Below are 54,171 nucleotides of genomic sequence, written 5' to 3' on the forward strand. Positions count from 1 at the left end.
GGCGACTTCGCCCTGAACCGGCCGTGGCCGCTCCTCAACATCACGCTGGACGAGATCAACCGGCTGCTGTCCCACCCGGACGAAGGGATGCGCAAGGCGACCGCCTACCTCATCGCCGACATCCAGAAGACCGGCCGCAAGGTTGGCATCGGCATCCGGCTCGCCGTGCAGTCCCTGCACCTGAAGGACCTCGGTGACGACGACGCGATCCGCCAGCAGGGCAAGGTCGGTGCGCTGTTCCTCATGCGCACCACCTCCTCCTCCACCAAGGAGATGGGTCTGGACGGCATCGCCCCGGCCGGTTTCCAGATGGAGAACATCCCTGCCCGGATCTACGAGAACGGGCAGATCGAGGCGCTGTTCTCCGGCAAGGACGACGAGGACGGCGAGTCCACCGCGGGCATGGCGTACATGTTCCTCGACGGCCGGGCGAAGTTCATGCGCACGTTCTTCGCGGAGAAGAAGGACGGGGTCTACCCCGACCTGATCGCCCTGTACGGCGAGGACCCGCCCACCGGGCTGACCGAGGGTGAGGCCAAGGCCGCGCAGGCCGGTGCCGCGATCTACGGCGTGCGGCACACCAACCCCTACGCCGACTGCGACACCCTCGCCCAGGCGTTCTCCGACGCCCCCGGCAGCAAGCCGACGGCCGGCACCCCGGCCCCGGAAACCGACGGCGACAGCGGCGAGGCACCCGCGTTCGAGGCGCCGTTCGGTATCCCGTTCGGCGACGGCGGCCCCGACCTCGGGGAGGAGCCCGGCCTCCAGGACCAGATCCTCGAACTGCTCGCCGACGGGCCCAAGAGCCTCAAGCAGCTGCGCGAGGCCCTGCCCGGCTTCCAGCCCTCCAGCGTCAGCAACGCCTGCACACAGCTCAAGGCGAAGGGCCTGGCCACGTCACTCAAGCGCGGCCACTGGCAACTCACCGACAGCTGACCCGCACCGCCCACCCGCCCACCACTCACACCGAAGGAACCGATACCCATGGTCCTGTCGATCTCCATGGTCCTGCTGCTCGGCATCGCCGCCTTCTTCCTCTGGAAGACCGGCTACCAGCGGATCGTCCCCGGCATCGTCGTCTGCCTGTTCGGCTTCTTCCTCGCCAGCACCGGCATCGCCCCCACGATCCACACCGCCGTCACCTCCGTCGCCGGATGGATCAGCTCCCTGCACTAACCCGCCCCAGCCCCTGCGCCCTCCCAGCCACCACGGCGGGAGGGCGCCCCGCGTCTGCCCTGAAACGGAGATCACCGTGGACTTCGACCGCATCACCCGCCCGCTGACCGACGACGAAGCCGCCGCCGAAGCCAAACGGATCATCGAAGAGAACTTCCGCCCCGAGCAGCCCGTACGGCACATCCCGACGTCGTTCCGCGACCACACCCCGCTGCCCGCATACGGCGACACCCCGCCCGTGCCGCAGCCGGACCGCCGGTTCGTGCCCGCCTGGGCGGCCGGGATCACCGTCGCGAGCATCGGCGTCGGCGCCGGCATCACCGGCATCGGCTGCGGCGCCTGGCTGGTCCTGAACGGCCTGGCCTCCGTCACGCTCTACGGCGTGCTGATGGCGACCCTGCCGTTCGCAGGCGTCGCCATGGTCGCCACCGCGATCGGCGGCGTGATCAGCAAGGTCCGCACCGCCGTCACCACGAACGTGTACGAGGGCCCCATCGTGCAGAACACGCAGATCAACAACACCAGCAATCAGCGCGGGATGTTCTCCCGCACCCGCAACGACGTCCGCTGAACTCCGGGCGCCCTGCCTCGTATCCGACACCCTGCCCGCAGGCCGGGGCTTCGGGTGCGGGACAGGCCGACCGGCCCCGCGGTCACTCGTAGTCGATCCAGATCCGGCCCTGGTCATCGACCTCGGCACCCCGGATCTGACCGTCGACGATCGCGCCGTTGACGACCACCTCGACGTCGTAGTCCACGTCGATCCACAGCACACCGTCGTCGTCCGTGAACGCGGGCCAGATCGTCCCGTCCGTGTCCACGACCTCTTCGAAGACGACTTCTTCCGGCTCATCGCGGGTGAACCACCCCATCGCAGCCGCCTCCCCACTCTCCAGGCTCCGTCGCTCACAGCTTGGCCCACTCGCACGCTCCGTGAACCCCGCATCGACAACAAGGAGTTGCCCCGTGCAGTCCCACGACAACACCCCCGTCAGCCGCCAGGAGCTCACCTACCTCCCCGTGCCGTTCCCGAAGACCCCGCCCAAGCCGGCGCGGCTCGCCTGGCTGCGCACCTGGTGGAAGGAAGCATGGGAGGAGGACGGCATCCTGCACGAGATGTGGGAGGACGTCCTCAGCGCCCCCCACGAAGGCGTTCGGCACATGGCCCCCTGGCTCCGCGCCGTCCTGATGGTGGCCGCAGGCTCCTTCGTCGTGCTGATGGCCAAGGCCGCCGGCGAAGTCGTCCTCCAGGCGCTCCACCAAATCCTCACCGCCGTGCCCAAGGTGCAGGTCGGTGTCGACACCTCCCACAGCGTGTTCGCCGTCGTCGACCAGCCGGTGCGCACGTACATTGCGCAGCACGCCGCCGGCCTGCCCGTCGCAGCCTCCACCGTCTACACGCTGTGGCTGCTCACCGGCATCGTCGCCCTGGTCCTCGGCTACCTCTCCAAGAACAACGGAGTGCGCGCGACATGGGCGGCACACGGCGCGGCCACCGCCTGGATGGTCTGGACGGCCACCCCGGACACCAGCCGCCCCGTCGCGGCCGCCCTCACCGTTCTCGCCTGGACGTTCCTGTCCGCGTTCGCGCTGCGCGGCCTGACCCTGCGCCGCCGCGTCGTCGCCGGCCGCCCGGCCAAGGTCACCGTCAAGCCCGAGATCCACGTCCCGGTGCAGCCTCCGGCCGCGCCCGCCGACCAGCACAACGGCTGCCCCTTCCGGGACTGACCTTCGGTCGCTCCGCCTGGTCCTCGCCCACCCGTTCACGGTGGGCGAGGACCGGACAGGCCGACCGACCCCCAGCACCACCTGCGTCGCCGACGGCGTTCGGCGGCGGGACGCACTGCTTCTTGCCCACCGACGCCTGGAGGTTCCGGTCGTGCTCATCCCCAGACCACGCCGCCGGATCGGCCGGCCCCGCCCCTTTCGCCCCGGCTCCCGCTACCCGCAGCAGCCCCGCCAGCTACCCGGTGCCTGGAGACCGTGATGGACCGCCCGGACGAAGACGACGTCGACCTGGTCGACGTAGACCTCTACGACGACGGCAGTTTCCCGGAGTTCGGCAACAACCAGGCCCCCGGCGCCGTGGCCGTGCGCGCCGCGGCACGCGGCAAGGGGCCCGTCCCGAAGGAAGGGCTCGCCACCCGCCGCCAGTTACGGGCGCTGGGCTTGAGCCCCGGCGGCCACGATCCCGTCGCCCGGCTCATCTGCCGGGGCGGGAACCGATGGGCGTGGCTGTACCGCGTTGACCTGGCGGTCCCCAAGCGGATACCCACACTCGCCCAGGAGATGGCCCTGGACCGGGCGATGGCGGCGAGGCAAACGTGCCCGGAGTGCCGGAGGCGGTACTACGCGTGCCTCCCGCTGCGCACCCAAGGCCGATGCGACGCCTGCGAAAAGGGCTTCGAGCCCAGCACCGACACCGTCATGATCCCGGCCCCGGACACGCACCGGCTCGCCGCCTGACCCGGCAGCGCATACAGCTCCGCCCCGGCGATGCAGGCCGGGGCGGGACCGCCGGGCGGCCCGCGCATCGGCAAAAGGGCCGGCCGCCTAACTCCCTCACCCCCCTTTTTCGAGATCAGGAGAGACACCATCATGCAGCGTCCCGCGACCTTCGCCGCCCTGCTCGGACTGACCCGAGCCGCCAGCGCGATCGGCGATTACCGGGTTAACGCGGCGAAGGCCGTGTCCACCATGCCGAGTGTCTCGGTCCCCCGGCTCGGGGCCGGTTTCGGCGATCTCCGCTCGTTGGGCGCCGGTGTCGCGCTCGCCGGGAGCCGTCACTTCGCGTCGCGGTTCCCTCTTGCGGGTGATCGGCGATGACGGCTGACGCATACCTGGTGATCCGCTGCGACGCGGACAAGCCCTCCGAGACCGACGGCCGCTGCGGGTCCGGAGCCAGTTGGCCCGTGCGAGTCGAAAACCACACCGAACTGCGTCGCCTATCCGTGACAAGCGTGGGTGGCACCGTCCCCGCCCCGGCCGCGACATCTGCCCCGACTGCTGGAAGGAAGGCCGCCGATGACCTCCATCGATCAGATCGCCACGTTGGCGACGTTCGGCTCGGTGTGGGCCGTGCTCTCTGTCGGACACAACCTCGCGGACCATGTGATCGGGCAGACCGACCGCCAGGCCGGGAACAAGGCGGCGCCGTCGGCGGCGGAGGTCGCCGACGGCGTGAGCCCGAGGCGGGGTTGGGGTGCCTGCCTGGCCCATGTCGCCCAGTACCACGTCGTCATGGCGGTCATCCTGGGCCTGGTCTGGGTTGTTCTCCCGCTCCAGCTGTCCTGGGCCGGACTGGTCGCGGGGCTGGCTGTGTCGGCTGTGACCCATGCCTTTTTTGATCGCCGGTGGCCGGTCCGCTGGCTCCTGGAGCACATCGGCTCCAAGGGGTTCGCCGAGCTGAAGGCGGCCGGGATGAACGGCATGTATCTCACTGATCAGGCGCTTCATCAGACTGCGCTGCTGGTCTCCGCTCTGCTGATCGCGCTTGTGTGACATCAGCGGCGGGGCAGGGGGACGACGCTTTGGGCTGTCCTGTCTCTGCGATGTGTAGGCAGTCCCGCTCTTCTGTGGGCGAGTGGGGCACCGTCCCGGTCACCTGTAGGCAAGTGCTGAGGTTGACCTTCACCTTGGGGGAGGCCACAGCATCGGTTGAGCCGGGCGACGCGCCCGGCATGAGGAGGAACGAGCATGGGGTTGCTGACCATCGGGGCGTTCGCGAAGGCGTCCCGGCTGTCGCAGAAGGCACTGCGCCTTTACGACGAACTTGGCCTCCTGGCCCCCGCTCGCGTCGACCCGGTGACCGGCTACCGCCTCTACGCGCCAGAACAACTGGAACAGGCTCGGCTGGTTGCCTGGCTTCGGCGCCTGGGGATGCCTCTGATCCGCATCCAGCACGTCTGCAAGCTGGATGCGGCGTCGGCAGCCCAGGAGATCCGCGCGTTCTGGGTCCAGGTCGAAACGGACACCGCCGCACGGCGGGACCTGGCCACCTTCCTCATCGACCACCTGTCCTGGAAGGACCCTGCCATGTCCCCGACCGCCAAGCCCCTGGGAATCCGTTACGCCGCTCTGTCCGATACCGGTCTCGTCCGTGAGAGCAACCAGGACACGGCATACGCCGGGTCCCGCCTGTTCGCCGTCGCCGACGGTTTCGGAGATCAGGGAGCCCCCGCGAGCGCGGCCGCCGTCGACGCGCTCAAGCACCTTGAAACCGAGGGCATCCCGGCGGGCAATCTCCTCAACGTCCTGGAAGACGCGATCGAACAAGCCAAACAGGCTGTGCATGGCATCGCCGCGACCAGCTCTTCTCCCGAAGAAGCCGGAACCACACTCACCGCGATGCTCTGGACCGGATCTCAACTCGCCCTCGTCCACGTCGGCGACTCCCGCATTTACCTCCTGCGCGACGGAGAGCTGTTCCAGATCACCCACGACCACACCATGGTGCAGTCGATGGTCGACGAAGGACGCCTCAGTCCGGAAGAAGCCGCCTCCCACCCCCAGCGGTCCCTGCTGATACGCGCATTGGGCCAAGGAGCCGACGCCACGCACGACATGCGTCTCCACGACGCTCAGCAGGGAGATCGCTACCTGCTCTGCTCCGACGGTCTGTCCACCGTCGTGTCAACCGAAGAGGTCCGCCGGGTGCTCTCCGAGATCAGTGATCCCGAACCGGCCGTCCGCGAACTCATCACCCTCGCCAACGGCTCCGGCGGCCCGGACAACGTCAGCTGCGTGGTCGCCGACGTCATGGAGCTCCAGCAGTAGGAGCGAGTGGCATGCACTTCGAGTTGCATCAGATCCGCTCTCGGGAACTTATCCGTGAAGCTGACGAATACCAGCTCGCCCGACAAGCCAGGAGAGCCGGGTCGGCTCCCAGGGCCATGCCGGTCAGCTCACCGCGACCGACGCCAAGGAACCTGCTGGCTTGGCTCCGCGGCTGAACACCACAATGTCTACGGTTGAGCGGGACACAGAACGCCAACACGTCCCACTCAATCGTAGGCATCGCAAGTCAGGGCCTTCCCCTGCCCACAGATAGCTGGGACAGGACACCGGCGTCGTCCCCCTGCTCGTTGTCGCGAGCGGGGCCGTCGTGCGTACGGGCGAACGTACTCAGCTCGCGGCGGAGACGCTCCAGCTCGTCGTCCTGCGCGGCGAGGGCCGACAGCAGTCGGCGGTGCTGCTCCTTGATGAGAGTCAACTCGGTGTTGGTACGGGGGAGTTTGCTGGTGAGCCGCTGATTCAGGTCCCGCAGTCGGCTGATGCGGGCCTCGCGGAGGTCGGGCTGGTGCCCGGCGGCCCAGGCCGCGGCCCGTCGCTTCTCGAACTCGTCCTTGAGGTGGTCCCAAGTCCGGTAGAGCGCCGCGCGGGAGATCCCGGCCTCGCGGGCGAGCGTCTTGACGTCGCAGGCCCCGCCCTCGGGGATCTGCCCGGCCAGCAGGCGGTCGATGGCGGCGCGGATGCGCCGTTCGGCCTGGTCACGCTGGGTCTGGCTGAGTGCCATGTCATCCGGCCTTTCCAGCTGCCTTGTCGATCTCTTCGAGGACGCGCATCGAGCGTTCGTGCTCGGCCTGCAGGCGCTTCTTCTCCCCGGCCGGGACGCGGGGACTGGCCAGCAGGACGGCGCCGTTGTCGGCCGCGGCCTGCCAGACGGGCCGGTGGACGAGGTGGTGGGTGTCGCAGAGCCCGCTCAGCGGGCCTGCCGCCCCTTTCGCTCCGGCGAGCTTGAGACACAGCGCCTTCGCCGGGTCCTCGAACCAGCAGTAGTTCGCCGCGGACAGGTGCAGCACTGACGCCCTCTGCCACCACCCGGTGACCGGCCAGCGCCGTACACGCATCGAACGCGTCCGCGCAGCGGTCGGCATCGCCTCGCTGTCCCTCCAGCAGATCGAGGACGACCTCCGCGCCGACGACGTCGACCAAGCCGGGCTCGCCGCGATTCTGCGCGAGCTCATCGAGGACACCGACCCGCCCGGCGGCTTCATCCCGGCCGTGGCGCAGCTGGTCACCGCCGCCGCGCGCCGTGCCGAGCAGATCGAGCCCGACCGCGACGGTGACGCGTCCTGTCCGCTGCACGAGGCCGCCGTCCTGATCACCGACGACGCCGGCCAGCGCCTCGTCTGGGCTGCCCGCGCCCTTCACCCGCAAGGAGCCAGCTGAGATGGCGAGCGCGAAGGCGACGAACCCGCCCCGGGGGCAGTGCAGGCAGTGCTGGTTCCACGCGTACGCCAGCCGTGAGGCTCACGCCGGGCTCGGACCGCGCGAGGACTGCCCGCAGTGCGTGGACCACATGAAGAACGGCCACCCCGCTCACCTGATCGTCCGCTGACGGCGCTGCGCGAACCCGCCGCCCTGCTCACCCATCACGCCGGGCAGTGCCTCATCCGGGCTGCCCGGCACCCCTCACTCCCAAGGAGAGAATCCGCATGACCGAGCTGATCTACCCGCAGATGCCCGAGCACAGCCTGGTGGTCCTCATCGGCCCATCCGGCGCCGGGAAGTCCACGATCGCGCGCACCTGGCCCGCCTCGCAGGTCCTGTCCCTGGACGCGCTGCGCGAGACGGTCAGCGACGACGCGGGCGACCAGACGGCGACCGGTGACGCAGTCGCCGCCCTGCACCTGCTCCTGGAGGCGAGGATGCGCCGCCGACTGGTCACAGTCGTCGACGCCACCAACGTCACCAGGGCCGCCAGGGAACCGCTGGTCGCCGCCGCCAAGCGGCACGACATGCTGCCGATCGCGGTCATGGTCGCCACCCCCGGCAGCGTCTGCATCGAGCGGCAGGGCCCGCGGCCGGCCAACCGCACGGTGCCCGAGGCCACCGTCATCAAACAGCGCAAGGACATGGTCGACTCGCACCGACGCCTCAAGGCGGAGGGCTTCGCCGAGATCGTCTTCTCCGACAGCCTCTACCGGCTGCTGCCGTTCCTGGAGCGCCTGAGCCACGCCCGGCAGGCCGACCTCGGGCTGGACGGCGGCGACGGTCTCGGTGACCTGAACCTCGTCTCCCGGGTGTTCGGCGAGGAGATCCTCCCGCTGTGGCAGTGGAAGCCCGGCTCGACCGTCGCCGGCGGCGACCGCGTCGCGGAGATCCGCCTCGGTCAGCAGTACCTCACCCTCGCCCTGCGCACCGACGTGGACGGCGAGGGCGACGTCGGGTTCGACGTGCTGGTGCCGTGCCCGCACGACGACGAATGCACCGGCTACGCCTGGGCGCCGGCCTACAGCGTCACCTACCTCTTCCGCGCACTGAACGGCGACCTAGACGACCACGAGGACATCTTCTGCACCATCCACGGCGGCTTCGATGACGTCGACCGGGAGGCCGGCGACCACGACCAGGCCGATGACCCCGAGGGCCGCGCCGACCTCGAGGCCCAGGCCAAGGAAGCGGTCTGCGCATGAAGACCCCGCACCGCCGCGTGCTCATCAGCATGGGCGCCGCCGTGGCAGCCGCCGCTGCGGGCACCCTCGTCGGCGGGATCGCGACCGCCGCCGGCGTCATGGCATCCCTGCCCTTTGCCGGGGCCCCGGCCTGGGGCGTCTGGGCCATGGTCGGCGGCACCGTCGCCATCGTCCTCGCAGTCGGCTTCGACCGGCTCACCACGCTTCTGCTCCACCACGTCAGGGCCAACCGGCACCGGGCTCCGGCGAAGGCCCGACCGTATGAGCGGCCCTGACACCCCGCATCCGCACCCGCTCACCCCGGCCGACCTGCCGGACACAGACGACTGGTGGCACGGCGGCCCTGACTGCCCCCTCCCGGCCCAGGGCGGGGCAGCCGGCCTCGCCGCCCACCGCCGCACCGTCCACACCCGCTCCGGCGATCCGCGCACCCCCCTCACCATCCAGCTCGACGACTGACAAGGAGGCCCGCCCATGGCCACCCAGACCGACACCAGCACCCTCGACACCTTCGCCGCGCTCCGCGACACCTTCGCCACCGACCTCGCCGCCCTCATCGGGGACCAGTCGCAGCGCGGTGCCACCCCGACCGGCTTCATCGACCTGGTCGAAGAGGTCCGCGACGTCCTCGGCACGTCCAGCCTCGGCAGCTGGCAGGAAGCGAGCGAGGAGCTGGACTCCGCCGTCAGCTACCTCACCGACGCGCTGACCAGCCCCGAGGGCGACCAGCGCTCGCTCCTGGCGTGGGCGCGCACCCAACTGCGCGACGCCATCGCCACGGCCGACTGAACCGCGAGTTGAGCGCACTCTTTGCCGCCCCGGCCCCGCACCTCGAGGCCGGGGCGGTCGCAGTGTCCCCTCAACCTCGGACAGCCAGGAAGGAGATGGACGTCATGCACCTGCGGACCTACGAGGTCGACGTCCCCATACACGACACCAACCACCCCGACCGGCGCGGCCTGCACGTCTTCACCGGCGAGGCCGACTCCCCGACCGCGGCCCTGCGCCGCGCCCACGAGGTGTACGACGCCGCGCTCGCCGCCCACCAGGCCGGACTCGAAATTCCCGGCAAGCAGCCCGACAGCTGGGGAGCGCGCGGACTGCGACCCGGCTGGGAGCCGGAGTGGACGGCCGCCAAGGCCGGCCTCTGGCACAACCCCGTCAGCTGGACCAGCAGCCGCGGCGACTTTCCGCTGTAGCTCCGCCCCGGGACAGGCGCCACGGCGGACAACCAGCCGCCTGTCCCGGGCCCACCCAACCCGTACGAGACGAGAGGGCGACCTTCAGTATGGACTCCGTCCTGCGCGTTCAGGGCCGGATCGGCCCGCGCACACTCCTTCTGACCACCGCCGCCGTGCCGTTGACCGGCTGGACCGTGCACGCCATCACCCTGCACAGGCGGCTCGCCGCGAGCCGGAAGGACCCGCTGACCGGGCTCCTGCGCCGCGACGCCTACACCGCCCGGGCCCGGCGGATCCTGGCCCGCCACGGCGACGACGCGGCCGTGGTCATGGTCGACGCCGACCATTTCAAGCGGATCAACGACACGATGGGCCACGCGGCCGGCGACGCCGTCCTCGCGGCCTTCGGTACCCGCCTCACCGCCTGGGCGGCCCCGCGCGCAGCTGTCGGCAGGCTCGGCGGCGATGAGTTCTCCGTCGTCCTTCAGCTACCCGCCGACCGCCGCGAGCAGCGCCTCGCCCAGCTGGTCCGGATGCTGCACACCCCGGTCGTCCTCGACGACGGCCAGGCGGTGGATGTCGCCGCCTCGGTCGGCGCCGCGACCCCGGACGTGACCGGCAGCCGAGACCTGTCCGTGCTGCAGCGGGCCGCCGACGCCGCCCTGTACGACGGCAAGCACACCGGCCGTGCGCGCCTCGCCACAGCGGAGCACGGAACGGTCCCGTCCATCAACGGGCGCCGGGCCGGCCGCCCGGGCACCAGCGTGTGGGGGCGAGCAGCATGATCATCGCTCTGCCCGAGGGCGACTGGATCCGCGGCATCAGCATCAAACAGCCGTACGCGGCCTGCATCCTCGCCGGCGCCAAGACAGTGGAGAACCGGCCCACACGGTGGCGGACCGGATGGGTGCTGCTGCACACCAGCAAGACCGTCGACCAGCCCGCCCTGCGCCTCCCGCTGATCGCCCGCACGATCCGCGGCCGTGAGCTGATCACGGGCGCCGTGGTCGGCATCGCCCGGATCACCGACTGCCACCAGGACCCCGAAGGACAGCCGCTGTGCTCGCAGTGGGCTCATCCGGGCGTCTGGCACCTGGTGCTCGTTGATGTCCAGGAGCTGCCCCTGCCCGTCCCCGCGCGCGGACAGGTCGTGCCCTGGAAGCCGTCGCAGGACCTGTTGGACCTCGTGTTCCAGCAGTTGCCCGACTTCCGGCCGTGACCCGCCCGCGAGGCAAGAAGCCGCTGTTCGAGCCGGGACTGATCCCGGCTCCCGGCGCCCTCCTCGAATGGCGCGACAGCCAGCACTTCGACCGCTGGCAGGACCGCCCCTGCGTGCTGTGCGACAAGCCCACGCCGATGCGCTCCCACTACGGGGAGCCAGTCCACAACGCGTGCGCTGAGAACTGGATCGCCGCACATCCGGTTGAGGCCCGCCTCGGCCGGGTCGCCTCCGACCTCCAGTCCAAACGCCGGCGCGACGACGACCACGCCTGACCCTCCCGACGGAGGCTCCCTTGAGCAGCACCCAACGCGACGTCGACCACGCCCTCGCCTACCCCGAGCCGCCGGCCTCCCCGCTCTGGCACCGCCACGGCGCCAAGACCCGGCCGCTCACCGCAGCCCAGCAGCGGCGCAATCGCGAGCTGCTGGACATCGCCCAGCGCAAACCCCGCACCAGGGCCGCGTAGGAGGGCCGGTCATGTTCACCGACATGAAAGAGGCCCTCGCAGCCGAGGACATCGAACTCACCCCGCTCGGCAGCGACCAGCACAGCGCCGCCTTCCCTGATGGTCGCCCACCACGCCCGCGACAAGGACGACCTCACCGACCTGCTGGGCGCGCTCGGTCTGCCCTGCAGCGAGGACGACCTCGTGACCCTGCTCCCGCACCTCACCACCCCGACTACTCCCCGACCGGAGAGACGATGCCTGCCAAAGCCGTCGACGCCTTCACCGCCACCGCCGTCTCGATGCTGAACAACGGCGACAGCCCCGAGCACGTCCGCGACACCCTCGGCCTGTCGGAGGACGAACTCGCCGACGCCCTCCAGCACGCCGAAATCGCCGAAGCCGTCCAGCATGCCGGGCTGCCCGCCCCCGACGCGGGCACGGAGGACAGCACCGGCAACCCGGAGACGGCCGGCGCAGCGCCCGACAGCACGATGGACGCCGACGGAATCGAGGTCCTGCTCGCGTGGGCGGAGAGCCACCTTGCTGCCAGCATCCGCAACCGGGCCGCCCGCGTCCGCAGTGATCTCACCGAGCTGACCGAGCGCCACGCCACCGACGCAGCCCAGCGGGAGGCAGAGGAGCGCGTCGCGAAGGCCAAGGCCGATCCCGAGGCCGCGCAGGCGCAGCTGCGTGCGGTGAAGGCTGGCGGCCACGCCGCCGCGGCGGTACAGGACGCCACGCCCCTGGCGCCCGCACCGGCCCCGGCGGCTCCCACCGGCAAGCGCAGCAAGGACGAGCTGGCCGCGATCCGCACGGGCGCGCGCCAACGGCCACCAGGTCGCCGACCGAGGCAACCCGGCCAAGGCCGTCATGGACGCCTATGACGCCGCCCACCGCACCACCAACCTGGCGCAGGCGAGCTGATGGACGCCATCCCGCTCACGCTGGACGGCTACCTGGCCGCCGACCCCGAACCCGGCGACCGTGACGGCACCGCCTCCTGGCGGCTGACATGCTCCACCGGCACCGACCACCTGGTGGAAGAAGCGGTCATCCCCTGCACCACCATGGAGCAGGAGATCGCGCACGCCATGCTCACCGAGCGACAGCCCGGCGACCTGCTGCGCGTCATCGGCCACCTCACCCTCCCCGACACCGCCGACGGCGTCATCCGGCTGCACGCCGATACCCTCGAAGTGCTCTGGGAAGCGCCGCTGCTGGACGCGGACGGGGAAGACGCAGCCACCGCGACCGCGACGGACGCAGACGCGGACCGCAACAGGGCGATCGCGGCCCTCGCCGAAGCCCTCACCGGTCTCGCCGGCGACTCCGGCCCGGACGCGACCATCCGCATCTACATCAGCCCGACCGGTGTTCTTGGCACGGGCCTGGAGCACTGCCCCAGCATCGAGATCACTCCGGCCCGCGCCCACCAGCTCGCCGACCAGGCCGACGGCATGGGCTGCTACCTGGACAGCGAACGCCCGGACATCGGCACCGTCCTGGACCCCCAGACGGTCGCCGACATCACCGAGCTATTCGAGGACATCGACCTGGTCAGCCTCACCGGGGCGGTCCTCAACGCCACACGGCCTGAGCACCGACCGCAGGTGACCCAGGCGATCGACGACATGTTCGGCGACCTCCCTGGGCCTGAGGACCCCGAGCTGTGAGCGCGACGACCACGACGCCCGACCGGCAGCGCACCGTCCTGGAGCGGTTCCCCGCCGGAGCTCCCCGCGGTTCGTGGCCGGCGGAAGAGTACGCCGCCGCCCGGCGCGATCAGGGCATCGACGCCCGCGTCGTGATGGACCTGGGAACGGACCAGTTCCTTGTGGTCGCCGACACCCCCTAGCCACCTCAACCCCGAGCGCCGTGCCTCGCCCCACCGGCGGGGCACGGCGCTCCCTGCGTCTCAACAGGAGAGTCTTGGCCAGCATCACCATTCACGTGGAACCCCGGCACGCCGACAACACCACCTGCGACCACAAGGCGAAGCCCTCAGGCAAGCCGCGCAACCCTGCTTCCGGCTGCACCGGCCGCACCGCGTAGACCGTCGTCTGCTCCGAGCACGAACAGTGGGATTGAGCACGTCAGAACGGCGCACTGGGTACGAAGAAGTCCCAGCCCTTGTCGAGGAGATCTCGAAGAAGCAGGGCGGCTTGCCGCAGCTCCTGTGATGCCCTTTCGTCTACGTAAAGGTCCCAGGAGCGTGGGTGTCGGATCTTTCCCGCCGCTTCATCGTGGAAAGGCCTGTCGACGGCGGTGAAGACTACGCCGATCCGCGACGTCTGCCGCAGCGCCCCGAAAGGCGCCTCGTGATACTCGTCCGAGCGCCCAGGACGCAGCCACGCAGTCGGGACGTGAACGAACAGCCATCCGACATGGCCTCGCGGCAGTTGCTTGGTCGCGCCCTTGACGGTGTTCCGGACCGTGGCCTCGGAGAAGGGTGTGTCGTCCTGCTTGTACTTCACCTCGACGGGGACGTCACCGATGTGCGCCAAGTTCAGGAAAACATCGAAGTCCTGTCCCTTCACTCCCGACGCAGTCACCCTAGTGACGCTACCGGGCATGCGCATGAGGGTCTGAACGACGTCTGCTTCGAAGATCGTCGACCCGGCGTCGTTGCTCTTCCGCGTAGGAGAGGAAGTCGTCGAACCAGGGTTCACATTGAAACTCGAACACCCTCCTGGCCAGCTCCTGACGCTGCCGGGCCTGCCACACCCAGGGACCCAACTCCTCCCGGTCATCCGCGAGGGGGAACTTCTCCTTCACCCAGGCGGCGCCGAAGAAGGAGTCGAGGAAGGCAGTCGCTGCGATCTCGGCCACGGCAGCCTCCAGGCGGTTGGCCGCAACCTCAGGATCTGCGTAGAGGGCTTGCAGGCCCCGATGAACCCGGTCGTTGTAGACCACCCAGCCACTTGCCTCGCTGGGGAAGCTATGCGCCCGGTTTTCCTCCATCCACGCCGCAAAGGTAGGTATTTCAATCACTCCCGGACTATAGGGGTGCTTGAGACACCAGCGCAGGGCTTTTCGCTCTACGAGCCGTGTTCTGCGTGCTCGTCAGCCCCTGGGGGCAGCTCGGCTGTGGGATAGCGCAGGTTCGGAATACTGCCTCTCCCCCGGTCGGCGACGTCGGCCAGCCCCACCACGTCAAGCAGCTCGCCGAGCTTGCGGCCACCGAGCACCGCCAGGAGCACTGTGCCGCCCTCGCCACCCGCTGACCCAGACCCGTTGCTCCCCCGCGACCGCGCCGCCGTTTTTCGGCACCAATCTCACGCGCGCGCTGCTGAGCCCGCCAGGACGACAAGCACCACTGATACCCGTCCAAGTCATACCAGGGCAATGCGGCTGAATATGTCGCCATACCGTGCCATCTGGGTGGGCATCTCTAAGGCCGACCACAGCTCGCGCAGAAGGAGAGCAACGTGCGAAGGACGAAGACAGGCCGTCTGGCCGTGGCCGGCGTACTGATCGCAGGGGGGATGGCTGCGGGAGCTGTCCCGGCCAGCGCGGCACCGCAGAGGCCGGCGCTCAAGAGTTGCCTGAGCGAGCCGTTGGCGTACACCAGCTATCCGGGTAGCGGCAGCTCCAACTCGTACTGGCCCGAGCGCGGCAACACGGCCGCCAAGTCATCTTGGGACATCTGCAAGGACATCAACGTCAAGACCACGGCGACGCGAGACATCAAGGTCTGCTTCCTGAAGACCGGCACGTGCAACGACTGGCACACCGCGAGGGTGGGAGTGTGGACGGTTGTCGCGTCGTCGGTGCTTCCGGGGACGTCCTTCTACCTTCAGTTCAAGGGGACGGCGGTGAGCCGGGGCGTCATGGCGTTCTGACGCCCAGCACGCACCGCAGGGACGGCCCAGCTCCTGCCAGGGCTGGGCCGTACCCGTGGAGAACCTGAGAACAGCGAAGGCCTGTACCCCTTGCGCGACGCGGGGTACAGGCCTTTTTGCGTTGAGGGATCAGACCCTTGCTTGCTCGTGCTGGCTCAGTTCAAGCAGCAGCGCTTGGAACTCCTCGGGGTGTTGCTCGCGGAGGAGTCTCATCCACACGCGTGCGCCCTGGACGAAGTGCTCCGGAGTCATCTTCATGTGAAGATGCTGGACGACGTAGGGGGCGTCGTCGTACGGCAGTCGCCTCGGCTGGCTCCCCTGACGCCCTCCCGAAGTTTCCCGGGTGTCAGTCGCTGCCGGATCGGCGCCCTTGCCGGCGGCGTTAACGCCGCCAACCCAGGAGCTTCCGCTCTCTTCACCCGCAGGGTCGTCTTCCGCCCTTGGGCTGGCTGCATCGGCGGTGGAAGGCAGGGGGCGGCCCTCTTCGGCTGGTTGTCCCTGCACAGGTACCTTGGCTGGTTTGTTGTCCGCGGACAACAAACCAGCGGACCGCTCTGACTCAGGTGAGGTCTCCTGACGGTTGTTGTCCGCGGACAACAAGCCTTCACGGGCGGCTGCCACCGCCTCCTTCTCCAGAGCCCTGGTCCGTGAAGCGGCCTCTTTCGTCTCCTGGAGGTAGTCCAACAGGGCGGCCGCATCGAGCCCCGGGTTGTCCTTCAAATGGCGGGCCAGAGCCCGGCCATCCCGTTCCGCCATCGTCCCAGCACTGAGCATTGTCTGGATTTCCGTCGGCAGGGTCAGCAGCACCAGCTGGTTGGTCACCCATGACCGGTCCTTACCCAGCTGCTCAGCCGCACGGGAGCGAGCGCCTCGTTCCGACTCCTCCGCGCAGACGCTCACCATCTGCTGAACACCGCGCGCCCGCTCAATGACGTCGAAGTCTTCCCGGCTGAGGTTCTCCTCCAGCAAGTGCTTTATGAACCGCTCACGGGAAGACGCCAGGTCATCCCGGATCACGAAGTCCAGCGCCTCGAGTCCTACGTGCACGCCGCTGCGGTAGCGCCGTTCACCGTTGACAAGGACGTGCACAGCGGAGCCGATGCGGTCTTCGTGGTCCGGCCACAGCGCCAGGTACGCGTTGCGAGTCACCGCGACGCAAGCGGCCAGCTGGGCCTGGCGCAGCTCTTCACCGAAGCGCGTCATGTCCTCGTCGGTACCGAAGTTCCGGCGCGGGTTGAGTGGCGTGGGGGCCACCTCATCAAGCCGCAGTCGTACCAGCTCGTAGGCGGGGATCTCACCTTCGGTGATCGCTTTGGCTTTGCCCCGGGCGCTGCGTTCTCGGCGCTGTCCGAACGATGAGCCGGTCCCGAGCTTCTCTGCGATGCTGCTCACGCGCTGATCCTCCGTGCCACGGTCCGCATGACCTCCGACTGCTCACCGTAGGGGGAGTGAACCAGCAAGGGCTGTTTCACGCGGACGGCCTCCCGTTGGTCCTTCAATTCCGGGACGACGGCGATGACGGGAGGGTCGCCGATCTTGTGCCATTCAGCGAGCGATGACGTGGCGACGTATCCCTTGCGTGCGTCGTAGAGGTTGACCACGAACCCGATCATGGCGATGTCGACGTCCAAGTCGACGGTGAGGTCCCGGATCTGGTCGTCGAGCATGTCGAATGCGTCTGCGGAGGAGTCCTCGGCCTGGACGACGACCACGATGCCCGATGTGTGGTCCTCTTCCCCTTCACGGGTGCGGCAGTAGTACAGCGCGGTGTCCATCGAGTAGCCGAGGCTGGGCGGGCAGTCGACGACGATGAAGTCGAACTCCTTCTCCAGCGGCTCAAGCGCCTTCTCGAGCGCGGTCTCCTTGACGCGGACGAAGCGGCTGGTCGCCAGTTTGGCATCCAGGAGAAAGGCGTCCTTGCAGGACGGCAGCAGCCAGAGGTGATCTTCGAAGTCGCCGCCCCTTATCGGGACCAGCAGGTCGCTCAGCTCGCCCTTCGCCTCACCCAACATGTGCTTGGCCAGGCTCGGGCTGTCGATGTCCAGCATCTTGTGGCCAAGCTGCACGGTGAGGTGACCCTGAGGGTCGAAGTCGATGAGCAGCGTGCGGTGCCCGGACTCAGCAAGGGCCTGAGCAGTTCCGGCCGCGACCGACGTCTTGCCCACGCCGCCCTTCTGGTTGCCGAAGATGAACCGGCGCGCTCCAGTGACCCGGGCCGGCTTCGGCCGGGGGGACGGGTTGCTGTCCAGCCAGAAGCGGATCGCCTGGGCGACGCCCTGGTTGTAGGAGATGCCTCGCTTCTTGGAGAGCTCCTTGAGCTGGCCGTAGAGCCCGGCAGGGAGATAGGTCGAGAACGAGGAACCGCCGCTGGTGTCGACCTCCGGACGCGGCTTCGCTTTGAGCCAGGCTTCCACGCCCTCCGTTACGGCGTCCTGGATGTCTCTGTCGAGCTCTGCTGCCCGAACCTTCAGCTCTTTACGGAGGCCGGCAGGCAGCTTCGCTACTACCTTTTCCCGATCACTCGGGTCGTATGGCGCGGTCATGGCGCTACCTTACTCGCCTCTGCTGACTGGAACCCTCACAAAACACCTGCCAGGCACACTTGTTGTCCGCGGACAACAAATCTCTCTCAGTCCAGATCGTCACGAGAGACGATGAAATGTCGTTGTCCCGTCTCACTCAATCGAGTCGCCTTCTCAACGAACTGAGTCGTCTGGGCTTCTGCCTCATTAGGTTCACCGGCTTGGTCGGCACGTCTAGCGTGCTCCCATGAACGATCACGCTGTTGCTCACGGGTTCACGTCGGTGGACACGCAGCCCCGGCCTGCTGAGTGGGTTCAGGTCCTGGACCGGCTGAGTGCGGAGCCGTTCTACGCCACTTACAAGCAACGGTTGCAAGAGTTCCTGCGTGCCGAGCGCGGCGAGCTGTTCCTTGAGGTCGGAGCGGGTACCGGGGACGCCGCCGTGGCCCTGCGCTCGCGCAGTGGAGCCGAGGTCGTCGCGGTCGACAGCTCCTTGACGATGATCATGCAGGCGAGGGACCGTGGACTGCCACGCGCCGCTGTCGCGGACGGGCACCGGCTGCCGTTTGTAGCGGGTCAGTTCGATGGCGCCTGGGCTGACCGGGTCCTGCAGCACGTCGTCGAACCGTCCCGGGTGCTGGACGAGTTACTGCGGGTGGTCCGCCCCGGCGGCCGGGTCGCCTTGGCAGACCCGGACTACGACACCCAGGTACTCGACATTGACGACCAGGAGCTCGCCCGCCGGGTGCTGCGCTTCAGGGCCGACGTGGGCCTGCGCAACGGCTCGCTGGCCCACCGGCACGCCGGACTGCTCGCGGCCCGCGGCATCCACGACATCTCGGTGGAAGCCCGGACTTTGGTTGTCCGCGACCCGTCGGCGGTCGACAACGTCATGGGCCTGCGGACTTGGGCGCACACAGCCGCAGCTCGGGGCTACCTCGGCCCCGTGGACGCGGACCGGTTCGTGGCCCAGTTCGACGATGCCGTGCGCGCAGGTCGCTTTACCTACGCCGTCACCTTCTTCCTGACTGCGGGCACGTTGCCCTCGTCAGACTGACAGTGAGCGGGCGAGGGCGGCATGCCGCGCATCAGGCCGCAGTGGTGCGGGGGCGTCCGCCCCGGCGGACACAAGTGACCTTGTCGCTGATCAGGCGGATCGGTGCGTCGGGCAGTTTTAACTAGACGCTAATAAACCTTTGCTGACGACCCGTCGGGCAGTACTGTCTACTCGGCTTTAATCGCGTCTAATGCAACGGGAGCCCGTGTGGAGATCGTCGTCAGCGTGAAGGATCCGACCCCCGAGTTCGAGAGCGCCCTACTCGCACTTCTTGATAAGCACCGTGCCTCCCTGCGCCACGACCCCGGCTGGAACACCGAGCGGGCCCGCCTCTTCTGCGAGGCACTCAAGCAGCCGCGCGCCCGACGCATCCTCCGTGAGGTCGTCGCTCGGGGCGGCGAGGTAGCAGCGGACGATCTGCGAGACCGGGAGGACTCCAGTCTTCGTGGGCACGCCGGCGCCTTCACTCGCGTCCTCAAGCGGGGTACCACAGAGGGCTGGTGGGACAGCGGCCTGAAGTCTCCGCTCATTGCGCTCGGTCCCGGCTCCGGGAAGGTGCAGGGATACCGCATCCGCAACGAGGAGACACTGGCCGCCTTCCGTGCCGTACTCGACCAATCCAACGGGGGGAGTGAGGATGTATGACCACCAAGACCGTGCCGCGCGGGAAGTGCCGTGTCTGCGGGCGTACCTACAGCTGAAGGCCAACGACACCATACGCGCCCATTGGGCCCGATCCGCCGACGGCAGCGCAGCACCCGGCCTGAAGGACTGCGCGGGCACCGGACAGCCGCCGCGGTGAAAGTCCGGCCAGCCAAAGTGCGCCCGCGTCGGCTGGCCCTGGCGGCCGCGATGACCAGGCACGGCCGGTGGGGCGGCGTCCTGTCCAGGCACGACTGCTGGCCCAATGGCCCGTTGGCGAGGACCAGCTGCTGTGACCGCGTTGCCGGGAGGGGGCACGCTGCGGCGGTGAGATGGTGTCCCCGCCAGCGAGAGCGGAGGAGGTACGTGCTGGCGCGGCCGGGCAGGTCGGGGACGAAGGCTTCCCGTACGAGGAGGAAAGCGTCGGCGCTGGGCGGGGGTGAGGCGTTCGAGGGTGGCGGTGAAGTGGGGGAGTGTCTCGGGTGGGAACGGTGTCCTATGGGTAGCACGACGAAGCCCCCGGTGGTTACCGGGGGCTGGGAGTTGGCCGAGTATGGGAGAGGGCTGTGCCGGTTGGGGCGGACCCCACGGCACCCCGAGCGCTGCTCAGCCGTGAGCCGGTCCGACAGCGTGATCTGCAAGACCAGTCGCCTTAGGTCGCTCGATCTCCTGCAGAACGTCCTGCTGCTCTGTCATCGGCGGCACTCCCGCTGAAGCGGGTACAGGCCCCGGCCGGCCACGCAATCCGCGGCGGCCGCCTTGGAGGCGCACAGCGGGCAGTGCGAGGCGTGGTCGAGGAGAACACGGTGCGCGCGGTCCGCTGTGCACGGCCGGCAGGCCCGGGGAAACCAGCGGCCCTCCTTGCTCTGGCGCTCGCCGAGGTCCACGGCGGTTTCGAGCGTGAGCCGCTCGGCGTCCCAGACGCATGTACGGCCGGCAGCCTGGTCCTCGGTGAGCGCGTCCAGTTCCGGAAGTTCCGGCGTAAGGGTCTCTAGAACCTCCGCCGCGATGTCCAGGGTTGCCGTATTCATGCTGCTCCTCGTCGCTGGAGTGCTTCGGCAAGTCGTATGGCCACGTTGGCGTGTACCCGGCGGAGGTCGACGAGGCTGAGTGCTGGCGACCCGGGATCGACGGCGAGTGACGGCAGGACGATCCCTGCCTGGTCGAGCGCGGTTCGCCGGGTATCCACGGCGGTAGACGGATCGATGGCGTGGTCAGGTGGTGAGGCCATGAACGGGACCCTACGAACGCGGTGTTGATGTGAGCCACGCGATGTTCTCGAATGTTCTCGCTATATGGCCGTATGTTCTCGGGTGGTCTCATGAGGCTGGCGGCACCCTGTAGTACCGGGGCACCCGCCGCGGTGAAGCTGGTGTGTCCCAACCAGCGACGGAGGCGGCATGGCCCGACGACTGCGGTTCACCGGCACGGACAGTAAGAACGGCGGATGCCCGGCACTTCACGAGGACGTCGACACGGGCGAGGTGGTCGTGCAAGGCCGTCCACTGACAGCCCTCACAGACCTCGCGCAACTCCAGCACTTCGGCCGCGAACGACGCGGCGGTGGTCGTGCCTCGGGAACTGCTGGTGAATCACGCACCGAAGGAGATGGATCGAATCTCGAAGATCATCAGCCTGGAGGAATTCAGCCAACTCTTCCACCACTTCGATCACTCCGCCTGGCACCTGGAGACGAGGCACGGCTACGCCTCGGACCGGCACGATCCGGCATACGCGGAGTTTCTCGCTACAGGTGAGGCCCCGATGGACCTCGACAGCGAGTGGTGCGCGAACATCCGAGCACAGACGGCAGCCGGCAAGTACGTCGGCCGAGTGCGGGTCGTCGACAGCCCGCCGACCGAAGGGCAGCTGTTCCTGCTCAGCTACGCCCGCTGCAATGCGGCGACGGGCGAAGACGCGCGCAACCTGTGGCGGGCCGACGCCGACCAGGCACACCTGCCCGCAGAAGACTTCTGGATCTTCGACAGTCGCCTCGTCGCTGTTCTACGGTTCAACGACGACGACGAGTTCAACGACGTCGAGGTCATCACCGAGCCCGCCGAGGTACTGCGCTACTGCCAGGTGCGGGACGCCGCGATGCGCGTCTCCATCCCGTACGACCAGTTCGCGGCGCAGCTCAGCGCGAAGGAGCACTGAGTAAGGAGCACTGAGTAGGGCCGGTGAGCACGGACTACCAGCAGGCCCGGGAGGCTCTTGGAGTGCGCCTCCGGGAACTCCGTCGTTCAGCTGCTGACGGTCGGCTCACCGGCACCCAACTCGCCGAGCGACTCGGCTGGCCTCACTCGAGGGTGTACAAGCTGGAGGGCGGTCGGCAGACCGCGACCAGCGAAGACCTACGCGCCTGGGCAGACGCTGTCGGGCACCCCGGCACCTTCGAGGAGCTTGACGCCCGCCTGAAGGGGTTCGAGTCTCACATCCGCTCGTGGCGCCGCCAGCTTGCCGCTGGTCACCGGCCCGTACAAGACAGCTGGAACGTCGAGGTATCCCGCGCCTGCGTCATCCGGGCCTGGGAAGAAGCGGTCGTCCCCGGGATGCTGCAGACCGCCGATTACGCGAGGGCGATCTTCCTCCGATACGCAGACCTCTACGGCACGACCCGCGATACCGACGAGGCTGTCCGGGCTCGCTTGTGCCGACAAGAGTGGCTGTACGAGGCGGGCCACCGGTTCCGCGCGCTGGTCTGGGAGGCGGCACTGCACGCCCTGGCGTGCTCGCCGTCCACGCTCGCGGCGCAGTTGGACAGGCTCATCGGCACGGTCGGCATGGATACCGTGGAACTCGGAGTCATCCCGCTGAGCGCCTCACTGAAGATCCCCACCGCGAACGCGTTCTGGGTCCTGGACGACCGGCTCGTCATCACCGAGGACTGGCATGCAGAGTTGTGGGTGGACGATGCAGACTCCATCGCCACCTACGTGCGGGCGTATACGGCGCGGAAGCGCAGAACGTCATCCACCGGGCCCGGCGGGCATTGAACACACGCTGACCGCACCGGAACGAAGCGGGTCCGTTCTCCCGGGAGAACGAGGCCACGGTCATGCGCGCCTAGAGCGGCGGCCCTTGGGGCAGGGCGCCTCTTTGCCGTCGGCGTCGTGGTGCACGGTCTTCGGCTCGTTGCCGGGACGGGCCGGAGTGATGAGGCGGTAGCCGCCGTAGCCGCAGGGCTCGATGGTGTTGTTGGAGTCGGCCACGAATCTCTTCTTCCCAGCAGCTCGTGGACGCGTCCCGGCTGCGCACGGCGCTGCGCACGTCGCCGACGCCGCCGGTCCGGAGCAACGGACCGCAGCCGTTTTGAGGCTGTTTACCCGCGGGTAACCTCATATCTTCCGCAAACCTCGGCTCATTGCGTTGCCTTGATCAGGGACGTTTGCCAGGGTTCCGGACACCCCCCACCTCCCCGTCGGCGATCCCCCTCTCTTCCCGGAGGGGCCAATCGGAGGTTCGATGATCACCCGCCGCACCCTGGTGGCCGCCGCGGCCGCTGCACTGCCTACTGTGCCGCTGCTGCTCCCCCATGCTGCCGCCGCATCCTCCGCGGCAGCGGAACCCGAGGCGTCGTCAGGGCTTTTGCCGCCCGCGAAGCAAGCCGTCGCCGTCGGCAGCGGGGGCGCCGTCGCCAGCGTCAATCCGTACGCCTCGCAGGCCGGTATCGACGTGCTGCGGCACGGCGGCAACGCGGTGGACGCGGCCATCGCCACGGCCGCCGCACTCGGTGTCGTCGAGCCGTACTCGTGCGGCATCGGAGGCGGCGGCTACTTCGTGTACTACAACGCCCGCACGAAGACGGTGCACACCATCGACGGCCGCGAGACGGGGCCGGCCCGGATGCGGTCCGACTCGTTCGTCGACCCGTTCACGGGCAAGGCGATCCCGTTCGACGAGGCCGTCAACTCCGGTCTGTCCGTCGGTGTTCCGGGCACTGCGGCGACTTGGCAGAAGGCTCTGGACGAGTGGGGCACCATTAACCTGGCCGAAGCCCTGCGCACGGCGATCCGCCTCGCGGACGACGGGTTCGTGGTCAATGACCAGTTCCGCGCCCAGACCTCGATGAACGAAGCACGATTCCGCTACTTCACCTCGACCACCGCACTCTTCCTCCCGGGTGGCGAGCTGCCCGTCGTCGGCTCCCGCTTCCGCAACCCCGACCTGGCCCGTAGCTACCGGGAACTGGCCCGTGAGGGTGTGGACGCCATGTACCACGGCGACCTTGGGCGTGACGTGGTGCGCACCGTCCAGCATCCGCCGGTGGCCGACGGCACCACAGCGACGGTACGCCCCGGGCTCATGGAGCTCTCGGATCTTGCGGCCTACCGGGTGATCCCGCGGGACCCGACGCACACCACCTATCACGGCCTGGACGTGTACTCCATGGCGCCGTCCTCGTCCGGCGGTACGACGGTCGGTGAGGCGCTGAACATCCTGGAGAACTTCCAGCTCTCACCCGCCGACCAGGTTCAGGCGCTGCACGACTACCTGGAGGCAAGCCGGATCGCGTTCGCGGACCGCAACCGCTGGGTGGGTGACCCGGCCTTCTCCGGCGTGCCGACCCAGGAACTGCTGGCCAAGGAGTTCGCCAAGGGCCGCTCCTGCCTGATCCGGCCCGACTCGTCGCTGACCAGCCCCCTCGCACCGGGTGACCCGTACAACCCCACCAGCTGCAGCTCTCAGGGCACGGGCAGCGTGGAACCGTATGAGGGACCGTCGACCACCCACCTGGTGGCCTCCGACCGCTGGGGCAACATCGTCTCCTACACCTTCACCATCGAGCAGACCGGCGGCTCGGCGATCACCGTGCCCGGCCGCGGGTTCCTGCTGAACAACGAGCTCACGGACTTCGACTTCACACCACTGCAGACGGGCGTGCCCGACCCGAACCTGCCGGGCCCGGGCAAGCGGCCGCGCAGCAGCATGTCGCCGACGATCGTGATCCGCGGCGGCAAGCCGCTGATCGCGATCGGCTCGCCCGGCGGCGCCACCATCATCACCACCGTGCTGCAAACCCTTCTCAACCGGCTCGACCTGGGGATGTCCCTGCCGGACGCGGTGGCGGCGCCCCGTATCTCCCAGCGCAACCGCACTACGACCGAGGCCGAACCGGCGTTTCTCAACTCGCCCCAGCGCAAAGCACTTGAAGCCCTCGGCGAGAGCTTTGTCCTGGCCCCGCAAGCCTTCACGCCATCGCCCGAAATCGGTGCGGTTGCGGCACTGGAGTTCGGCCCCAACGGCAAGGTGACCGCGGTGGCCGAGCCAAATCGCCGCGGCGGCGGCTCGGCGATGGTGGTCAACGAGACCCCCTGAAGCCACACCGGGACCCGTCACACCACCCCTTCCTCCCCCGGGTGACGGAGGTGGCGCGCCGGCCGACGGGCCGGCGCGCCCGCTGCCCAGGCAGGACCACCGCAGGCGGCGACTGCCAGAGCTGACCTCCTCACCGCCAGATGCATGCCGCGAAGATCAGCCCTACTGGGGATGCGTCAACCATGAGGGTCGAGACCTCGCAGACTATCCGGGCGCGCTCCCCCGGGCAGGGCCGCCGCGCCAGCCGTCGGTCAAGCGGAGGTACGAGAGATACGTTCAACAGCCGCAAGGATGTCCCGCCCGGGCCGCTTTTGTGCGGCCTGCTGCCCGGTCCTTGAGGCGGCGTCAACGACCAGACCGGTCTGGTCAGCGGGACCGCAGAGGCCGGTAGCCAGCCGGGGCGAGCTGGGCGAATTCGCTATCGACCTCGACGTTAATCGTGCCGAAGAATCTCACGGTCTCGCTGTGTGCAGGGGAGATGTGCGCAAGGAACTCGTCGTCCACCGCGCGGCCCTCGGCGCGCATCGCCGTGCCGGCCAGGCCGGCCGAAATCCCGTACGGTCATTTCCGGACTTGGCTGGGCGGCGTGGTACCAGGGGCCTTCGCCGGCCCCTGGACCCCGCTGCCCCTCTGCTTCCCGGCGCGGACCCGTTTCGTCGTGGCCTAGGCCGTGCGCGCCGGAAAGCAGAGGGTACGTGTGCCGGGCTAGGGCGGATCGCTTGCGCTCGCCTTGTCGAACCGGACGTCACCTCACTTCGGGTGGTACGGGGCATCCGTTGAGCACGGGACTCATTGCAGCCTTGGGTCCCGTTTCAGTCCCGCAGGGAAATGCCTGGTCAGAGGCTTGGTCCGCCCGGGAACGGGACTGACGGGACTGACGCTGCCAGTTATGCCGATCAGGCGCGCGCGTATGCGCGCGTACGTAGTTCTGTAGTACTACCTGTGCTGTGTGGCTCATATATAGAACCTTGAGTCCCGTCAGTCCCGTAGCCTGAGGATGGGGGCCTCTGACCAGCAATTTTGCGTGCGGGACTGAAACGGGACTGAAGCAATGCTCAGCCCCGGCCGCTTCTGGCGTCCCTGCCGGGTTCCGAGTCGGGCGGGGCTGACGGGACTGAATGTTCGACACGCTGGCTGCCGCGTGTGCTGCCACGACAGGGTGTGCGCTAGCCTCTGATCACAAGCGGAAACTTCAGTCCCGTCAGTCCCGTTGGTCCCGCCCCCTCAGGCGGGTCGCGGTACGACGGGCGCGGTGTCCGTGAGGTTGATGCCCCAGACGTAGAAGATCAGCTAGGACAAGGACTCTCTAGTGCCCGGCCAGGTTGCGGCAGGCTCGTCAACACCCCGAGGTGTCCGCTGCGATCGCGACATGCACGAGCGCCGCATCCGTGCCGGTCTCGCTGCTTCTACCGACCTTTTCCACCTGGGCCTTCACAAGGGACGCTCATGAGCAGTGCCGAGTCGGCACGCTTCGACCCCGCGGCCGCCACCGACCAGACCCTCCAGACGAGCCTCGATCTCGGTCTGCCCGGAGACCAGGCGATTCTCCCTGCACAGGCAGGAAGCGGGGGGACCCGACGAGTTGCTCCCACAGGACTGTTGCCGGACGAGCTGACCGACCGGGGCAACGCCAAGCTGTTCGCGCGCCTGTACAGCGACCGCTTTCGGCACGTGGAGGGCCTGGGCTGGTACTCGTGGGAGCAGTACCGATGGAAGCGCACTGGTGGTGAGAAGGGTGCCATGTGGGCGGCCGGGGACATGGCTGAGCAGATGCCGCGCACGGATCCGCGCGGGGTTTTCAGCGACCGTGAGGTGGCTACGCACCGGCGTCGCACACAGTCCACCTCAGGGGTGAAGGCGCTGCTGCAGCAAGCTCAGGCCGCGCCAGGACTCAGTCTCGACCCGGACTCTATGGACGGGGACATGTACGCCTTGTGTACCCCGGGCGGCGTCGTCGACCTGCGGACCGGTGAGCTGCGCAAGCCCGACCCCTTGTCGGATATGCACTCGCGCGCCACCACCGTGGGCCCGGAGAACATGCCCCTGCCGCGGTGGCGCAGCTTCCTCCGCGATACCTTCGGTGACGACGCCAAGGGTCGGGAGACGATCGCGTTCCTGCACCTGCTGCTGGGTTACTCCGTCACCGGTGACGTGGGCGCCCAAGTCCTGCCCTTCCTCTACGGGTCCGGGGCCAACGGCAAGTCCGTGCTGCTCGAGGTGATGATGCAGGTCCTCGGGGACTACGCCAACGCCGCCCCGCCCGGCTTCCTGATGGAGAAGGGGAAGTTCACCGAGCACAGCACCGAGCTGACCGAGCTGCACGGCCGGCGCATCGTGGTGTGCTCCGAACTCAAACCGAACGACAAGTTCAACGAGGCCCGCGTCAAACTGCTCACCGGCGGCGACACCATCACTGCCCGTCGCATGCGCCAGGACTTCTTCACCTTCCGGCCCACGCACAAGCTGTGGCTCCTGGGCAACCACCGGCCCGAAGTCGGCACCGGCGGCTACGCGTTCTGGCGCCGCATGAGGATCATCCCGTTTGAGCGAAAGGTCCCCGACGAACTCAAGATCGACAACCTTGCTCAGGAACTCGTCCGCGACGAAGGCCCCGGCATCCTGCACTGGCTCATCCAGGGCGCCCAGAAATACCTCACCACCAGAGACCCGCTCCACGGACCGGCCAGCGTGCGCCTGGCGACCGAGGCCTACGAGAAGACCGAGGACCACATCGGCCGGTTCATCGCCGAACGGTGCACCAAGGGGGAGGGCGGACAGCCCAATCCCGAGCTGCGAGTCGAGCAGAAGCTCCTCTACGAGACCTACGGCCGCTGGTGCTCGGACGAAGGGATCCGCCCGGCCACGAGCCGTGCCTTCGCTGGCCGCATCCGCCAGGAACTCGGCCTGGCGTCCCCAGCAGAGATGATCAAAAACAACGACCGCAAGCTCTACCCCGGCCTGGCCCTCCTCACCGACGCCGGGGCAGAGCCCGACGAATGATGCTCCGGGCAGAGTCCGACAACCGCTTGTGCAGGACTCTTGCGATAATTGCCAGAACCAGACAACCAGCGGTGAGTACGCCGCACGACCCGGCCCAAGGCCGGCCCACGGGACAGGAGGGTCCACGGCCATGAGCTCGATGCTGCAGGACAGCCAGCTCACCGACGAAGCCGAAGTGGTCTGGCTCGAGGACCCGGAAAACCTCGACTACGTCCGGCAGGCCCTCGACAAGGTGCCCACCCGCAAAGGCAAGCCACGCTACTCGCGCGACGGCCGCCTCATCGGCTACACCAACCTCCAGCCGGACGCCGCCAGTGACCCCGACTCCGGTCTCTTCGCCCGCCGCGCCTTCTTCCTCCTGCCCCACGACCGCGACAGGCAGCCTCACGGGCCCTACTCGGTAGGCGCCCCGGGCGAAGCCGTCGACCCCCGCACCATCTCGCCGGGCAAGGTCGGCGCCAAGACGCCACGCTCGCAGAGGACTGCAGAGATAGCACCAGCCGGAAGCCACGCGACGTCGGTATGACTGCGTGACACGGGACTGACGGGACCGAGCCATCAAGACGGCCGCGCGCCGCCCGAAGGAGCCTCCCGGCCCCGATGGAACCGCATGCTGATCTTTCAGTCCCGTCAGTCCCGCCACTGCTTGGATGACAGGCTGACCTGCCCACTTCCCATACGCCTGGCGCTACTCCCTCACACCCGCGGGGGCCTGGGCCGGGACCCACGGGACTGACGGGACTGAAACTTCCCCACACCTCAGCCATTCCGGCGGCACAGACGCGCACGCCGACTCGTACAACTGGCTGTGGCTCTGGACGAGGCCGCTGGGGGGCTGACTGCCGAAGGGCCCCGCTTGCCGACCTCGCTCGTGTCGAGGCCGGAATGGGGGGGCGTCTGCGCGTCAACACACGCCATCCGACCCGCGCGAAAGGGAGTTGAGCCAGTCACGTAAGGAACGTTCGGCGGCGGGCGCTGTCAGTGCTGGCGCGTAGGTTGTCCGGATGAGTTGGGACGTCTTCATCATGCGGTTTCCGCCTGAAGCCAGGGCGGTAGACGAGATCGCCGACGACTGGGAGCCGCCGAGTCTGGGCTCGGGTCGAGATGTTCGCGCTGTCCTTGCAGGGGCATTGCCGGGCCTCGAGTACTCGGAGAGCGGGTGGGGCGATTACGAGGGTCCGGGCTTCTCCATCAGCACCCCGGTCAACGAGGCTGACGACGCGCCGGTCGCCGGAGTCAGCCTCTTCATCCACGGCGACAGCGAAGCAGCGGCTCACGCTGCCCTCGCGGTCGCCGATGCGTTGAAAGCACGGGCCTTCGACACCGGGTCGGGAGACTTCCTCACCGCAGACTCCGCCCAGTCGGCGTTCGATGCCTGGTGTGCATACCGAGACCGCGTCCTGGACCAGCGCGGGACCTGAGTACCCGAAAACGGGGCCGCTGCTGACGAAGAAGGCCACCCTCGACCTGGTGGCCACCCACTGGGACGGTCTGCTGCGTCTTGCCGGGTCGCTGAAGTCCGGGCACGCCACCGCCTCTCTCATTGGCGGCAAGCTGTCCGCGTCCTCCCGCCAGAACGCGCTCGCCGCCGCGCTCAAGGAGTAGGCCCTGTTCTCGTATAGCTACGGCGGGGGGACAAGTAACTCAGCGTGACTGCAGTCGCCCCTGGCTGGCCAGGTCGGCGATCCGCGAAACGGACAGCTGGCTCGTCCCATGCAGCAGTGACCCGGCGCTCCGCTTCTCGTTCCTTCGATCATGAGGACTCTTGCCCGGATCGGGTTGCTGTCGTTCGCCCTGCTTGGCGTTGCCGCCGCCCCGCCCGTCTCCGACGCGCCCCCGTTCGTGATCATCACCAGGACCGACGGCACCACGAGCGGGGTGGGTGGGTCAACCGGTTGCTTCGGCATCGACGGCGTGATCACCAAGGCGAACGTCACCCCGGGTTACAAGGCCACCCTGTTCAGCAACTACGGCTGCCAGGGAATCAAGCTGGGTGAGGCAACGCGCCCCGTGGACTTCCACCCGGCCCTGGCCACCCACAGCCTCTTGATCACCCATCTCTGATCCGGCGGCCCCCCGTTCTGATGCTGGCGACCTTGGCGGTCGAGGCCGGGCGGTTCGCTACGGGGTGTTGCACGCTAGGGCGGTGACCCGGTTCGCGTACTCGCGGCGGGCCTTGCGCTGGGCCGGGACCGCCGGACGCCCTGACCGGCGAAAACAGGTACTCAAGAGGCTCCAGATACGTGAGGTGCCAGTTCGACCGAGCCGAGGCTGCGAACAAGGCCCCGGAACTCGAGGTTTTGCTTCGCCATACGACGGCGGCCAGACTCAGGAGGCTGGCCGCCGTCGTGTGATGTCAGGAAAGGGTGTCCTCGGCCTTGATGGTGCCGCGCTGGACTACCCACCTCTGGTTGGCGTTGGGGGTCTGGCAGGTGTAGATGAAGACGTTGTCCTGGTTGTTGCGGGAGTTACCCATGTCCAGGCACATCTCCTGCCGCGTACCGATCGTGTCCTTCACCACGAACTGTCCGTCACGCACGACGAATCTCTGGTTGGCGTTGGGGGTCTGGCAGGTGTAGATGAAGACGTTGTCCAGGTTGTTGCGGGAGTTACCCACGTCCAGACACATCTCCTGCCGCGTACCGATCGTGTCGGCGACCTTGACCTGACCGGCGTCGATCACGAACCGCTGGTTGGCGTTGGGGGTCTGGCAGGTGTAGATGAAGGCGTTGTCCAGGTTGTTGCGAGTGTTGCCGATGTCGAGACACATCGGCGCGCCGGCGGCGCGGTGCGCGTTCATTGCCGTAGCGTTTGCGGGGGAGACGACTGCGCCGAAGAGTGACGCCGTGACGGCGCCCACGGCCATGAAGCGGCCGAGGCCAGCGCTCAGGGAATCCACGATTTTCCACTCCGTTCGTTGGAGCTGGTCTAAGACCACCCCTGCGGGACAAACACGCATGGCCGCACACAAGCCGCATGCTCAGCCGCTAACTCACCGTAGTAGCAGATCAGTTGCACTGGGTAACAATGCGAGCGTTTTCACTCGTACGGGACATTCGAGACGGTTGCTGCTTCAGTCCCCGGCCTCGGTACATCGGTACAGCCGTTGGAGCTGAGAACGATCACGGTCAGGGCGCGAGTGTGCTGACCCGGTTCGCGTACTCGCGGCGGGCCTTGCGCTGAGCCGGGACCGCCGGGGTGCCCTGGCCGCCGTCGAGCGGCTGGCAGAGGGCGAGGAGCCGGCGGTGCACGATCGGGACCGCGGTGACGCGCAGGGTGTACCCCTGGCCGCGCCGCACGACCACTCCCTGGTCGAGCGCGGCCCGCTCGGCGGGCTCCAAGTCGGCCGTGCGGAGGAAGTCGGCGACCTTGCCCGGCATGTCGAGGGTGACCGGCAGCTCCGGCGCCGGAACATCCTCCTCGGCGCCGGTGGGATCGTGCAGGAGGTCGGCGACGGCCGTGCGAATGGCGCCGCGGCTGACGCCGTGGTCGCGGGCGAGGGCGGCGATCGAGCGGCCCTCCAGGTACGCGGTGCGCACGGCGTCGGTCTTGGCGGCCGCCACGGCGGGGCGGCGTCCGCCCTTGCTGCCTTTGGCCTCTGCGGCCCGCAGTCCGTCGTAGGTCAGCTCGCGCTGGAGGTCTCGCTGGAGTTCGCCGGCGGCGGCGAGGGTCTGCACCATGAACTTCACGGTGGACAGCAACTCTCCGGTGCGCGGATGGCGGGCGGTGAGGTCCATCGCGGAGAACGCGCCGTCGTGGATGCGAAGCGCCACCTGGTCGCGGTGGAGGACGTCGAGGACGTCGAGGATGTGCCCGGTGCCGCGGACGAGGCGGAACATCTCGGAGATGTGCACGGTGTCGCCCGGCCGTGCGTAGGTGAGCAGTTCGCGGAACTTCGGGCGCTGGAGGGGGTGGAGGCGGCTGGACGTGCCCGGGTCTTCCTCGAAGACGACCGGGTCCTCGATGCCGGCCTCATGAAGGACGAGGTTCTGCCGGGCGGTGGACTGCTGATCGGTCGAGACCCGCTTGTAGACCAGGTTCGCCACCGAAGGGCCCCTTCCGTACGGAGGATCGGACCCTATCTGTCGTCAAACCCTGTCAGCAATCAGCATCGGATCTGATTGGATTCGCGCCGCCATGAGCCCCCGGATTGCACGGGTTCATTGGACGCGTCGGCCGCCTGTCGTCAAAGGATCGTTTGCCGACAGGCGGCAAGCCAGGGAAGGCGGCCTCGGCTGCCCCGCCAAGGAGAGGGGCTCCTATGCGTGCGGCGGTGGGTTACGCGTGATCGAAGCGCCAGGCTCCGGATCCGTTGGCCCGGTTGGAGTAGTGGCCGACCAGGGCCGTGTGCAGACCGTTCCCGCCGGGGGCGCCGCCCCCGCTGGTGTCCAGCCAACCGCCGCTGGTGTTGTTCCAGTTGCTCAGGATGTGCACCACGTCGCCGACTCGGATGGCGCCGTCGTCGGGGGAGGAGGTCTCGGCGAAGAGGAACCACTCGCCGCTGTTGCCGTTGCGGTTCGGTGTCGCGGCCGTGTGAACGCGGTAGCGCTCGCCGGTGGAGGACGGGTCCGGCACTCCGTTCACGTCGAGGTAGGACGTGCTGCCGAGCTGGTTCACCAGGTAGACGAGGTCTCCCGACATCACTGTGGTGCCGTCGGCCTTGCCCCTCGCCGAGGCGATCTTCCAGGTGCCGCTTTCGCGATCGCGCTTGGGGGTCGAGGCCGTCTGCACCGCGAAGACAGCCTGGGGCTGCTGGGTTCCGGTGACGTCAAGGAAACCACCCGTCCAGTTCGCCCAGCCGTTCTGCAGCGTGACCGGGTCCCCGTACTTCAGCTCATTGGCCATGGCTCTCCCCTTGTCCTCCCAGGCGCGACCCCACGGCAGGGACGCGCACCCATCATGAAGCTATCCAGCAATCGACGCGAAGAGTCATGTTCGTGATGATCTGGCTGAAATGGTCTTATAACGGAAGGCGGCCTGTGCGAACACAAGAACAGATGCAGCTCGTGCGCGGTGATCAGCCGCTTGAACCGCGGATACGCGGCCCTCTCGATCGAGGTCACAGCCCACCCCGCCCCAGACGAAACCCAACATCACCGTCAACGACGCCGGTCCGAACGGGTGACGGCCGGGGCGCTCTGAGGGGCCCCGCAGCGCGGGCCGCCGGGAACCGGGCTTCCCCTTGTTCGTGCTGCTGCTGGGCTTCAGCGGCGTCATCCCGACCCAGCGGAACTGTCGGCTGGACACATGTCAAAGCGGTATCCGTCAGTCACTCACACAGATGAGCGCGGTTCGCGTCATGTCACCGGCCTTGCCCTGATGGACTCCACCCGCCCGGGTCGACTGACGCCTCCGTAAACGCGCATTTGTGGCCAATAGGTGTGAGTCCTTCACTCCCGAGGTTGCTGCCGCCGGACCTAGCGTGACGGGCATGACAGCCTCAACCGCCGCGGTCTCCCTCCAGGGAGGCTCCTGGGTCCGGACTGGACCGCTCTCCTTCAATCACCCCCTCACCGGCGCCGATGGCGCCTACGAGCAGATCGCCGAGGTTCCGGGACTCACCATCCCCTATGCCGGCTTGTGGGAGGTCTCCTACGACACCCAGCTGGCGTTCGCTCTGCAGGCGTCCGCGTCAGCAGCGTTGTTCATCCACACGGCGCTGTTCAACAACGGCGTCGTCATCCCCGGCAGTGAATCACTGACCGGATACCAGACGACCGCGGGTCTGGGTGTCCAGGTCCCCGCCAGCAAGACGTTCCTGCACACCTTCGCCGCCCAGGACACAGTGACGCTGCAGGCGTTCCGCAAGGGGCCGAGCGCCAGCGGCACCACCATCTACAGCAGTGGCGACGGGCGAACCGGAATCATGGCCCACTGGGTGAGCCCAGGCTTCTGAGCAGCTGAATCCGGCGCCCCTCTCGGCCCCTGTCGACGTCGCCTCCAGGCGCCGGACCACGGCTCGGGCGCAACGGCACCACACATTCGACTCCGGGCCGCTCACCGTCCGGGGCACAGGAAGCAATGGAAGGGCAGACCACTTGAACGCTTGGCAGTGGACCGACCAGAAGAAGCCGTCCAGCACGATCGGGGTCAGGGCCACGGTGGGCGCGGTCACCGTGACCGACACCCCCGGCGCCGAGGCCCGCCCGTACGTCTTCGTCCGCGGTCTGGACTCGCACCTGTACCTGAACTGGTGGAACGGCAAGACCTGGCTGTGGAGCGACCAGGGCATCCCGACGGGGCACCCCCTGGTCGAGTCGGTGGGCGCGGTCTCGGTCCAGGACAACGGGGGCGGCAGTCAGCGGCCGTACGCGTTCGTCGTCGGGGACGATGCGCAGCTGTACTCGAACTACTTCGACGGCACCAAGTTCGCCTGGTTCAACCACGAAGCACCCGGCGGACGCCTCGTCCGCGAAGGAGTCGGCGTCGTCACGGTGCAGGACGCCGGGACCCAGGGGCAGCGGCCCTACGCGTACGTCATCGGTGACGACTTCCGCCTGTGGGTGAACTTCTTCACCGGCGGGAAGTGGGAGTGGGCCGATCTTGGCACCCCTCCCGGACACACGATCTCCCGCCCTATCGGCGTCACCACGGTCCGCGACTCCGCGAGCGCCGGCACCCGCCCGTATGCGTTCGTCATCACCGAGAACTCCAAGGTCTGGGTCAACATGTGGGACGGCTCCACGTTCGTGTGGGCGGACCAGGGTGCGCCGGCCGGACAGCTGGTCCGCAAGGGAGCGGGCGTCGTCACGATCAGGGACGACGCGACCTCCCCGGAACGCCCCTACGCGTTCGTCATCGGCTACGACTCCCAGCTGTACGCGAACGAGTGGATCGGCGGCAAGTGGGTCTGGGAGGCGCACCAGGCGCCCAGCGGGCACCTCGTCCTGGACTCCGTCGGCGCCGTCTCCATCGCCGACAGCCCGACCAGTGCCACCCGCCCCTACGTCTTCGTCACCGGTGACGACTCGCAGCTGTACGCCCGCGAGTGGATCGGCGGGAAGTGGGGCTGGGAAGCCCACCAGACGCCACCCGGAGCCGTCATCGAGCGTCCCGGCGCGGTCACCTTCGCACGAAGCGGCACCGGCGCCACGCAACGCCCCAACGCCTTCGTCATCACCAACGACTCCGGGCTGTGGTCCCGCAACTTCTCCTGAGCGCACGGCCGTGAGCCGCTCAGCGCATCCCACCACTGGCAGGCCGCGCCGTCTAAGTCATCCGGCAAGTCCCTAGTCCTGCCTGCTCCCGTCGTCGTCCTCGTCCAGCTCTGGCCCGTCCGGGTCGCGCAGCGGGCGCAGGGCGCCGGCGGCCGGGACGCTGGCGGTGAAGCTGTAGCGGCCGAGCAGGTTCAGGTTGCGGTGCTTGAGCGGGGAGAGCCGGGCGATGTCCTCTTCGCGGATCTCGTGGCCTTCGGCCCTCAGCTGGGCGACGGAGGCGTCGATGTACTTCGTGGTCCAGAGCACGATGGCGTTGAGGACCAGGCCGACCGGTGCCGGTGGCCGAACAACTGTGCCCCCGGTCATCGGTGCCGGGGTCGATGTGATGAGGAGACAGTGATGAGTGTTGCGAGCGTTTCCGACGGCGGGTTCCTGGTCGCCGGCAACGGTATGACGCTGTACACGTTCGACAAGGACAGGCCCAACTCGGGCACGAGCGCGTGCACCGGCGAGTGCGCGACCTTCTGGCCGCCGTACAAGGCGAGCGCGACCGACGTCCCCGATGGCTCCTACACGATCGCCAAGCGCGACGACGGCACGCCGCAGTGGTGCTACAAGGGCAAGCCGCTCTACTTCTGGTCCAAGGACGCCAACCCCGGGGACACGAACGGCGACAACTACCAGAGGGTGTGGCACCTGGCCAGGCCCTAGCCGGCCGGGCGAATCGCCCCTCAGGTGACGTACACCGCGCGACGGCTGACCGTCACCTGAGGGAAGTAGCCGGCGTACGGGGCTACCCCGCGTGGCCGCGGGCGCCTCCCGCAAACGAGGCACCCGCGGCCGTCTGCTCGGACCGCTGCCCGGGCACCGTCACAGCCGACGGGACGAGGTCGAGGCGGGAGTTCATGTCCAGCTCGAACCGGCCGTAGGGGTTCACGTGCGTCCAGAACAGGGGGGACAGGGCCCGCCGGTCGGCGTCGGTGAGCATGTCGGCCCACTTCTCCTCGGCGAGGACCTGCTGCATCAGCAGCGTGTTGACGTGCACGAGAGCGGACTGCAGCAGGTGCAGGGCGAGCATGGACACCTCCTGAGACTCCTTGTCCGCCCCGGCCAGGTCGCCGTCCTTGCCGTAGAAGAGAGCCTTGTTCGCCGAGTTCCAGTTCTCCACCACCTGCAGCCCCTCGTGGATCTCCTGGCGCAGCTCGGCGTCGGCCAGGTAGTCGCAGACGAACGCCGTCCGCACCGCCCGCCCGAGTTCCTCGATCGCCTGGTAGGTGGGGTGCTTCGGGCCGCCGCGGGTGAAGCGGCGCAGGACCTGCTCGGCCTCGGCGGTGCCCAGGCGCAGCGCGGTGGTGTACTTCACGATCTGGTCGTACTGCTGGCGGATCAGGTCCCAGTTGATCGTCTTGGTCGACAGCACCGGCGCGAGGTGCGGCCACTTCTCGTCCTCGCCTGCGGCCGGCCGGTACAGCTTCGCGGAGCCGATGTTCTTCAGCCTCGGCAGGAGCTTGAAGTCGAGCATGTGGGCGAAGGCGAAGCCGACGATGGACGCGCCGTGGGTGTCGGTGTACTGCCGGTCGACCTCCATGTCGGTGCAGTGCCGCAGCACGCCCTCGATCATCGAGGCGACCTCGGAGGCCGAACAGGACGTGAGCTGGGAGTAGATGCACGCCGACTTCCGCTCGACATGCCAGTAGATCATCACGCCGGGGCCGCGGTAGCGCTGGTGCCACTCGGTCATCAGGTTCGAGGACCAGGAGCCGAACTTGCGGCTGTCGGAGGCGCACGCCGTGCCGCTGCCCCACCACATCTCGTCCCGGGCGGCGAAGGTGGCGTTGACCAGCTTCACCAGCGCGGCGCGCATGTTGGCCCGGTTGACGAACAGGTGCCGCACCCGGCGCAGCGTCGCCTCGGATTCGCCGTGCTTGCCGGTGACCGCGACGCGCTTGATGCCCATGTTGGTGCCCAGGCCGAACAGGACCAGCAGCAGCCGGCGCCGCAGCACCTCCCTGGACAGGTTCTCTCGGGTGGCGACCGAGGTGAACTCGGAGATGAAGCCGGTGTCGAACTCGGCGTACTTCACAATGTCCAGCAGGTCGATGGTGCCCCAGCGCCGCTCGATCTCGTCCTTGATGGCCACCAGGGCCTGCGGCTCCTCCTGCTTGCCGCGTGGCGAGACGCGGATCCACGGCTCGCCGTGCTTCTTGACGATCGCGACCCCGCCCGTGGTGCCCTCCGCGAGGGCCTGCTCGAAGCGGTCGAGCGAGGCCCGCAGTCTGTCCTGGAGGGCGGTGATGAACTCGCCGGCGTCCTGCGGCTGACGGATCGCGGCGTAATGAACGTCCCGGTTGTCCTCGAAATCGGCGGGCAGGTCGTCCTCCGGGTTGCGCCACCGGTTCGCGCCCACCACCCAGATCTCCCGCCGCCGCAGCGCGTCCCGCAGCGCCACCAGCACGCACAGCTCATACGGGATGCGCTCGACCCGGCCCTTGTCGTCGACCACCGCCGCCCGCCACTGCTCGGGCACCACGCCCTCCAACGGCACCGCCTCCGCCGGGTCGAAGAACGCACCCTCCTTCAACGGCTGCTCCAGGTACCGCTGGAGAAGGTCGATCGCATCCATCACCGGCCGGTAGGCGGTGTTGTTGCACTTCAACTCCAGCGCCCGCAGCAGCGGCGACAGCATCCGCCGCCAGTGCGCCGAGTACGACGACCGCAGCACCGTACGCACCCGCGCCTTGTAACGGGCCTCGTTCGCCGCGGCCTCCGCCGCCAGGGCCTTGAGCGTCTTCTCCCCGCCCACCACCGGGAAGATCACCCGCCGCACGGTGCCGGACGGCTCCGACAGCGCCGCCTCCGCCACCCGCAGCAGCATCGCCTCCTTGCCGCGGACCTTCTTCAGCTCCGCCCCCAGCTCCTTCTCGACCTTCCGCTCCGCCCGGGTGTTGATCTTCAATACGAGCTGGATGAACAGGTCCACCAGCGAGTCAGTGATCTCCGTCTGCCGGACATGGCACAGCGCGGCCAGCAGCGTCAGACGCCGCGGCGGCTTCATCCGCTCCAGGTTCGCCGGGTACTCCTTCGACGCCCGCGCCCGCCAGGCATCCACCAGCTTCTCCGACACATCCCCGAACAGATCCGCGGGCAGCGCCAGACGCCGCACCCGCTCCAGCTTGTTCACCTCCGCCAGCAGACTCTCCAGACCCGGAGCCCCGGGGTCGGTCTTCAGCTCGGTGAAGTGCGACCGCCCGCCCCCGGCCGCCGCACCGTCGCCGCCCATGCCCTGCTCGGTTCCGTCGCCCGCGATCAGGTCCTCCAGCCGCGAGCGGGTCGCGTGGCTGAGCCGGTCCAGGGTGCTGCGGCAGAACCGCTTCTCGAAGTCCTTGACCGCCTTGCCGACCAGGCGCCGCACCTGCCCAGGCGCTGGCGGCTCGATGTGGTCGTTGCGGCAGCGGGCCACGACCGCGGCCGCGAGCCGGTCCCGCGACAGCTCCACCGGGCACAGCTCGGTGGCCAGCCACACGGCCAGCCGGTCCTGGTCCTCCTCGGTGTTCGCCCGGAACCCGTACGCGGCCCGGATCTCGCCCCGATGGCGCTGGATTGCCTTGCTCTGCCAGTCGTACTCCGCCCACGCCGCGGCCGGGACCTTCACTTGCTGAGCCACGTACTCCACCGCGGCGGCCGGCACCTCCTTGGCCGACTCCGCAAACCGGGCCTCCACCTCGAAGAACTTCAGCAGCAACGCGAACCCGAGCCGGGTCGCCCCGGACTTGTTCCGCACCCGCTTCATGTCGTCTTCGAGCAGCGTCCAGACCTCGATCAGGTCCTCCGGCTCCCAGTCCTGCCGCACCCGCGCCCCTCCGCCTCGGCCGAGATCACTCATTCAGCTCAACGAGGCGCCCAGCCAAGGGAAACGACCAGCAGGGATCACACAGCGCTACATGTCCGCTCGCCGTAGCTATACGAGAACAGGGCCGAGTACGGGGCTATTCGGCGCACGATCTACGCGGCGAAGTACTCGTCGGACGAGGGCTACCGGCGCAAGATCGCCCGACAGCTGAACAAAGGCGAGTCCATCCACTCCCTGCGCCGCCAGCTCCACTACGCCCGCGAGGGAAAGGTCACCCGGCGCCAGCCCGAGCAGAACGAGCAGGCGTGGTGCCTGACCGCCATGACCAACGCGGTCATTTGCTGGCACACCGAGTACATGGGCCTGGCCGTCGACCAGATGCTCGGCGCCGGCCGCGAGGTAGACGCCGCGGTCCGGGCGCACATCGCCTGCCCACAGCTCGGCGGTGAACTACTACGGCTCCATCACTGTCGACTACAACGCGAGCTCGCCCAGCTGGACGAGAAGCGCCACCGCCCATTGCGGACCGTGGTCAACGACGACCCGGCAACCGGGCTGTAGCGCGGATCCTCGGCCGGCGTCGCGCGGATGACGGTTCAGCTGGAAGAGCTCTCGTTGAGGAGTGAGGCGAGGCGTCGAGGATGCGCTGGAGGCCGAACTCGAAGAGGGCGTCGAGGTCGAGATCGTAACCGGCCCGGGCGAGGTGGGTGAGCGCGGGGAACCGGCCGGTGGCCAGAATCGCCGGGAGCGCGGGCTCCTGGGTATCCGTCCGCTCCTCGCTGTCGAGGCCGCTGTGCGCCTCGGCCTCCCGCTCCGACTCCAGGTTGACGGCGATACCGCGGGCGTAATTGAGCAGCATGAGGTGCGCGGTGAAGGCCGACAGCAGGGCGAGTCCGTGGGCGTCAGCGTGGCAAGCATCCACTCGCTGTACGGCAGTGCCGAGGTGATCATCTGGGGGCGAGTCACCGACAGGGCCGGTGCGAGCCACGGGTGGCGGCGGAAAAGGTCCCAGAGCTGCCGGGCCGCCAGCTCGATCGCCTCGCGCCAGCCCGCGGGCGGGTCGGCGGGCAGCGGGTCCTCCGCGATGACCGCGTCCATCATCCGCGTCAGCAGGTCGTCCTTGTCGGCCACGCGCCGGTACAGCGACATGGTCACCACCCCGAGCTCGGCGGCCACCCGGCGCATCCAGACCGCGACCAGCCCCTCCGTGTCGGCGACCGTGACGGCGGCACCGACGATCCGTCAAGGCGTCTCACGGACAGGCCGGACCGTCGTCAGCGAGGGAAAGCCGCGCGGGGCTCGCCCTCGGCAGATCGCCCGGCGTCCGGTCCTCTCGCCTGCGCATCTTTCGCCGAGAGCTGCCGCGAGCAGAGCTGATGCTGTCAGCCTACACGGCACCACGCCGTCACTTTGAGCAACCATTATCCGCCATAAGTGGAGGATGGGGCGCATGGGGTTTAGGCGGGTCGCCGTTCTTGCCTCAGGGTGAAGCGGAACGGTTCCGAGGAGCGTCCTTCATGTACGTCACGTCAATGAGGTGCGCTCCCCGGGACGTCAGGTCGCGGCGCGGCGAAGAGGGACGACGACCCTCTCCCCCATGCGCTTGGGGTCGAGGCGGTAGTACTTGATGTGCCCGATCCGTTCCGTCTCCTCCAGCCAGCCGGCCTCGATGACCTGCTTGCGGGTGCGGGAGAAGACGGGCGGTGCCATGCCGACCAGTTTGGCCAGGTTGGCGGCAGTCTCCAGGACGGCGCCGGACCTGTCGGTCGGATGCAGGGCGTACAGCATGACGACGAGACGCTGGTTGGCGCTCATCCCTGCCGTCTTCTCCAGCAGTTCGAGGTTCTTCTGCTTGTCGTCGCTGCTCATCACTGGACCTCCCACCGTGCAGGAACATTGTCGTCGAATCCGGGGATGTCCGGCGGGTTGCACGTCTTCACGGCCTCACGCTGCTCGACCCCTGTGCCGTGAAAGGCGATGTACGGGCTGATCCGATAGAGGTTGTAGTTGCCGATCCGTCCTCGGACGATCAGGATGCGGTGTTTGACCAGCTTCCTATTGATCTTTCCTACGGCGTCGGAGGACATCCCCACTCGTTTGGCGATGTCGGCGCCGGTGGCTCGCAGCGGCTCCATGCCCTCGGGCGAGACCCCGATCCACCACAGGACGAGGAACTTCTGACTGGGTGTGAACGCCCTGGACTCGGTGATCGCCTCGACGCGCGCCTTGTCGACCTGCGTGTGCCTGCCGGAGAAGGCGTATGGCGCATAGGGGACCGGCTCGCCGGTGTCGGCGTCGACCAGTCTGCGTACTGCTCCCAACGGGCCCTCCGTGCAAGGGGGGTGATTGGCGGTTCAAGGGTTCATGAGGACGGCCCTCAGGCCGACCAGATGAACCTAACGTACATGAGCAGGAAGTCAATCAAGTCCGCCTGTCGGCCGTGTCGGTTGCCGTCCCGTGTAGTCGCCGAACCTCGCGTTCTCTGCCTGATTCGGGGCCGGAGAAATGTACTCCACGTCAATCTGCCGCTGTCCTGAGGACTGGGTACCCAGTTCCTGGGAACTGCCTGGCAGTCCTCAGAAACTGCCAGGCAGTTCCCATGATCGTGGTCGTTCTGGCTGTTTATGCAGGTCAGCGGGGTCTTGACGGCTGCGCTCTCTTACTTAACCAACTGGCCCGCCATCGTGGTTACCGCGGCGGGACGCCGCGGTGGTGCGGCGCCCCGCGCCGACGTACCTCTGGGTGGACGACTCCGCCTCGGGACATACCTGCCTCAAGCCAGCGACGAGTACGCCCCTAGCACCCGCCGCCCGACCGAGGGGCCGTGCCACCGGGAGTGCGACGGCGACTCACGTTCACCCGGCACACGTACCCTCTGCTTTCCGGCGCGCACGGCCTGGGCCACGACGAAACGGGTCCGCGCCGGGAAGCGGAGGGGCAGCGGGGTCCAGGGGCCGGCGAAGGCCCCTGGTACCACGCCGCCCAACCATGTCGGGGACCGACCACCGAGGAGGGCGTCCCGCCACCGGCCGTACGACGGGTGCAGGTGGGGCGGGGTGACCCGCACCCGGGTTCCGGCCCGCACCAGCAAGAGAGTTCTGGGCGTGGCGAGGTGCGCATACACGGTGATTGCGGCGTAATCAGCCCAAAAGTATCCAGAAGGCACCCGTGGGGCTCGCAGCCGCGGCGAAAGCGTTAGGTAACTAACGCGTCGACCTCACAAAAGGTCAGGAACGTTAGTATGGTGACGCCATGAGTTCTCCAGCCTCCTTCAGCGACCGCGAGAAGGTCGTCTCCAAACTGCCGGGATGGCTCCGGCAGAACCTGAAAGTTAGGGCCGCCCAGTACGGGATGGACATCCAGACGGCGGTCGAGCAGTGCATCAGGGAGTGGTGCACCCTGGCCTCGACCGCGCAGACGGTGGACACCTCCGGAGCGGACTCGTTCTCCACGTTTCTGCCTCCGGGGCAGTGGGAGGAATTCCGGCAGATCGCGGCCGACCGCCGAGTTTCACTCATTCAGGGACTTGCGCAATCCGTCCAGCTGTGGCTGGACTCCAACCCCGCTCCGGATGTCGAGCGACCTGAGGTCACCCGCCGCGTCATCGTGTGCAACCAGAAGGGCGGGGTCGGTAAGACGGCAATCACCGCCGGGCTCGGGGAGGCGCTGTCCGAGGACTCCAACGCCCTGTACCCGGTGCGGGTGGCCAAGGCCCTCACCAAGGCCCTGCGCGCGAGCGAGACCCAGGCGGGCGAGCCAGAATCCGCAGACGATCCGCTCGACATCGAGAATCTGCCCGGCCCGGGACTGAAGGTGCTGCTCGTCGACTTCGACCCGCAGTGCCACCTCACCAACCAACTGGGCGCCACCCCCCTGCCGATGAACGGCGACAGCCTCACCAACCACATGGCGGGCGAGCCGAAGGGCGATCTGCGAGACCTCGTCGTCTGTGTCGACGAGGACGTCTTCGGAGACCGGCTGCACCTGCTGCCCGCCTGCAACGACGCCTTCCTGCTCGACGTACGGCTGTCGGCGGTGCGGGCCCGGGAGGCCGCGCTGGAGCGGGCGCTGGCCCCGCTGGAGAGTGATTACGACGTAATCATCGTGGACTGCCCGCCGAGCCTCGGCCTGAGCATGGACGCAGCCGCGTACTACGGGCGGCGTCGCGACGGTGAGAAGCCGGGCCAGTCCGGGGCGCTCATCGTCGTGCAGGCGGAGGACAGTTCGGCGGATGCCTACGAACTGCTGACCACTCAGATCGACGACCTGCGCGGAGACCTCCAGGTCGACATCGACTACCTCGGCATCGTCGTGAACCTGTACGACTCGCGGCGCGGCTACATCGCGACGTCCTCCCTGCAGGGCTGGGTCGACATAAAGGATCCGCGGGTCGTCGGGCTGATCGGGGACCTCAAGGAGCAGAAGGAGGCCGTGCGCGTGAAGCGGCCGCTGCTGTCGTACGCCCCTAAGTCGCAGCAGGCGGTGGGGATGCGCGCGCTGGCCCGGGAGGTGTTGTGAGCAAGGCCGATCAGCTCGGTGCCGGTCGCTTCGGCGGGGCGGTGCGTCCTGTCAGCGCGCGCCGCCAGGCCGTCGCCGCGGCGACCGGTGTGCCCACCGAAGGGGTTGCCGCTCCATCGGAGTTGCCCGTGCACCGCATCAGCCCCAACCCGGACAATCCGCGATCCAGCCTCGGGGACCTGACCGACCTCGCCGGAAGTCTGAAGACCCACGGGCAGAAGCAGGCGATCACGGTCATGAACCGCGATGCCTACCTCAAGGCCAATCCGGACCAGGAAGCCGCACTCGAACCGGACGCCGCGTACGTCGTGGTGGACGGCAGCAGCCGGCTGGCCGCTGCCCGCGAGGCCGGACTGGCCACCGTGAAGGTCATGGTCAGCAACGACCAGGGAGCCACTTCCGAGGAACTGCTGGAGTCCGCGCTCGTCGCCAACATCCACCGGCAGGACCTGGAAGAGATCGACGAAGCCCGCGCTCTGCAGCGGCTGCTCGCCATCCACGGCAGCCAGCGGGCTCTCGCGAAGCGGCTGCACCGCTCTCAGGGGTGGGTGTCGCAGAGGCTCGCCCTGCTCAATCTGACGCCCGAACTCCAGGCCCGCATCGGCCAGGAGCCCATCGACCTGCTGCGCGCGGTCGGCAACAAGCCTGCCGAGCAGCAGGAAGCGGCGCTGGAGGAACTGAAGGCTGAGCGGGCCCGGAAGGAGGCGAAGGGGTCGGCGGAAAGGCTTCGCGGGGCGGAAGCGGAGGTGGAAGCGGACGCCCTGCGGGGCTCGGGACCGGAGGCGGGCCTGGGCTCGGAACGGGGCTCGGGTGATTACGGCGTAGTCACTTCTTGGGCGGAAGCCAGTGGGGAGCCCAGCGGTGATTACGGCGTAATCACCGGCCCCCACGGAGGGCGTGAGCAGGAGAAGGCCGGGGGTGCTGAGGTTTCGGAGGCGATTCCCGAGCCGCGAGGGCATGAGTCCCCGGGTGCGGGCGAGCCTTCCCTCGTGTCCTCCGACGAGACCTCTGACGAGACCTCCGGAGAGCGCTCCGGCAAATCCGTCGGTCAGTCGGATCAGCGGCTGCGGAAAGTGCCGTACGACGAGCCCGGGCCGCTCGCCATGCTGCTGGACACGAAGATCACCTCTGACGAGGTCTTCTTCGACCTTCTGCGCTTCCTCGGGGCGAAGGGCCTGGAACGGGACGCGGGTCGGCTCGCCGAGCTGGCCCAGTCCCTGATCGACCAAGCCGCTGTCCGAGTGGAGTGACCTGGCCTGCCGTTGGGCGTCCCGGATCTGTCCGGGACGCCCTTGGGCTTTTCAGCGCACGGGTGTTCGGCGATGTCTGCCAGGGGCTGCCGCCTGTTGTACGGGGTGCAAGGCAATCCCGATCAAGGAGCAGATGATGAACCTCGCGCTGTGGATCGCCGCCGGGCTGCTGGCCGTGGTGGCCCTCACCGGCGGAGTCAGCAAGACGTTCGTACCCAAGGAGAAGCTGGCCGGGGTCAAGGGCGGGGGCTGGACCGAGGACGCCAGTGTCGGCTTCGTCAAAGCCCTCGGCGTCCTGGAGCTGTTGGCCGTGGCGGGGCTGATCCTGCCCGCCGCGCTGGGCATCGCACCGGTCATGGTGCCGGTGACCGCGGTGTGCTGGGTTCTGCTGATGGTCGGTGCCATGATCACCCACGGCCGGCGCGGCGAGTTCTCACTTGTCCTGCTCAATGTGATCTACCTGGTGATCGCGGCCTTCATCGTGTGGGGTCGCTTCGGCCCCGAGCCCTTCGCCGGCTGACCGGCGATGTCCGCGGCACCTAGAGTGTGCCGAGACACAGTTCCCGACAGCCCTCCGGTTCTGGCAGAGGGAGGACGCTTGCCTGGCCCTGCTGTGACGACAGGCTCTGCGGCCCACGTGCCGTCGGCAACACCCCGTGTCGTGGCCCCCTGGTGCGCGGAACAGGGGTGGCCGGTGCATCCCCTCGCGCCGGGCCGTAAGACCCCGATCGCGAACTGTCCCTCGTGCAGGCGCCGGGCGCGCCGTCCCGCGGACTGCCCCTGCCTGCCCGCCGGGCTCCCCTGCCACGGTTTCCACGCTGCCACCACCGACGCCGGGCTCATCGAGCGTTGGTGGTCGCACACTCCGAGCCGGGGCGTCGGGATCGCCTGCGGGGAGCGAATCTGGTCGTCATCGACGTCGATGCGCACAGCGCGCCCGTCCCGGACCGCAACCGGCTGCTGCCCGGCACTCCCATCCACGACTCCGTGAACCTGACCGGGCCCGCGTCCGGCTTCGACACTCTCGCACTCCTCGCCGCTCTGCGCGGGGAGCCCAGCCCGGCCGAGGACACCGGAACTCGACGCGTACGCACCCCGTCGGGGCCTGGACATCTGGTACCGCAATCCGTGGCCGGCTATCCGGCTGCGCTGCTCGACCGGGTCCAGCACCAGGACGGCGCTTGCCTGGCAGGTCGGTGTGTGAGCGGACGGCGGCTACATCGTGGCGCCCACCACCCGGACCGATCAGGGCACGTACGAGCCGGAGGGGCCGGCCCGGCTGCCCGCGCCGCTGCCTGAGTGGCTCGGCGAGGAACTCCTGCGCACCGGGCATGGGGCAGAGCGGCCATCCGGGCATCGGACAGAGCAGCCACCGCTCGGCCGCCGACTGCCCGGCGGGCCCTAGGGTGATTACGGCGTAATCACCCGGCGGCGGCCGGCCGCTCTGCCCGCCGCCGGGGACCGGGTGCTCGCACCCTTGCTGGCGGAGGTCGCCGCGTGCGCCCGAGGGTGCGGCTTTCACCGAGAAGCTCAACAAGGCCGCCTACACGGCGGGAGGGCTTGCCGCTCCCGGGCACCTGGAGGAAGCCGTCGCGCGGGCTCTTTTGCACGTGGCCGCCGAGACCGCGCGGCCCCTCCAGAGCGCCCGTAACACCCGCATCATCGACGGCGGCCTCACCGGGGGAGCCGCGCGCCCGCTTCATCTCGAAGGACGTTCGCTTCACCTCGGCGGACCCTGAGTGCACCGGCCGGGGGCGCCCGGTGCTTCGGCATGGGTGCCGGGCGGCCGGTGATTACGGCGTAATCACTTCTCCGCGGGGGCCGCGCCGTTTCCGGGAGCCGCACACGGCGCCCGAGCCCAGCCGGAGCGGCTCGGGGGCGCCTGCCTCGCCCAGCGCTTTCAACCCCTCGGAGAACAGGGCCCCTCTGTCGCGCTCCCAGGCCCCGTGCTTCCGGAGTAGCAGGAGGCCCGTCTGTCGGTCTTGGGACTCCTTGAAAATTGGCTCTGGCTGCGCTTCCGTGAATGATCTTGGTGCTGCGGCAGGTTGCCGCCCTCATCTCTCGACTGCGCTGCCGAAGTGGCCCGTCGTCGGCTCGGCCGTCGGCCTATGTTTCCCCCTGTCACGGTGTGTGGTGCAGGAGGCTTGATGCTTTGTGGTTCCGGAGCGGCAGCGCGGGCGAGCGCCGGATTACCGATGAGGCGCTCGCCTTCGGCAGGATGGGCGCATGACCGACATCCGCACACCCCGTCTCCTCCTGCGTCGCTGGCACGACGACGACCTCGCACCGATGGCGGACATCAACGCGGACCCGGGGGTTATGCGCTGGATCGACGACGGCTCGGTGTGCGACCTGGACCACACGCTGGAGGCCATCGAGCGATGGGAGGAGGAGTGGGACGAGGAGGGCTTCGGACTCTTCGCCGTCGAACTGCTGGCCTCGGGTGAACTGATCGGCTTCACGGGACTGTCCGTGCCCGAGTTCCTGCCGGAGGTGATGCCCGCCGTGGCGATCAGCTGGCGGCTGGGCTCACAGTTCTGGGGCCAGGGATACGCGTCCGAAGCCGCGCACGCCACGCTGGAGTTCGCGCTCCAGGACCGCGGCCTGGACCGCGTCATCAGCATCAACCGGGTGGGGGACAACGCCTCCGAGAACGTCATCCGCAAGCTCGGCATGGTGCCCGAGCGGGAGACGACACACCCGGTATACGGCTACCCGCTGCGCGTTCACGTCATCGATCTCACCGAGTTCCAGGCGTGAACCGGCCGAGCCGTCGATCATCACAAGACAGCCGACCGCTGTCCCTACGTCCCTGAGCGCGTTGAACGCGAGGACACGGACACCGAGGGAAGGGCGATGTCTCCCCGTCGCTGACCTGGGCTTTCACGGAATCGCGGCCAGAGCCTTGAAATTCCCCGCCCTCACTCTTCGTCCCAGTTGATTGCGGGCTCAACCAGGAGGCGCACCTCCCTCACCAAGCCAACTGTGGCGCGCATCACATCGAGCTCATGTCACGGACTGGCTCGCAGCTTCCATCCACTGGTCGTCACCAGCGAGCGGAGGAAGGCAAAGCGATGAGCACACGGCACGAAACCGGCACGGCGACCATCCCCCACCGCGTTCTGATCCTGGGCGCGGGTTATGCGGGCATGTCCGCAGCCATCCAGCTCGCGAGCCGGGTCAAGCGGCGCGAGGACGTGCAGGTGACCCTGGTGAACCCGCAGGAGCGGTTCACCGAGCGACTGCGGTTGCACATGATGGCGACCGGGCAGCAGCTCGCCGAGCTGAGCATTCCGGAGCTGCTGGAGGGGATGGGCGCACAGTTCGTGCGTGGCTGGGTGACGGCGGTGGACGCGGACGCACGGACTGTGCGGATCGACGACGACCGGGTCCTGCACTACGACACGCTGGTGTACGGATTGGGCAGCGTGGCCGACACGACTGCGGTGCCGGGCGTCGACGACCACGCGTACACCCTCAACAGCCCCCAGGACGCCGAGGTGCTGGCCGACCGGCTGGCGCGGCTCGGCAGAGGCACAGCGGTGGTCGCCGGCAGCGGGCTGACCGGCGTCGAGTCGGCTGCGGAGATCGCCGAGCGCTACCCGGAGCTGAACGTCGTACTGCTGGGCCGGGACGAACCCGGTGCGGCCATGAACTCGAAGGCCAGGACGTACCTGCAGTCGGCGCTCGACCGCCTCGGCGTCCGGGTGCGCAGCGGCGTCGAGGTGGTGAAGGTGCTGCCCGGGTCGGTCGAACTGGCGGGCGGGGAGAGCATCGCCGCCGATGTCGTCCTGTGGACGAGCGGTACGCGGGTGTCGCCGCTGGCAGCCGCCGCCGGGCTGGCCGTCGACGAACGCGGCCGCATCGTCACCGACACCGCGCTGCGTTCGGTGTCGCACCCTGATGTGTACGCCATCGGTGACGCCGCGGCGATCCGCCAGGGTTACGGTGTCATGCACGGCACTTGCCAGGGCGGGATGCCGACCGGCGTGCACGCCGCGCTGTCAATCGTTCGCACGCTGAAGGGCAAGCGGCCCAAGCCGTTCCGCTTCGGCTACTACCACACGCCGGTGAGCCTGGGCCGACACGACGCCGTCGTGCAGTTCACCCGCCCCGACGACAGCCCGCGACGCGTTCATCTGACCGGCCGGATGGCGGCCCGGTATAAGGAGACGGTGACTGCCTCGCCCTGGCCGACCTTTGGCCGCACGAAGAAGATGCCCGCCTCGGGCGCGTTCTGGCCGCACGGAGGCCGCTTCACCCGCCGCGCCGAGGGTGCCGAGTGAGCGCCGACCAGCAGGTCTTTCACGAGTACCGCAAGCTGCTGTTCTCCGTGGCCTACCGCGTCCTTGGCTCCGCGGCCGATGCCGAGGACACGGTGCAGGACGCCTGGATCAAGTGGTCGTCCGCCGACCGTTCCCAAGTCGCTGATCCCAAGGCGTACTTGACGCGGATCGTGTCCAACCTGGCGCTGGGGCGCCTGCGTTCCACCCGGCACAAGCGCGAGACCTACGTCGGCCCGTGGCTGCCCGAGCCCATCCTCACCAGCGGCGACACCGCCGACGCCATCACGGACGCGGAGTCGGTGTCGATGGCGATGCTGGTGGTGCTGGAGACGCTGAGCCCGCTGGAGCGCGCGGTCTTCGTACTGAAGGAAGTCTTCGGCTTCAGCCACGCCGAGATCGCGGAGGCGGTGGAACGGTCCGAGGCGGCGGTACGACAGGCCGCGCATCGTGCGCGCGAGCACGTACGGGCCCGCAGGTGCCGGTTTGCCGCCGACCGCTCTCGGCAGCGCGAGGTCACCGAGCGGTTCTTCGCCGCCGCGACCGGTGGTGACATCAACACCCTGATGGAGCTGCTGTCCCCGGACGTCACCCTGTGGACCGACGGCGGCGGCAAGGTCCGTCAGGCGCTCAAGCCGGTCGTGGGAGCGCAGACCGTGGCCGCATGGTTCGCGGCCATCGGCACGGTCACCTACCAGGGTGTTCAGCCCGCCGACATGCGCGCAGAGCTCGTCGAGGTCAACGGCGGCCCGGGCATGGTGTTCAGCGCCCCGGACCGGGTGATCGCCACCGTCACCTTCGACTTCGACGCCGGCGGTCGTATCACCGCCATCCACAACGTTGCCAACCCCGACAAACTCCGGGCCATCACGGACGGCACCGCCCACGACGTCGCGACACGGTGAGCGTTGGGCGGGAACTGTCCCCGGACGGCAACCGAGGGTCGGCCCGGAAGGGTCCGCTCACCCTTTGACCGGTCATGGTCGTGACCGCTGAGGAGGCCGGGCGGACCCGCTTCACCGACAACAGCCGGCTCGCGGGGTGAGGAACAGGACCGGGCCAACGAGGTGAGCGGGGGAGCATCGCCGGCGGGCACTGAGCTTGACTCTGTCGGGGATCTTGGGCTTGGCGAGGTCAACTGCCCAGGGTTCGCGAGGATTTCAGCCGGGGTGACTCGCGCTGGTCGAGGTAGCTCTGGAAGGCAGTCGGCCGGCGGGGTATGGGGGCATCCTCGGCCGGTGGCAGTCCGCTGAGGCGCTCGATGTTGACGGCGATGGCCGTCAGGACGTGCTGGATGTGGGCCTTTCCCTGCCCTCGGTAGCGGCAGCGCCGCATGCCGTGGCCATGGGCGAACTCGTTGACCGTGCCCTCCGCACCGGAGCGGACCGCGTAACGCGTCGTCCACTCGGGCGTCTGCTGCTCGGTGCGGACGCGGAGTTGCAGGTCGCGGAGTTCTCGTGGGGGAAAGCCCACGGTGCGGGCGTTGTCGGCGGTGGTGGTGCACGGGGTGCGGGCCGGGCAGGGGCGGCACTGGCTCTTGGTGAACCTGGCCACGATCAGCGGGGCCGCGGTGGGCGAGGAGGTCGGGTAGGGGCCGTGCCAGCCTGCGCTGACCTGTCCCTGGGGGCAGGTGACCTGCTGCTTGTCGTAGTCGACGGGGAAGTCGTCCCGGGCGAAGCCCTCGCCTCGGCGGTGCTGGCGGGTGGGGTTGCTCTTCAGCGGCCCGGAGACGGTGATCTGGTGTTCACGGGCGGCTTGTTCCAGGTGGGGCAGGGAGGTGTAGCCGGCGTCGACCAGATGCTCGGCGGGCAGCAGCCCGCGACGCGCCAGGCGGGTGTGGACGCCGGGCAGGACCTTGCTGTCGTGGGTGGTGGCCGCGGTGGTGGCCACGTCGGTGATCACGTGGGGGCCGTCGGGGGCACAGGTCTCGGTCAGGTGGGCGGTGAACCCCTTCCAGCTGATGATGTGTCCGTGCCGTGCGTAGCGGGCCGAGGTGTCGTAGGGCGAGACGATCGCCCTCGACGAGGGCGGCAGTCCGGGCCCGCCTTCCTTCTCGGCGGTGCGCCGGCGCAGATGTCCTGCGGCGTCACGGTGGTAGTTCTGCACCATGATCTGCCGCAGGGCCTGGATGCGAGGGCCGGATGTGCGGTCTGCTCCGTGCCGGTAGAGGTGTTCCAGGAGTCGGACGGCGTCGTTTCCGGTGGCAAGAATCCTGGTCTTTCGCTTGGTGGGGTTCTTGCCCAGGCGGACCGGCCGGCCGTAGCGCAGCCCCAGTCCTCGTCGACCAGCTCGTCGAGCAGGTGAGGGGAGGTGCCGGCGACTTCTTCGAGTGCGGCGCGGACCGCCTCGGTGACCATCTCCAGGCGGGTCAGGTCGCGCACCGCGGCCAGGACGTGGGTGGAGTCGGTGCGCTGCGTGGTGCGCTCACGCACCAGGCCGGCCTCCGTGAGACGGGCCAGCACGAGGTCGAGGAGCCGGTCAGCACGGTCGTCTTCGGCAAGACGGTCTCGGAAGTCAGCCAGCACACTGTGGTGGAAGCCGGGACCGCCCAGTTCCATGGCCATGGCGTACTTGAAGTCGATGCGGCAGCGGACCGACTCGGCGGCCTGCCGGTCCGACAGGCCGAGCAGGAACCGCAGCACACAGACGGTGGCCAGTTGAGCAGGCGAGAGACCCGGACGCCCGTCCCGCGGGTACCAGTCGGCGAAGTCCTCGTCACACCACAGGCCAACCAGCCGGTCACGTACCCATATCGCCGTCGTACCACCCGGGTTGCTCGCCCGCGCAACCTGCACAGTCAGAGACGGGACCTGCTCACCGGAACGGGGACGAAGGGACAACGAGCACCTCGACAGCTGTATCAATCGGCGGAGCCACCCGAGCATGCCCGTCGATCTTTCTGCCGCACCGGGAAACTCCAAGATCCCCGACAGAGTCAAGCTGAGTGCCTGTTTCTGAACCCCGTGAGCGCAGGTCAAGGGCTGCGAGTCCGAAATGAGAGCTCTACGCAAGCGTTCGGGGAACGGTCACGATGACGGTGCCCCGAACGGAGCGGCTTGATCGATCTGGAGGTGACGGTCAGCACCTTCACCCGGAGGAGGCCGGCGAAATCGGGCAGCGGGCCTGAGTGGAACACGATCAGTTGCTGCAGGTCCCCGATTGGCCAGCGTCGAGTGACCAAGTGTTGCGGCCCCCGCTGGAGAAGTCGTGGGTCCATCCCACTCCAGTGCACCAGTGGTACTGGTCGTAGACGATCGTCACCTCCGGGGTCGCGTTGTAGTAGATGCCGCTGTCGATCGGGATGAAGGCGCTGTCCGCCCATCCGCCGTTTGTGTTTACGTCGAAGGTGGTGTTGTCGCCGTACACCCGCCCGGTGACGGTGTTCACGATGGACACCTCTGCGTGGGCGACCGCCCTGGCGTTGGCGCCGCTGGTGAGGTGTAGCTCAGCGTAGGCCGAGCGGCAGGAGGAGAAGTAGCCCAGATACAGGTACCCGATGCCGCTGCCGTCGGGCGCCTTGAGGTCCAGGGCTGGTGTCACGCCCACCGGATTCACGCAGCTCGCGGCCTGCGCGGTGCCCGAGAGCCCAACGTTGAGCGTGGCCGATCCCACGATCATCGCCGATGCGACGGCGACTCGTTGGATGATGCCTTTCCTTTTCATGTGCGTCCCCCTTCAGCTCGATGGCTTGACGGCGTGTCAGGGCCGCTCGCGTCAAACTTCCGCCGCCGCAGGTCAGGGGGTTGGTCCCCGTCACCGCGATGAGCAGGAATGGCTCGACCAGCTCTCCCACCCACCGCCCGTCAGATCGCAACGTACCAACGGCTGACGGCATTGGAGGGTGCTCTTTCGCACTGTGAAGCGATCGTTCCGGTGCCGGATTGCACAGCGAGCTACTGCGGGGCGCGGAGTCTCCTCACCGGGCCTGTGCTCGAAGTGGGTGAGGACGAGGGCGGCGCGGGCGCTCGACGTTGTCCTGCGTGTCCGCCACCGCCACAGTCGTCCCCATGTGCCCGACCTCCTGCCACGCCCGGATCGTCTGACTCTGCCGCACCAACAGCAGTGATCACCCGCCCCGGCCGCCCGCCGACGAAGCTGAGCCGCGACACTTCCCTTGCTATTGGTCGCGAGGCAACTTGAGAAGTATCAAGGATTTCCGGCCCGCTGCCGGCGATTTCGCCGGCCTCTCCGGGTGAAGGTGCTGACCGTCACCTCCAGATCGATCAAGCCGCTCCGTTCGGGGCACCGTCATCGTGACCGTTCCCCGAACGCTTGCCCAGAGCTCTCATTTCGGACTCGCAGCCCTTGACCTGCGCTCACGGGGTTCATGTCCCGTCTCGCCGGATGTTCTCGCTGTCGCAGGTGACCTTGTTGGATTTGAAGCTGGTCTCGGGTGACGTTGCCGCTTCGGCAGCTGGGTACGGCGGCCGATCTCAGTGACGTTGTCTGCCGCCGTTCCCCAAACGGCAACTGCTGTGGCTGGCGGGGCGCGAGCGAAAGATGCTGCGAATGCCGTCGGCACTGACCGTCGTCAGTCCCGCATGCGTCACCGGGCCCGATGCCGATCCCCGGCTCAAGGAGCGGCTGGTGATTGGCCGCTGGGCAACCACCGGCCCGAGGTGGGCACGGGGGGTTTCGCCTTCTGGCGGCGGATGCGGCTGATCCCGTTCGAGCGGGTCGTGTCGGACGACCGCAAGATCGGCAATCTGGCGGACATCCTCGTCAACGAGGAGGGCCCCGGCATCCTCAACCGGCTCGTCACGGGCGCCCGCCGGTATCTGGCGGGGGAGAAGGAGCTGAGCGGACCGGAGCGGGTGCGGATCGCCACGACCGCCTATGCCGAGACCGAGGACTACACCGGGCGTTTCCTGAGTGAGAGTTGCCGGATCGAGGCGGGGATGCGAGCGGAACAGGCCAGGCCCTACGCGGCGTACCGGGCGTGGTGTCAGAATGAGGGGGCTCAGGCCGTGTCGTCCCGGGCGTTCGCGGCACGCGTGCGTGAGGCGGTAGGGCTCGCGTCACCCAGGGAAAGGGTCCTGTCCAACCAGCGCAAGTACTACCCGGGCATCGGACTGGTCGCCGACGAGGAGACGACGCCATGAGTGCCCTCATCGCAGAGGACGAGATCGTCCACGAGGTCGAGTTCGTCTGGCTGGAGGACATCAGCAGGCTGGACTCTGTGCGCCAGAGCCTGGACCGGCTGCCGACCCGCTGCAGCATGCCTGCTTACCACCGCGACGGCCGGATGGTGGGCTACGCGCCGCTCCGGCCCGAGGCCAAACCCTC

61 protein-coding genes and 7 pseudogenes (2 of these 68 running past the window's edge) are annotated in these 54,171 nt (G+C 68.5%); 47 read left to right on the forward strand and 21 right to left on the reverse strand.

The window, feature by feature from the left end; all coding sequences use genetic code 11:
* The 3 genes from ACZ60X_RS33490 to ACZ60X_RS33500 form a co-directional block, all read left to right on the forward strand.
* Positions 1–936: the end of a helix-turn-helix domain-containing protein gene (locus ACZ60X_RS33490; RefSeq protein WP_469606626.1), read on the forward strand. 1,353 nt of this gene lie to the left of the window's left edge; only the last 936 of its 2,289 coding nucleotides appear in the window; its start codon lies off the left edge, out of view; its stop codon occupies positions 934–936.
* Positions 937–984: 48 nt separating this feature from the next.
* Positions 985–1,176 carry a hypothetical protein gene (locus tag ACZ60X_RS33495; RefSeq protein WP_469606628.1) on the forward strand — a complete coding sequence of 64 codons (192 nt, stop codon included), beginning with the start codon at positions 985–987 and terminating at the stop codon, positions 1,174–1,176.
* Positions 1,177–1,252: 76 nt separating this feature from the next.
* Positions 1,253–1,747, forward strand: a complete 495-nt coding sequence (locus ACZ60X_RS33500) for a hypothetical protein (RefSeq protein WP_469606631.1) — start codon at positions 1,253–1,255, stop codon at positions 1,745–1,747.
* Between the two features lie 82 nt (positions 1,748–1,829).
* Here the strand turns inward: ACZ60X_RS33500 and ACZ60X_RS33505 are convergent, their stop codons facing one another.
* Complete coding sequence (locus tag ACZ60X_RS33505) at positions 1,830–2,048, reverse strand: hypothetical protein (protein ID WP_469606633.1); 219 nt, start codon at positions 2,046–2,048, stop codon at positions 1,830–1,832.
* Positions 2,049–2,142: 94 nt separating this feature from the next.
* Here ACZ60X_RS33505 and ACZ60X_RS33510 point away from each other — a divergent pair, with 94 nt between their 5' ends.
* The 5 genes from ACZ60X_RS33510 to ACZ60X_RS33530 all read left to right on the forward strand — a co-directional run bounded on the left by ACZ60X_RS33510 (position 2,143) and on the right by ACZ60X_RS33530 (position 5,952).
* The gene (locus ACZ60X_RS33510; protein WP_469606635.1) at positions 2,143–2,904 is read left to right on the forward strand and encodes a hypothetical protein; all 762 of its coding nucleotides are present in this window, start codon (positions 2,143–2,145) and stop codon (positions 2,902–2,904) included.
* 258 nt (positions 2,905–3,162) lie between these two features.
* Positions 3,163–3,642, forward strand: coding sequence for an RRQRL motif-containing zinc-binding protein (locus tag ACZ60X_RS33515; RefSeq protein ID WP_469606637.1), 480 nt, complete (start codon positions 3,163–3,165; stop codon positions 3,640–3,642).
* A 132-nt stretch (positions 3,643–3,774) separates the two neighbouring features.
* Positions 3,775–4,002, forward strand: a complete 228-nt coding sequence (locus tag ACZ60X_RS33520; RefSeq protein WP_469606639.1) for a hypothetical protein — start codon at positions 3,775–3,777, stop codon at positions 4,000–4,002.
* A 198-nt stretch (positions 4,003–4,200) separates the two neighbouring features.
* A complete protein-coding gene (locus ACZ60X_RS33525; protein ID WP_469606642.1) occupies positions 4,201–4,677 on the forward strand; it encodes a DUF3307 domain-containing protein in 477 nt (158 codons plus the stop codon).
* A 195-nt stretch (positions 4,678–4,872) separates the two neighbouring features.
* The gene (locus tag ACZ60X_RS33530; protein ID WP_469606645.1) at positions 4,873–5,952 is read left to right on the forward strand and encodes a protein phosphatase 2C domain-containing protein; all 1,080 of its coding nucleotides are present in this window, start codon (positions 4,873–4,875) and stop codon (positions 5,950–5,952) included.
* Between the two features lie 247 nt (positions 5,953–6,199).
* Here the strand turns inward: ACZ60X_RS33530 and ACZ60X_RS33535 are convergent, their stop codons facing one another.
* Both ACZ60X_RS33535 and ACZ60X_RS33540 read right to left on the reverse strand, forming a co-directional pair.
* Positions 6,200–6,691, reverse strand: a complete 492-nt coding sequence (locus tag ACZ60X_RS33535) for a hypothetical protein (protein ID WP_469606647.1) — start codon at positions 6,689–6,691, stop codon at positions 6,200–6,202.
* A gap of 1 nt (position 6,692) precedes the next feature.
* Complete coding sequence (locus ACZ60X_RS33540) at positions 6,693–6,977, reverse strand: hypothetical protein (protein WP_469606650.1); 285 nt, start codon at positions 6,975–6,977, stop codon at positions 6,693–6,695.
* 22 nt (positions 6,978–6,999) lie between these two features.
* On the opposite strand from ACZ60X_RS33540, the gene ACZ60X_RS33545 reads away from it, so the two are divergent.
* The 14 genes from ACZ60X_RS33545 (at position 7,000) to ACZ60X_RS33610 (ending at position 13,300) form a co-directional block, all read left to right on the forward strand.
* Positions 7,000–7,347, forward strand: coding sequence for a hypothetical protein (locus tag ACZ60X_RS33545; RefSeq protein WP_469606652.1), 348 nt, complete (start codon positions 7,000–7,002; stop codon positions 7,345–7,347).
* Position 7,348: 1 nt separating this feature from the next.
* A complete protein-coding gene (locus ACZ60X_RS33550) occupies positions 7,349–7,516 on the forward strand; it encodes a pRL2-8 (RefSeq protein WP_469606654.1) in 168 nt (55 codons plus the stop codon).
* A gap of 97 nt (positions 7,517–7,613) precedes the next feature.
* Positions 7,614–8,594, forward strand: coding sequence for an AAA family ATPase (locus ACZ60X_RS33555; protein ID WP_469606657.1), 981 nt, complete (start codon positions 7,614–7,616; stop codon positions 8,592–8,594).
* Entirely contained in the window at positions 8,591–8,869 is a 279-nt protein-coding gene (locus tag ACZ60X_RS33560; protein WP_469606659.1) for a hypothetical protein, read from the forward strand. Before ACZ60X_RS33555 ends, ACZ60X_RS33560 begins: the two co-directional genes overlap by 4 nt.
* Positions 8,856–9,053 carry a hypothetical protein gene (locus tag ACZ60X_RS33565; protein ID WP_469606662.1) on the forward strand — a complete coding sequence of 66 codons (198 nt, stop codon included), beginning with the start codon at positions 8,856–8,858 and terminating at the stop codon, positions 9,051–9,053. The genes ACZ60X_RS33560 and ACZ60X_RS33565 overlap by 14 nt, the downstream gene beginning before the upstream one ends.
* A 15-nt stretch (positions 9,054–9,068) precedes the next feature.
* Complete coding sequence (locus ACZ60X_RS33570; RefSeq protein WP_469606665.1) at positions 9,069–9,383, forward strand: hypothetical protein; 315 nt, start codon at positions 9,069–9,071, stop codon at positions 9,381–9,383.
* Between the two features lie 104 nt (positions 9,384–9,487).
* Positions 9,488–9,793 carry a hypothetical protein gene (locus ACZ60X_RS33575; protein ID WP_469606667.1) on the forward strand — a complete coding sequence of 102 codons (306 nt, stop codon included), beginning with the start codon at positions 9,488–9,490 and terminating at the stop codon, positions 9,791–9,793.
* An 89-nt stretch (positions 9,794–9,882) separates the two neighbouring features.
* Positions 9,883–10,560: a GGDEF domain-containing protein gene (locus ACZ60X_RS33580; RefSeq protein ID WP_469606670.1), complete on the forward strand. Its 678-nt coding sequence runs from the start codon at positions 9,883–9,885 to the stop codon at positions 10,558–10,560.
* A complete protein-coding gene (locus ACZ60X_RS33585) occupies positions 10,557–10,994 on the forward strand; it encodes an ASCH domain-containing protein (RefSeq protein ID WP_469606672.1) in 438 nt (145 codons plus the stop codon). Before ACZ60X_RS33580 ends, ACZ60X_RS33585 begins: the two co-directional genes overlap by 4 nt.
* On the forward strand, positions 10,991–11,269 hold the full coding sequence (locus ACZ60X_RS33590) for a hypothetical protein (RefSeq protein ID WP_469606675.1): 279 nt from the start codon (positions 10,991–10,993) through the stop codon (positions 11,267–11,269). The genes ACZ60X_RS33585 and ACZ60X_RS33590 overlap by 4 nt, the downstream gene beginning before the upstream one ends.
* A gap of 20 nt (positions 11,270–11,289) precedes the next feature.
* A complete protein-coding gene (locus ACZ60X_RS33595; RefSeq protein ID WP_469606677.1) occupies positions 11,290–11,463 on the forward strand; it encodes a hypothetical protein in 174 nt (57 codons plus the stop codon).
* A gap of 236 nt (positions 11,464–11,699) precedes the next feature.
* Positions 11,700–12,329, forward strand: coding sequence for a hypothetical protein (locus tag ACZ60X_RS33600; protein ID WP_469606679.1), 630 nt, complete (start codon positions 11,700–11,702; stop codon positions 12,327–12,329).
* A gap of 39 nt (positions 12,330–12,368) precedes the next feature.
* On the forward strand, positions 12,369–13,118 hold the full coding sequence (locus tag ACZ60X_RS33605) for a hypothetical protein (RefSeq protein WP_469606681.1): 750 nt from the start codon (positions 12,369–12,371) through the stop codon (positions 13,116–13,118).
* The gene (locus ACZ60X_RS33610; protein WP_469606683.1) at positions 13,115–13,300 is read left to right on the forward strand and encodes a hypothetical protein; all 186 of its coding nucleotides are present in this window, start codon (positions 13,115–13,117) and stop codon (positions 13,298–13,300) included. The genes ACZ60X_RS33605 and ACZ60X_RS33610 overlap by 4 nt, the downstream gene beginning before the upstream one ends.
* 238 nt (positions 13,301–13,538) lie before the next feature.
* Here the strand turns inward: ACZ60X_RS33610 and ACZ60X_RS33615 are convergent, their stop codons facing one another.
* Positions 13,539–14,018 carry a hypothetical protein gene (locus ACZ60X_RS33615; protein WP_469606685.1) on the reverse strand — a complete coding sequence of 160 codons (480 nt, stop codon included), beginning with the start codon at positions 14,016–14,018 and terminating at the stop codon, positions 13,539–13,541.
* Positions 14,008–14,436 (reverse strand): hypothetical protein, encoded by a 429-nt coding sequence (locus ACZ60X_RS33620; RefSeq protein WP_469606687.1) that lies wholly within the window; start codon positions 14,434–14,436, stop codon positions 14,008–14,010. Before ACZ60X_RS33620 ends, ACZ60X_RS33615 begins: the two co-directional genes overlap by 11 nt.
* A gap of 65 nt (positions 14,437–14,501) precedes the next feature.
* Between ACZ60X_RS33620 and ACZ60X_RS33625 the strand changes: the two genes are divergently transcribed.
* Complete coding sequence (locus tag ACZ60X_RS33625; protein WP_469606689.1) at positions 14,502–14,669, forward strand: hypothetical protein; 168 nt, start codon at positions 14,502–14,504, stop codon at positions 14,667–14,669.
* 261 nt (positions 14,670–14,930) lie between these two features.
* The gene (locus tag ACZ60X_RS33630; RefSeq protein WP_469606692.1) at positions 14,931–15,287 is read left to right on the forward strand and encodes a hypothetical protein; all 357 of its coding nucleotides are present in this window, start codon (positions 14,931–14,933) and stop codon (positions 15,285–15,287) included.
* 129 nt (positions 15,288–15,416) lie between these two features.
* Here ACZ60X_RS33630 and ACZ60X_RS33635 read toward each other — a convergent pair whose 3' ends face one another.
* Together ACZ60X_RS33635 and ACZ60X_RS33640 are read right to left on the reverse strand one after the other, a co-directional pair.
* A complete protein-coding gene (locus tag ACZ60X_RS33635) occupies positions 15,417–16,679 on the reverse strand; it encodes a ParB/RepB/Spo0J family partition protein (protein WP_469606695.1) in 1,263 nt (420 codons plus the stop codon).
* The gene (locus tag ACZ60X_RS33640) at positions 16,676–17,830 is read right to left on the reverse strand and encodes a ParA family protein (RefSeq protein WP_469606698.1); all 1,155 of its coding nucleotides are present in this window, start codon (positions 17,828–17,830) and stop codon (positions 16,676–16,678) included. The genes ACZ60X_RS33635 and ACZ60X_RS33640 overlap by 4 nt, the downstream gene beginning before the upstream one ends.
* 226 nt (positions 17,831–18,056) lie before the next feature.
* Here ACZ60X_RS33640 and ACZ60X_RS33645 point away from each other — a divergent pair, with 226 nt between their 5' ends.
* Positions 18,057–18,866, forward strand: coding sequence for a methyltransferase domain-containing protein (locus ACZ60X_RS33645; RefSeq protein ID WP_469606700.1), 810 nt, complete (start codon positions 18,057–18,059; stop codon positions 18,864–18,866).
* A gap of 207 nt (positions 18,867–19,073) precedes the next feature.
* A complete protein-coding gene (locus ACZ60X_RS33650; RefSeq protein WP_469606702.1) occupies positions 19,074–19,511 on the forward strand; it encodes a hypothetical protein in 438 nt (145 codons plus the stop codon).
* 689 nt (positions 19,512–20,200) lie between these two features.
* Here ACZ60X_RS33650 and ACZ60X_RS33655 read toward each other — a convergent pair.
* Positions 20,201–20,539 carry a hypothetical protein gene (locus ACZ60X_RS33655; protein ID WP_469606705.1) on the reverse strand — a complete coding sequence of 113 codons (339 nt, stop codon included), beginning with the start codon at positions 20,537–20,539 and terminating at the stop codon, positions 20,201–20,203.
* Positions 20,536–20,739: a hypothetical protein gene (locus ACZ60X_RS33660; protein WP_469606707.1), complete on the reverse strand. Its 204-nt coding sequence runs from the start codon at positions 20,737–20,739 to the stop codon at positions 20,536–20,538. The genes ACZ60X_RS33655 and ACZ60X_RS33660 overlap by 4 nt, the downstream gene beginning before the upstream one ends.
* Positions 20,740–20,908: 169 nt before the next feature.
* Here ACZ60X_RS33660 and ACZ60X_RS33665 point away from each other — a divergent pair.
* Positions 20,909–21,665, forward strand: a pseudogene (locus ACZ60X_RS33665) (DUF6879 family protein).
* A 23-nt stretch (positions 21,666–21,688) separates the two neighbouring features.
* Positions 21,689–22,515 (forward strand): annotated as a pseudogene (locus ACZ60X_RS33670) (helix-turn-helix domain-containing protein).
* Between the two features lie 49 nt (positions 22,516–22,564).
* On the opposite strand, the gene ACZ60X_RS33675 reads toward ACZ60X_RS33670, so the two are convergent.
* The gene (locus tag ACZ60X_RS33675) at positions 22,565–22,720 is read right to left on the reverse strand and encodes a hypothetical protein (protein ID WP_469606709.1); all 156 of its coding nucleotides are present in this window, start codon (positions 22,718–22,720) and stop codon (positions 22,565–22,567) included.
* Between the two features lie 253 nt (positions 22,721–22,973).
* On the opposite strand from ACZ60X_RS33675, the gene ggt reads away from it, so the two are divergent.
* From ggt to ACZ60X_RS33705, 6 genes are all read left to right on the forward strand, one after another.
* The gene (gene ggt / locus ACZ60X_RS33680; protein WP_469606713.1) at positions 22,974–24,827 is read left to right on the forward strand and encodes a gamma-glutamyltransferase; all 1,854 of its coding nucleotides are present in this window, start codon (positions 22,974–22,976) and stop codon (positions 24,825–24,827) included.
* A 1,446-nt stretch (positions 24,828–26,273) separates the two neighbouring features.
* Entirely contained in the window at positions 26,274–27,827 is a 1,554-nt protein-coding gene (locus tag ACZ60X_RS33685) for a DNA primase family protein (protein WP_469606716.1), read from the forward strand.
* Between the two features lie 130 nt (positions 27,828–27,957).
* A complete protein-coding gene (locus ACZ60X_RS33690) occupies positions 27,958–28,353 on the forward strand; it encodes a DUF6009 family protein (RefSeq protein ID WP_469606719.1) in 396 nt (131 codons plus the stop codon).
* Positions 28,354–28,831: 478 nt separating this feature from the next.
* On the forward strand, positions 28,832–29,248 hold the full coding sequence (locus ACZ60X_RS33695) for a hypothetical protein (RefSeq protein ID WP_469606723.1): 417 nt from the start codon (positions 28,832–28,834) through the stop codon (positions 29,246–29,248).
* Positions 29,208–29,432, forward strand: coding sequence for a Tn3 family transposase (locus ACZ60X_RS33700; protein ID WP_469606726.1), 225 nt, complete (start codon positions 29,208–29,210; stop codon positions 29,430–29,432). Before ACZ60X_RS33695 ends, ACZ60X_RS33700 begins: the two co-directional genes overlap by 41 nt.
* Positions 29,433–29,582: 150 nt before the next feature.
* Positions 29,583–29,891 (forward strand): hypothetical protein, encoded by a 309-nt coding sequence (locus ACZ60X_RS33705; RefSeq protein ID WP_469606728.1) that lies wholly within the window; start codon positions 29,583–29,585, stop codon positions 29,889–29,891.
* 292 nt (positions 29,892–30,183) lie between these two features.
* Here ACZ60X_RS33705 and ACZ60X_RS33710 read toward each other — a convergent pair whose 3' ends face one another.
* The 3 genes from ACZ60X_RS33710 to ACZ60X_RS33720 form a co-directional block, all read right to left on the reverse strand.
* On the reverse strand, positions 30,184–30,627 hold the full coding sequence (locus ACZ60X_RS33710; protein ID WP_469606732.1) for an RICIN domain-containing protein: 444 nt from the start codon (positions 30,625–30,627) through the stop codon (positions 30,184–30,186).
* A gap of 328 nt (positions 30,628–30,955) precedes the next feature.
* Positions 30,956–31,873: a recombinase family protein gene (locus ACZ60X_RS33715; protein WP_469606735.1), complete on the reverse strand. Its 918-nt coding sequence runs from the start codon at positions 31,871–31,873 to the stop codon at positions 30,956–30,958.
* Between the two features lie 232 nt (positions 31,874–32,105).
* The gene (locus ACZ60X_RS33720; protein WP_469606738.1) at positions 32,106–32,672 is read right to left on the reverse strand and encodes a hypothetical protein; all 567 of its coding nucleotides are present in this window, start codon (positions 32,670–32,672) and stop codon (positions 32,106–32,108) included.
* A gap of 586 nt (positions 32,673–33,258) precedes the next feature.
* Here ACZ60X_RS33720 and ACZ60X_RS33725 point away from each other — a divergent pair.
* On the forward strand, positions 33,259–33,723 hold the full coding sequence (locus ACZ60X_RS33725; RefSeq protein WP_469606741.1) for a hypothetical protein: 465 nt from the start codon (positions 33,259–33,261) through the stop codon (positions 33,721–33,723).
* Positions 33,724–33,865: 142 nt separating this feature from the next.
* Positions 33,866–34,984, forward strand: coding sequence for a PLL family lectin (locus ACZ60X_RS33730; protein ID WP_469606743.1), 1,119 nt, complete (start codon positions 33,866–33,868; stop codon positions 34,982–34,984).
* A 72-nt stretch (positions 34,985–35,056) separates the two neighbouring features.
* Here the strand turns inward: ACZ60X_RS33730 and ACZ60X_RS33735 are convergent.
* A pseudogene (locus ACZ60X_RS33735) lies at positions 35,057–35,314 on the reverse strand (Tn3 family transposase); the annotation flags it as partial.
* Between the two features lie 69 nt (positions 35,315–35,383).
* Between ACZ60X_RS33735 and ACZ60X_RS33740 the strand changes: the two are divergent.
* Complete coding sequence (locus ACZ60X_RS33740) at positions 35,384–35,695, forward strand: COG4315 family predicted lipoprotein (protein WP_469606746.1); 312 nt, start codon at positions 35,384–35,386, stop codon at positions 35,693–35,695.
* 82 nt (positions 35,696–35,777) lie between these two features.
* On the opposite strand, the gene ACZ60X_RS33745 is transcribed toward ACZ60X_RS33740, so the two are convergent.
* A complete protein-coding gene (locus ACZ60X_RS33745; RefSeq protein WP_469606748.1) occupies positions 35,778–38,867 on the reverse strand; it encodes a Tn3 family transposase in 3,090 nt (1,029 codons plus the stop codon).
* A gap of 90 nt (positions 38,868–38,957) precedes the next feature.
* Here ACZ60X_RS33745 and ACZ60X_RS33750 point away from each other — a divergent pair.
* A pseudogene (locus ACZ60X_RS33750) lies at positions 38,958–39,395 on the forward strand (Tn3 family transposase); the annotation flags it as partial.
* Here the strand turns inward: ACZ60X_RS33750 and ACZ60X_RS33755 are convergent.
* From ACZ60X_RS33755 to ACZ60X_RS33765, 3 genes are all read right to left on the reverse strand, one after another.
* Positions 39,367–39,756, reverse strand: a complete 390-nt coding sequence (locus ACZ60X_RS33755; RefSeq protein ID WP_469606752.1) for a TetR/AcrR family transcriptional regulator C-terminal domain-containing protein — start codon at positions 39,754–39,756, stop codon at positions 39,367–39,369. The pseudogene ACZ60X_RS33750 and the gene ACZ60X_RS33755 sit on opposite strands and share 29 nt — an antisense overlap.
* 632 nt (positions 39,757–40,388) lie before the next feature.
* A complete protein-coding gene (locus ACZ60X_RS33760) occupies positions 40,389–40,703 on the reverse strand; it encodes a replication initiation protein, RepL2 (protein ID WP_071377413.1) in 315 nt (104 codons plus the stop codon).
* Entirely contained in the window at positions 40,703–41,155 is a 453-nt protein-coding gene (locus ACZ60X_RS33765; protein WP_469606755.1) for a MarR family transcriptional regulator, read from the reverse strand. The genes ACZ60X_RS33760 and ACZ60X_RS33765 overlap by 1 nt, the downstream gene beginning before the upstream one ends.
* A 931-nt stretch (positions 41,156–42,086) precedes the next feature.
* On the opposite strand from ACZ60X_RS33765, the gene ACZ60X_RS33770 reads away from it, so the two are divergent.
* The 7 genes and pseudogenes from ACZ60X_RS33770 to ACZ60X_RS33800 all read left to right on the forward strand — a co-directional run bounded on the left by ACZ60X_RS33770 (position 42,087) and on the right by ACZ60X_RS33800 (position 49,790).
* Positions 42,087–43,352 carry a ParA family protein gene (locus ACZ60X_RS33770; RefSeq protein ID WP_469606757.1) on the forward strand — a complete coding sequence of 422 codons (1,266 nt, stop codon included), beginning with the start codon at positions 42,087–42,089 and terminating at the stop codon, positions 43,350–43,352.
* Positions 43,349–44,602, forward strand: coding sequence for a ParB/RepB/Spo0J family partition protein (locus ACZ60X_RS33775; protein WP_469606760.1), 1,254 nt, complete (start codon positions 43,349–43,351; stop codon positions 44,600–44,602). The genes ACZ60X_RS33770 and ACZ60X_RS33775 overlap by 4 nt, the downstream gene beginning before the upstream one ends.
* 136 nt (positions 44,603–44,738) lie before the next feature.
* On the forward strand, positions 44,739–45,122 hold the full coding sequence (locus tag ACZ60X_RS33780; protein WP_469606810.1) for a DoxX family protein: 384 nt from the start codon (positions 44,739–44,741) through the stop codon (positions 45,120–45,122).
* Positions 45,123–45,263: 141 nt separating this feature from the next.
* Positions 45,264–46,341 (forward strand): annotated as a pseudogene (locus tag ACZ60X_RS33785) (bifunctional DNA primase/polymerase).
* A 487-nt stretch (positions 46,342–46,828) separates the two neighbouring features.
* On the forward strand, positions 46,829–47,362 hold the full coding sequence (locus tag ACZ60X_RS33790; protein WP_469606763.1) for a GNAT family N-acetyltransferase: 534 nt from the start codon (positions 46,829–46,831) through the stop codon (positions 47,360–47,362).
* Positions 47,363–47,676: 314 nt separating this feature from the next.
* Positions 47,677–48,888 carry an NAD(P)/FAD-dependent oxidoreductase gene (locus ACZ60X_RS33795; RefSeq protein WP_469606765.1) on the forward strand — a complete coding sequence of 404 codons (1,212 nt, stop codon included), beginning with the start codon at positions 47,677–47,679 and terminating at the stop codon, positions 48,886–48,888.
* Entirely contained in the window at positions 48,885–49,790 is a 906-nt protein-coding gene (locus tag ACZ60X_RS33800; RefSeq protein WP_469606769.1) for an RNA polymerase sigma-70 factor, read from the forward strand. The genes ACZ60X_RS33795 and ACZ60X_RS33800 overlap by 4 nt, the downstream gene beginning before the upstream one ends.
* A 229-nt stretch (positions 49,791–50,019) precedes the next feature.
* Here the strand turns inward: ACZ60X_RS33800 and ACZ60X_RS33805 are convergent, their stop codons facing one another.
* From ACZ60X_RS33805 to ACZ60X_RS33815, 3 genes and pseudogenes are all read right to left on the reverse strand, one after another.
* Positions 50,020–50,994, reverse strand: coding sequence for a transposase (locus ACZ60X_RS33805; protein ID WP_469606771.1), 975 nt, complete (start codon positions 50,992–50,994; stop codon positions 50,020–50,022).
* 452 nt (positions 50,995–51,446) lie between these two features.
* Positions 51,447–51,770: pseudogene (locus ACZ60X_RS33810) on the reverse strand (transposase); the annotation flags it as partial.
* A gap of 253 nt (positions 51,771–52,023) precedes the next feature.
* The gene (locus ACZ60X_RS33815; RefSeq protein WP_469606774.1) at positions 52,024–52,548 is read right to left on the reverse strand and encodes a hypothetical protein; all 525 of its coding nucleotides are present in this window, start codon (positions 52,546–52,548) and stop codon (positions 52,024–52,026) included.
* Between the two features lie 929 nt (positions 52,549–53,477).
* Between ACZ60X_RS33815 and ACZ60X_RS33820 the strand changes: the two are divergent.
* Positions 53,478–53,987 (forward strand): annotated as a pseudogene (locus ACZ60X_RS33820) (DNA primase); the annotation flags it as partial.
* Positions 53,984–54,171 carry the beginning of a DUF6009 family protein gene (locus ACZ60X_RS33825; RefSeq protein WP_469606777.1) on the forward strand. 235 nt of this gene lie beyond the right edge of the window, so 188 of the gene's 423 nt are visible here — the first part of the coding sequence; it begins with the start codon at positions 53,984–53,986; its stop codon lies off the right edge, out of view. The pseudogene ACZ60X_RS33820 and the gene ACZ60X_RS33825, both read left to right, overlap by 4 nt.

This window comes from Streptomyces sp. NPDC104106 (assembly GCF_055584345.1).

Excerpts from the sequence above, each read along its gene's own strand:
- ACZ60X_RS33815 (WP_469606774.1), bottom strand. The coding sequence starts at position 52,548 with ATGAAAAGGAAAGGCATCATCCAACGAGTCGCCGTCGCATCGGCGATG.
- ACZ60X_RS33740 (WP_469606746.1), top strand. The coding sequence starts at position 35,384 with ATGAGTGTTGCGAGCGTTTCCGACGGCGGGTTCCTGGTCGCCGGCAAC.
- ACZ60X_RS33615 (WP_469606685.1), bottom strand. The coding sequence starts at position 14,018 with ATGCCCGGTAGCGTCACTAGGGTGACTGCGTCGGGAGTGAAGGGACAG.
- ACZ60X_RS33780 (WP_469606810.1), top strand. The coding sequence starts at position 44,739 with ATGAACCTCGCGCTGTGGATCGCCGCCGGGCTGCTGGCCGTGGTGGCC.
- ACZ60X_RS33790 (WP_469606763.1), top strand. The coding sequence starts at position 46,829 with ATGACCGACATCCGCACACCCCGTCTCCTCCTGCGTCGCTGGCACGAC.
- ACZ60X_RS33630 (WP_469606692.1), top strand. The coding sequence starts at position 14,931 with ATGGCTGCGGGAGCTGTCCCGGCCAGCGCGGCACCGCAGAGGCCGGCG.
- ACZ60X_RS33525 (WP_469606642.1), top strand. The coding sequence starts at position 4,201 with ATGACCTCCATCGATCAGATCGCCACGTTGGCGACGTTCGGCTCGGTG.
- ACZ60X_RS33585 (WP_469606672.1), top strand. The coding sequence starts at position 10,557 with ATGATCATCGCTCTGCCCGAGGGCGACTGGATCCGCGGCATCAGCATC.
- ACZ60X_RS33600 (WP_469606679.1), top strand. The coding sequence starts at position 11,700 with ATGCCTGCCAAAGCCGTCGACGCCTTCACCGCCACCGCCGTCTCGATG.
- ACZ60X_RS33535 (WP_469606647.1), bottom strand. The coding sequence starts at position 6,691 with ATGGCACTCAGCCAGACCCAGCGTGACCAGGCCGAACGGCGCATCCGC.
- ACZ60X_RS33705 (WP_469606728.1), top strand. The coding sequence starts at position 29,583 with ATGAGGACTCTTGCCCGGATCGGGTTGCTGTCGTTCGCCCTGCTTGGC.
- ACZ60X_RS33640 (WP_469606698.1), bottom strand. The coding sequence starts at position 17,830 with ATGACCGCGCCATACGACCCGAGTGATCGGGAAAAGGTAGTAGCGAAG.
- ACZ60X_RS33745 (WP_469606748.1), bottom strand. The coding sequence starts at position 38,867 with ATGAGTGATCTCGGCCGAGGCGGAGGGGCGCGGGTGCGGCAGGACTGG.
- ACZ60X_RS33560 (WP_469606659.1), top strand. The coding sequence starts at position 8,591 with ATGAAGACCCCGCACCGCCGCGTGCTCATCAGCATGGGCGCCGCCGTG.
- ACZ60X_RS33505 (WP_469606633.1), bottom strand. The coding sequence starts at position 2,048 with ATGGGGTGGTTCACCCGCGATGAGCCGGAAGAAGTCGTCTTCGAAGAG.
- ACZ60X_RS33660 (WP_469606707.1), bottom strand. The coding sequence starts at position 20,739 with ATGGCCTCACCACCTGACCACGCCATCGATCCGTCTACCGCCGTGGAT.
- ACZ60X_RS33530 (WP_469606645.1), top strand. The coding sequence starts at position 4,873 with ATGGGGTTGCTGACCATCGGGGCGTTCGCGAAGGCGTCCCGGCTGTCG.
- ACZ60X_RS33710 (WP_469606732.1), bottom strand. The coding sequence starts at position 30,627 with ATGAACGCGCACCGCGCCGCCGGCGCGCCGATGTGTCTCGACATCGGC.
- ACZ60X_RS33655 (WP_469606705.1), bottom strand. The coding sequence starts at position 20,539 with ATGAATACGGCAACCCTGGACATCGCGGCGGAGGTTCTAGAGACCCTT.
- ACZ60X_RS33565 (WP_469606662.1), top strand. The coding sequence starts at position 8,856 with ATGAGCGGCCCTGACACCCCGCATCCGCACCCGCTCACCCCGGCCGAC.
- ACZ60X_RS33580 (WP_469606670.1), top strand. The coding sequence starts at position 9,883 with ATGGACTCCGTCCTGCGCGTTCAGGGCCGGATCGGCCCGCGCACACTC.
- ACZ60X_RS33685 (WP_469606716.1), top strand. The coding sequence starts at position 26,274 with ATGAGCAGTGCCGAGTCGGCACGCTTCGACCCCGCGGCCGCCACCGAC.
- ACZ60X_RS33520 (WP_469606639.1), top strand. The coding sequence starts at position 3,775 with ATGCAGCGTCCCGCGACCTTCGCCGCCCTGCTCGGACTGACCCGAGCC.
- ACZ60X_RS33690 (WP_469606719.1), top strand. The coding sequence starts at position 27,958 with ATGAGCTCGATGCTGCAGGACAGCCAGCTCACCGACGAAGCCGAAGTG.
- ACZ60X_RS33795 (WP_469606765.1), top strand. The coding sequence starts at position 47,677 with ATGAGCACACGGCACGAAACCGGCACGGCGACCATCCCCCACCGCGTT.
- ACZ60X_RS33720 (WP_469606738.1), bottom strand. The coding sequence starts at position 32,672 with ATGGCCAATGAGCTGAAGTACGGGGACCCGGTCACGCTGCAGAACGGC.
- ACZ60X_RS33605 (WP_469606681.1), top strand. The coding sequence starts at position 12,369 with ATGGACGCCATCCCGCTCACGCTGGACGGCTACCTGGCCGCCGACCCC.
- ACZ60X_RS33550 (WP_469606654.1), top strand. The coding sequence starts at position 7,349 with ATGGCGAGCGCGAAGGCGACGAACCCGCCCCGGGGGCAGTGCAGGCAG.
- ACZ60X_RS33770 (WP_469606757.1), top strand. The coding sequence starts at position 42,087 with ATGAGTTCTCCAGCCTCCTTCAGCGACCGCGAGAAGGTCGTCTCCAAA.
- ACZ60X_RS33805 (WP_469606771.1), bottom strand. The coding sequence starts at position 50,994 with ATGGTGCAGAACTACCACCGTGACGCCGCAGGACATCTGCGCCGGCGC.
- ACZ60X_RS33725 (WP_469606741.1), top strand. The coding sequence starts at position 33,259 with ATGACAGCCTCAACCGCCGCGGTCTCCCTCCAGGGAGGCTCCTGGGTC.
- ACZ60X_RS33760 (WP_071377413.1), bottom strand. The coding sequence starts at position 40,703 with ATGAGCAGCGACGACAAGCAGAAGAACCTCGAACTGCTGGAGAAGACG.
- ACZ60X_RS33645 (WP_469606700.1), top strand. The coding sequence starts at position 18,057 with ATGAACGATCACGCTGTTGCTCACGGGTTCACGTCGGTGGACACGCAG.
- ggt (WP_469606713.1), top strand. The coding sequence starts at position 22,974 with ATGATCACCCGCCGCACCCTGGTGGCCGCCGCGGCCGCTGCACTGCCT.
- ACZ60X_RS33570 (WP_469606665.1), top strand. The coding sequence starts at position 9,069 with ATGGCCACCCAGACCGACACCAGCACCCTCGACACCTTCGCCGCGCTC.
- ACZ60X_RS33695 (WP_469606723.1), top strand. The coding sequence starts at position 28,832 with ATGAGTTGGGACGTCTTCATCATGCGGTTTCCGCCTGAAGCCAGGGCG.
- ACZ60X_RS33515 (WP_469606637.1), top strand. The coding sequence starts at position 3,163 with ATGGACCGCCCGGACGAAGACGACGTCGACCTGGTCGACGTAGACCTC.
- ACZ60X_RS33495 (WP_469606628.1), top strand. The coding sequence starts at position 985 with ATGGTCCTGTCGATCTCCATGGTCCTGCTGCTCGGCATCGCCGCCTTC.
- ACZ60X_RS33555 (WP_469606657.1), top strand. The coding sequence starts at position 7,614 with ATGACCGAGCTGATCTACCCGCAGATGCCCGAGCACAGCCTGGTGGTC.
- ACZ60X_RS33575 (WP_469606667.1), top strand. The coding sequence starts at position 9,488 with ATGCACCTGCGGACCTACGAGGTCGACGTCCCCATACACGACACCAAC.